The 57,671-nt window shown below is 60.8% G+C and carries 49 protein-coding genes, 2 tRNA genes and 1 other RNA gene (2 of these 52 cut by a window edge); 20 read left to right on the top strand and 32 right to left on the bottom strand.

What is annotated here, in order from left to right:
* The 7 genes from folK to GIB19_RS02470 all read left to right on the top strand — a co-directional run.
* Positions 1-127, top strand: partial view of a 2-amino-4-hydroxy-6-hydroxymethyldihydropteridine diphosphokinase gene (folK, locus tag GIB19_RS02500; protein WP_085274232.1) — the 3' end only. 353 nt of this gene lie to the left of the window's left edge; 127 of the gene's 480 nt are visible here — the last part of the coding sequence; the start codon falls outside the window, past its left edge; the stop codon is at positions 125-127.
* A 250-nt stretch (positions 128-377) separates the two neighbouring features.
* Positions 378-1,178, top strand: coding sequence for a 3-methyl-2-oxobutanoate hydroxymethyltransferase (panB, locus tag GIB19_RS02495; RefSeq protein ID WP_099455340.1), 801 nt, complete (start codon positions 378-380; stop codon positions 1,176-1,178).
* Complete coding sequence (gene panC / locus GIB19_RS02490; RefSeq protein ID WP_027595013.1) at positions 1,175-2,038, top strand: pantoate--beta-alanine ligase; 864 nt, start codon at positions 1,175-1,177, stop codon at positions 2,036-2,038. Before panB ends, panC begins: the two co-directional genes overlap by 4 nt.
* 143 nt (positions 2,039-2,181) lie before the next feature.
* Complete coding sequence (pgi, locus tag GIB19_RS02485; protein WP_027595014.1) at positions 2,182-3,846, top strand: glucose-6-phosphate isomerase; 1,665 nt, start codon at positions 2,182-2,184, stop codon at positions 3,844-3,846.
* A gap of 257 nt (positions 3,847-4,103) precedes the next feature.
* The gene (gene acs / locus GIB19_RS02480) at positions 4,104-6,038 is read left to right on the top strand and encodes an acetate--CoA ligase (RefSeq protein ID WP_099430475.1); all 1,935 of its coding nucleotides are present in this window, start codon (positions 4,104-4,106) and stop codon (positions 6,036-6,038) included.
* A 41-nt stretch (positions 6,039-6,079) separates the two neighbouring features.
* Complete coding sequence (locus GIB19_RS02475; RefSeq protein WP_099430476.1) at positions 6,080-6,949, top strand: oxygenase MpaB family protein; 870 nt, start codon at positions 6,080-6,082, stop codon at positions 6,947-6,949.
* A 78-nt stretch (positions 6,950-7,027) separates the two neighbouring features.
* Positions 7,028-9,958, top strand: coding sequence for a DUF748 domain-containing protein (locus GIB19_RS02470; protein ID WP_274883279.1), 2,931 nt, complete (start codon positions 7,028-7,030; stop codon positions 9,956-9,958).
* A gap of 210 nt (positions 9,959-10,168) precedes the next feature.
* Here the strand turns inward: GIB19_RS02470 and GIB19_RS02465 are convergent, their stop codons facing one another.
* Positions 10,169-10,582 (bottom strand): VOC family protein, encoded by a 414-nt coding sequence (locus GIB19_RS02465; protein WP_186683020.1) that lies wholly within the window; start codon positions 10,580-10,582, stop codon positions 10,169-10,171.
* A gap of 60 nt (positions 10,583-10,642) precedes the next feature.
* Here GIB19_RS02465 and GIB19_RS02460 point away from each other — a divergent pair, with 60 nt between their 5' ends.
* Positions 10,643-10,945 carry a putative quinol monooxygenase gene (locus tag GIB19_RS02460; protein WP_027595019.1) on the top strand — a complete coding sequence of 101 codons (303 nt, stop codon included), beginning with the start codon at positions 10,643-10,645 and terminating at the stop codon, positions 10,943-10,945.
* 80 nt (positions 10,946-11,025) lie between these two features.
* Here the strand turns inward: GIB19_RS02460 and GIB19_RS02455 are convergent, their stop codons facing one another.
* From GIB19_RS02455 to rlmE, 16 genes are all read right to left on the bottom strand, one after another.
* Entirely contained in the window at positions 11,026-11,376 is a 351-nt protein-coding gene (locus GIB19_RS02455; protein ID WP_012274238.1) for a BON domain-containing protein, read from the bottom strand.
* A 263-nt stretch (positions 11,377-11,639) separates the two neighbouring features.
* A complete protein-coding gene (gene pnp, locus GIB19_RS02450) occupies positions 11,640-13,745 on the bottom strand; it encodes a polyribonucleotide nucleotidyltransferase (RefSeq protein WP_264311527.1) in 2,106 nt (701 codons plus the stop codon).
* A 247-nt stretch (positions 13,746-13,992) separates the two neighbouring features.
* Positions 13,993-14,262, bottom strand: a complete 270-nt coding sequence (gene rpsO / locus GIB19_RS02445) for a 30S ribosomal protein S15 (protein ID WP_012274241.1) — start codon at positions 14,260-14,262, stop codon at positions 13,993-13,995.
* Positions 14,263-14,409: 147 nt separating this feature from the next.
* Positions 14,410-15,327 carry a tRNA pseudouridine(55) synthase TruB gene (truB, locus tag GIB19_RS02440; RefSeq protein WP_027595021.1) on the bottom strand — a complete coding sequence of 306 codons (918 nt, stop codon included), beginning with the start codon at positions 15,325-15,327 and terminating at the stop codon, positions 14,410-14,412.
* 3 nt (positions 15,328-15,330) lie between these two features.
* Positions 15,331-15,729 carry a 30S ribosome-binding factor RbfA gene (gene rbfA, locus GIB19_RS02435; RefSeq protein WP_027595022.1) on the bottom strand — a complete coding sequence of 133 codons (399 nt, stop codon included), beginning with the start codon at positions 15,727-15,729 and terminating at the stop codon, positions 15,331-15,333.
* A gap of 116 nt (positions 15,730-15,845) precedes the next feature.
* The gene (infB, locus tag GIB19_RS02430) at positions 15,846-18,374 is read right to left on the bottom strand and encodes a translation initiation factor IF-2 (RefSeq protein WP_085274238.1); all 2,529 of its coding nucleotides are present in this window, start codon (positions 18,372-18,374) and stop codon (positions 15,846-15,848) included.
* 27 nt (positions 18,375-18,401) lie between these two features.
* The gene (gene nusA / locus GIB19_RS02425) at positions 18,402-19,883 is read right to left on the bottom strand and encodes a transcription termination factor NusA (protein ID WP_027595024.1); all 1,482 of its coding nucleotides are present in this window, start codon (positions 19,881-19,883) and stop codon (positions 18,402-18,404) included.
* A gap of 59 nt (positions 19,884-19,942) precedes the next feature.
* Entirely contained in the window at positions 19,943-20,401 is a 459-nt protein-coding gene (gene rimP / locus GIB19_RS02420) for a ribosome maturation factor RimP (protein WP_033694237.1), read from the bottom strand.
* Between the two features lie 130 nt (positions 20,402-20,531).
* Positions 20,532-20,608: transfer RNA gene (locus GIB19_RS02415), tRNA-Met, on the bottom strand.
* Between the two features lie 99 nt (positions 20,609-20,707).
* Positions 20,708-20,793, bottom strand: a tRNA-Leu gene (locus tag GIB19_RS02410).
* Positions 20,794-20,813: 20 nt separating this feature from the next.
* Positions 20,814-21,209: a preprotein translocase subunit SecG gene (secG, locus tag GIB19_RS02405; protein WP_027595026.1), complete on the bottom strand. Its 396-nt coding sequence runs from the start codon at positions 21,207-21,209 to the stop codon at positions 20,814-20,816.
* Between the two features lie 4 nt (positions 21,210-21,213).
* Positions 21,214-21,969 carry a triose-phosphate isomerase gene (tpiA, locus tag GIB19_RS02400; protein WP_027595027.1) on the bottom strand — a complete coding sequence of 252 codons (756 nt, stop codon included), beginning with the start codon at positions 21,967-21,969 and terminating at the stop codon, positions 21,214-21,216.
* 65 nt (positions 21,970-22,034) lie between these two features.
* Positions 22,035-23,375, bottom strand: a complete 1,341-nt coding sequence (gene glmM / locus GIB19_RS02395) for a phosphoglucosamine mutase (RefSeq protein WP_027595028.1) — start codon at positions 23,373-23,375, stop codon at positions 22,035-22,037.
* 16 nt (positions 23,376-23,391) lie between these two features.
* Complete coding sequence (gene folP, locus GIB19_RS02390) at positions 23,392-24,243, bottom strand: dihydropteroate synthase (RefSeq protein WP_027595029.1); 852 nt, start codon at positions 24,241-24,243, stop codon at positions 23,392-23,394.
* 8 nt (positions 24,244-24,251) lie between these two features.
* On the bottom strand, positions 24,252-26,156 hold the full coding sequence (gene ftsH / locus GIB19_RS02385; protein WP_027595030.1) for an ATP-dependent zinc metalloprotease FtsH: 1,905 nt from the start codon (positions 26,154-26,156) through the stop codon (positions 24,252-24,254).
* Between the two features lie 203 nt (positions 26,157-26,359).
* On the bottom strand, positions 26,360-26,986 hold the full coding sequence (gene rlmE, locus GIB19_RS02380; protein WP_027595031.1) for a 23S rRNA (uridine(2552)-2'-O)-methyltransferase RlmE: 627 nt from the start codon (positions 26,984-26,986) through the stop codon (positions 26,360-26,362).
* 102 nt (positions 26,987-27,088) lie between these two features.
* Between rlmE and GIB19_RS02375 the strand changes: the two genes are divergently transcribed.
* Positions 27,089-27,397, top strand: a complete 309-nt coding sequence (locus GIB19_RS02375; RefSeq protein ID WP_027595032.1) for a YhbY family RNA-binding protein — start codon at positions 27,089-27,091, stop codon at positions 27,395-27,397.
* A gap of 12 nt (positions 27,398-27,409) precedes the next feature.
* On the opposite strand, the gene GIB19_RS02370 is transcribed toward GIB19_RS02375, so the two are convergent.
* The 8 genes from GIB19_RS02370 to grpE form a co-directional block, all read right to left on the bottom strand.
* On the bottom strand, positions 27,410-27,859 hold the full coding sequence (locus GIB19_RS02370; protein ID WP_081717511.1) for an MFS transporter: 450 nt from the start codon (positions 27,857-27,859) through the stop codon (positions 27,410-27,412).
* A complete protein-coding gene (greA, locus tag GIB19_RS02365) occupies positions 27,837-28,319 on the bottom strand; it encodes a transcription elongation factor GreA (protein WP_008098898.1) in 483 nt (160 codons plus the stop codon). The genes GIB19_RS02370 and greA overlap by 23 nt, the downstream gene beginning before the upstream one ends.
* Positions 28,316-31,537 (bottom strand): carbamoyl-phosphate synthase large subunit, encoded by a 3,222-nt coding sequence (gene carB, locus GIB19_RS02360; RefSeq protein WP_099430479.1) that lies wholly within the window; start codon positions 31,535-31,537, stop codon positions 28,316-28,318. Before carB ends, greA begins: the two co-directional genes overlap by 4 nt.
* Before the next feature lie 106 nt (positions 31,538-31,643).
* Positions 31,644-32,780 (bottom strand): glutamine-hydrolyzing carbamoyl-phosphate synthase small subunit, encoded by a 1,137-nt coding sequence (carA, locus tag GIB19_RS02355; RefSeq protein ID WP_027595036.1) that lies wholly within the window; start codon positions 32,778-32,780, stop codon positions 31,644-31,646.
* Between the two features lie 323 nt (positions 32,781-33,103).
* Positions 33,104-33,907 (bottom strand): 4-hydroxy-tetrahydrodipicolinate reductase, encoded by an 804-nt coding sequence (gene dapB / locus GIB19_RS02350; RefSeq protein WP_027595037.1) that lies wholly within the window; start codon positions 33,905-33,907, stop codon positions 33,104-33,106.
* Positions 33,908-33,920: 13 nt separating this feature from the next.
* Positions 33,921-35,051 carry a molecular chaperone DnaJ gene (dnaJ, locus tag GIB19_RS02345; protein WP_027595038.1) on the bottom strand — a complete coding sequence of 377 codons (1,131 nt, stop codon included), beginning with the start codon at positions 35,049-35,051 and terminating at the stop codon, positions 33,921-33,923.
* A gap of 197 nt (positions 35,052-35,248) precedes the next feature.
* Complete coding sequence (gene dnaK, locus GIB19_RS02340; protein WP_099430482.1) at positions 35,249-37,174, bottom strand: molecular chaperone DnaK; 1,926 nt, start codon at positions 37,172-37,174, stop codon at positions 35,249-35,251.
* A gap of 101 nt (positions 37,175-37,275) precedes the next feature.
* The gene (grpE, locus tag GIB19_RS02335; protein WP_274883253.1) at positions 37,276-37,830 is read right to left on the bottom strand and encodes a nucleotide exchange factor GrpE; all 555 of its coding nucleotides are present in this window, start codon (positions 37,828-37,830) and stop codon (positions 37,276-37,278) included.
* 193 nt (positions 37,831-38,023) lie between these two features.
* Between grpE and recN the strand changes: the two genes are divergently transcribed.
* Positions 38,024-39,697, top strand: a complete 1,674-nt coding sequence (gene recN / locus GIB19_RS02330) for a DNA repair protein RecN (protein ID WP_027595041.1) — start codon at positions 38,024-38,026, stop codon at positions 39,695-39,697.
* 282 nt (positions 39,698-39,979) lie between these two features.
* Here recN and fur read toward each other — a convergent pair whose 3' ends face one another.
* Entirely contained in the window at positions 39,980-40,384 is a 405-nt protein-coding gene (gene fur, locus GIB19_RS02325; RefSeq protein ID WP_027595042.1) for a ferric iron uptake transcriptional regulator, read from the bottom strand.
* 97 nt (positions 40,385-40,481) lie between these two features.
* Here fur and bamE point away from each other — a divergent pair, with 97 nt between their 5' ends.
* Positions 40,482-41,015 carry an outer membrane protein assembly factor BamE domain-containing protein gene (gene bamE / locus GIB19_RS02320; protein ID WP_027595043.1) on the top strand — a complete coding sequence of 178 codons (534 nt, stop codon included), beginning with the start codon at positions 40,482-40,484 and terminating at the stop codon, positions 41,013-41,015.
* A gap of 58 nt (positions 41,016-41,073) precedes the next feature.
* Here the strand turns inward: bamE and GIB19_RS02315 are convergent, their stop codons facing one another.
* Positions 41,074-41,508 carry a type II toxin-antitoxin system RatA family toxin gene (locus GIB19_RS02315; protein WP_027595044.1) on the bottom strand — a complete coding sequence of 145 codons (435 nt, stop codon included), beginning with the start codon at positions 41,506-41,508 and terminating at the stop codon, positions 41,074-41,076.
* A 163-nt stretch (positions 41,509-41,671) separates the two neighbouring features.
* On the opposite strand from GIB19_RS02315, the gene smpB reads away from it, so the two are divergent.
* A complete protein-coding gene (gene smpB, locus GIB19_RS02310) occupies positions 41,672-42,154 on the top strand; it encodes an SsrA-binding protein SmpB (RefSeq protein ID WP_012312633.1) in 483 nt (160 codons plus the stop codon).
* 133 nt (positions 42,155-42,287) lie between these two features.
* Here smpB and GIB19_RS02305 read toward each other — a convergent pair whose 3' ends face one another.
* Positions 42,288-43,055, bottom strand: a complete 768-nt coding sequence (locus GIB19_RS02305) for an FCD domain-containing protein (protein ID WP_027595045.1) — start codon at positions 43,053-43,055, stop codon at positions 42,288-42,290.
* Positions 43,056-43,309: 254 nt separating this feature from the next.
* Here GIB19_RS02305 and GIB19_RS02300 point away from each other — a divergent pair, with 254 nt between their 5' ends.
* From GIB19_RS02300 to GIB19_RS02290, 3 genes are all read left to right on the top strand, one after another.
* Positions 43,310-44,980, top strand: coding sequence for a lactate permease LctP family transporter (locus tag GIB19_RS02300; RefSeq protein WP_274883244.1), 1,671 nt, complete (start codon positions 43,310-43,312; stop codon positions 44,978-44,980).
* Between the two features lie 63 nt (positions 44,981-45,043).
* Positions 45,044-46,189: an FMN-dependent L-lactate dehydrogenase LldD gene (lldD, locus tag GIB19_RS02295; protein ID WP_027595047.1), complete on the top strand. Its 1,146-nt coding sequence runs from the start codon at positions 45,044-45,046 to the stop codon at positions 46,187-46,189.
* A gap of 77 nt (positions 46,190-46,266) precedes the next feature.
* Positions 46,267-49,077 (top strand): FAD-binding and (Fe-S)-binding domain-containing protein, encoded by a 2,811-nt coding sequence (locus tag GIB19_RS02290; protein WP_274883241.1) that lies wholly within the window; start codon positions 46,267-46,269, stop codon positions 49,075-49,077.
* 582 nt (positions 49,078-49,659) lie between these two features.
* On the opposite strand, the gene GIB19_RS02285 is transcribed toward GIB19_RS02290, so the two are convergent.
* Positions 49,660-49,908 carry a hypothetical protein gene (locus GIB19_RS02285; protein ID WP_099430486.1) on the bottom strand — a complete coding sequence of 83 codons (249 nt, stop codon included), beginning with the start codon at positions 49,906-49,908 and terminating at the stop codon, positions 49,660-49,662.
* Positions 49,909-50,329: 421 nt separating this feature from the next.
* Here GIB19_RS02285 and GIB19_RS02280 point away from each other — a divergent pair, with 421 nt between their 5' ends.
* The 5 genes from GIB19_RS02280 (at position 50,330) to GIB19_RS02260 (ending at position 54,750) form a co-directional block, all read left to right on the top strand.
* A complete protein-coding gene (locus GIB19_RS02280; RefSeq protein ID WP_099430487.1) occupies positions 50,330-50,614 on the top strand; it encodes a hypothetical protein in 285 nt (94 codons plus the stop codon).
* 97 nt (positions 50,615-50,711) lie between these two features.
* Positions 50,712-51,103: a transfer-messenger RNA gene (gene ssrA / locus GIB19_RS02275) on the top strand.
* Positions 51,104-51,290: 187 nt separating this feature from the next.
* Positions 51,291-52,547, top strand: coding sequence for an integrase domain-containing protein (locus tag GIB19_RS02270; protein ID WP_274883238.1), 1,257 nt, complete (start codon positions 51,291-51,293; stop codon positions 52,545-52,547).
* A gap of 944 nt (positions 52,548-53,491) precedes the next feature.
* The gene (locus tag GIB19_RS02265) at positions 53,492-54,472 is read left to right on the top strand and encodes an integrase domain-containing protein (protein ID WP_274883352.1); all 981 of its coding nucleotides are present in this window, start codon (positions 53,492-53,494) and stop codon (positions 54,470-54,472) included.
* Entirely contained in the window at positions 54,469-54,750 is a 282-nt protein-coding gene (locus GIB19_RS02260) for a hypothetical protein (RefSeq protein ID WP_274883236.1), read from the top strand. Before GIB19_RS02265 ends, GIB19_RS02260 begins: the two co-directional genes overlap by 4 nt.
* A 96-nt stretch (positions 54,751-54,846) precedes the next feature.
* Here the strand turns inward: GIB19_RS02260 and GIB19_RS02255 are convergent, their stop codons facing one another.
* The 3 genes in view from GIB19_RS02255 to GIB19_RS02245 are tightly spaced (each overlapping or abutting the next) and all read right to left on the bottom strand, a layout consistent with a single transcriptional unit that may run on beyond the window.
* A complete protein-coding gene (locus GIB19_RS02255; RefSeq protein WP_274883234.1) occupies positions 54,847-55,626 on the bottom strand; it encodes an HNH endonuclease in 780 nt (259 codons plus the stop codon).
* Positions 55,623-57,572: a chromosome partitioning protein ParA gene (locus tag GIB19_RS02250; protein WP_274883232.1), complete on the bottom strand. Its 1,950-nt coding sequence runs from the start codon at positions 57,570-57,572 to the stop codon at positions 55,623-55,625. Before GIB19_RS02250 ends, GIB19_RS02255 begins: the two co-directional genes overlap by 4 nt.
* Positions 57,573-57,671: the end of an Eco57I restriction-modification methylase domain-containing protein gene (locus GIB19_RS02245; protein WP_274883231.1), read on the bottom strand. It continues 4,410 nt past the right edge of the window; the window shows 99 of its 4,509 coding nt (coding positions 4,411-4,509); its start codon lies off the right edge, out of view; the stop codon is at positions 57,573-57,575. It abuts the gene before it with no gap.

Genomic DNA, 57,671 nt, shown 5'->3' with positions numbered 1-57,671 from the left:
GCACGCCCGCGCCTTCGTGCTCTACCCATTGGCCGAACTGGTGCCCGCAGGCTTCTGCCTGCCCGATGGCCGCGACCTCGCCCAACTCATCAGCGCCTGCCCGTTCGTCGGCCTCGAGCGCCTGTAATTCGGGCGCTGCAGACGGCGGTAACGCCAGTAACACCCTGATCGTAACAATGCGGTAACAGGGTGATTGACTTCCCCCACCTCGCTCACGACTATAGGCGTCCCGTGTGGCACCCAAGTGCCGCATACCCGTATTTAGGCCCGGACGGACCTGTGCCCGAACATCACGCGCGATGATGTGCCGCTCCGGAAGATGACTACACGCGTTGTATGCAGTCGTTTTAACAGCGCCTGAACGAGGATTTTCCTACATGCCTGAAGTAACCCTGACCACCCTGCATGGCCTGAAGGCCAAGGGTGAAAAAATCACCATGCTGACCTGTTACGACGCGACCTTCGCCAAGGTTGCCAGCCAGGCCGGTGTCGAAGTGTTGCTGGTGGGCGACTCGCTGGGGATGGTCCTGCAGGGCCATGACAGCACGCTGCCTGTCACCACCCAGGAAATGGCCTACCACACTGCCTGCGTCAAACGTGGCAACGATGGCGCGCTGATTCTGGCCGACCTGCCGTTCATGGCCCACGCCACCCCCGAACTGGCCTTTGCCAACTGCGCCACGCTGATGCAGGCCGGCGCCCACATGATCAAGCTCGAAGGCGCTGCCTGGCTGGCCGAGACCATTCGCCTGCTGGCTGAACGTGGCGTGCCGGTGTGCGCGCACATGGGCCTGACCCCACAAACCGTCAATGTGCTGGGCGGTTACAAGGTGCAGGGCCGTCAGGAAGCCCAGGCGCGGCAGATGCGTGCCGACGCCATTGCCCTGGAACAGGCCGGCGCGGCCATGCTGCTGCTGGAGTGCGTACCGAGCGAACTGGCGGCAGAGATCACCCAGGCCGTGAGCATTCCGGTCATCGGCATTGGCGCCGGTAGCGCCACCGACGGCCAGGTGCTGGTCCTGCACGACATGCTTGGCCTGTCGCTGAGCGGCCGGGTGCCGAAGTTCGTGAAAAACTTCATGGCCGGCCAGCCGGACATCGAAAGCGCCCTCGCCGCCTACGTGACGGCGGTCAAGGACGTAAGCTTCCCTGCCAGTGAACACGGGTTCAGCGCATGAACACAGTCAAGACTGTCCGTGAACTGCGCGCCGCCGTTGGCCGTGCGCGTGGCGAAGGCAAGCGCATCGCGTTCGTGCCGACCATGGGCAACCTGCACAGCGGCCATGCCGCGCTGGTGACCAAGGCCGCCCAGCGGGCCGACTTTGTCGTTGCCAGTATCTTCGTCAACCCGCTGCAGTTCGGCGCCAACGAAGACCTCGCCACCTACCCACGTACCCTTGCAGCCGACCAGGAGCGCTTGCTCCAGGCCGGCTGCAACCTGCTGTTCGCGCCAACCGTCGAAGAGATGTACCCCGACGGCATGAGCGTGCAAACCCGGGTCAGCGTCCCCCACCTTTCCGAAGGCCTGTGCGGCGCCAGCCGGCCAGGGCATTTCGAGGGTGTGGCGACAGTGGTCAGCAAGCTGTTCAACATGGTCCAGCCAGACTTGGCCGTCTTCGGCGAAAAAGACTTCCAGCAGCTGGCAGTAATCCGCGCCATGGTGCGCGACCTGAACATGCCCATCCAGATCATCGGTGAGCCGACCGTGCGCGCCGACGATGGCCTGGCGCTGTCGTCACGCAATGGTTACCTCACCCCCGAGCAGCGTGTTACCGCACCTGCGCTGTACCGCACCCTGCAGCACATCGGGGCGGCCATTGGCCGTGGCCAGCGTGATTTTGCCGCGCTGGTGGCCGACGGCCAGGCGCAACTGACCGCCGCCGGGTTCCGCCCGGACTACCTGGAAGTGCGCCATGCCGTGAGCCTGCGCCCGGCCATGATCGATGATCGCGACCTGGTGGTGATTGCCGCCGCTTACCTGGGTAACACCCGGTTGATCGACAACCTGTACCTGCACGTGGAAGACAAGACCGCGTAAACCTTCGGGGGCTGCCTCGCGGCCCCTTCATAACCCCTCACGCCCCCATTCCCCCCGCGCCGCCAATGCCTATAATGACTGCCTGCAACTGACAGCCGTGGCCAATGTCCAAGGCCTCACAACGCACCAAGGAACCCTGAGCAATGGCGTATTACCGTACTCCCCATGATGTGACGGCCCTGCCCGCCTGGCAGGCGCTTCAGCAACACCGCGACGCCATGCAAGACTTCAGCATGCGTGAAGCCTTCGCCGCCGATGCCAAGCGTTTTGATCAGTTCTCCCTGAGCAGCTGCGGCCTGTTCCTCGACTACTCGAAAAACCTGATCACCGAGCAAAGCCGTGACCTGCTGGTGAACCTGGCCAACGAAGTCGGCCTGCAGGATGCGATCAAGTCGATGTTCAGCGGCGAGATCATCAACGCCTCCGAAGGCCGCCCGGTGCTGCACACCGCCCTGCGCCGCCCAGTGGGCGACAAGCTCAGCGTCAACGGCGTCAACGTGATGCCAGAAGTGCACAAGGTGCTCAACCAGATCACCGAGCTGGTCGGGCGCATTCACGATGGCCTGTGGCGCGGTTACAGCGAAAAGCCGATCACCGACGTGGTCAACATCGGCATCGGCGGCTCGTTCCTCGGCCCGGAACTGGTCTCCGAAGCGCTGCTGCCCTACGCACAACGCGGCGTACGCTGCCATTACCTGGCGAACATCGACGGCAGTGAGTTCCACGAGCTGTCGGCCAACCTGCGCGCCGAAACCACCCTGTTCATTGTTTCGTCGAAATCGTTCAACACCCTCGAAACACTGAAGAACGCCATGGCCGCGCGCACCTGGTACCTGGCCCAGGGCGGCTCGGAAGCAGAGCTGTATCGCCACTTCATCGCCGTTTCCAGCAACAAGGCCGCCGCCGTCGCCTTCGGTATCCGTGAAGAGAACATCTTCCCTATGTGGGACTGGGTGGGTGGGCGCTATTCGCTGTGGTCGGCCATCGGCCTGCCGATCGCCTTGGCCATCGGCACCGCCAACTTCAAGGAGCTGCTGTCGGGTGCCTACACCATGGACCAGCACTTCCAGACCGCGCCGTTCGACAAGAACATGCCGGTGCTGCTGGCCCTGCTGGGCGTCTGGTATGGCAACTTCTGGGGCGCCCGCAGCCACGCGATCCTGCCGTACGACCACTACCTGCGCAACATCACCAAGCACTTGCAACAGCTGGACATGGAGTCCAACGGCAAGAGCGTGCTGCAGGACGGCACGCCGGTGCATACCGAAACCGGCCCGGTGATCTGGGGTGGCGTGGGCTGTAACGGCCAGCACGCCTACCACCAGTTGCTGCACCAGGGTACCCACCTTATTCCTGCTGACTTCATCGTGCCGGTGGTGAGCTTCAACCCGGTGGCCGACCACCATCAGTGGCTGTACGCCAACTGCCTGTCGCAGAGCCAGGCGCTGATGCTCGGCAAAACCCGCGATGAAGCCGAGACCGAGCTGCGCGCCAAAGGCCTGAACGAAGCCGATATCGAAAAGCTGGCCCCGCACAAGGTGATCCCGGGCAACCGCCCGAGCAACACCCTGGTGGTCGAACGCATCAGCCCACGCCGCTTGGGCGCACTGGTGGCGATGTATGAGCACAAGGTCTTCGTGCAGAGCGTGATCTGGGGCATCAACGCCTTTGACCAATGGGGTGTGGAGCTGGGCAAAGAGCTGGGCAAAGGTGTCTACCAGCGCCTTGTCGGCAGCCAGGAAGACAGCGCCGAAGATGGCTCTACCCAGGGCCTGATCAACTACTTCCGCGGCCGTCACCGCGGCTGACCCACCCGCCACACGGTCGCTCTTTGTAGGAGCGGCCTTGTGCCGCGATGGGCCGCAGAGCGGCCCCCAAAATGGATGCATCACCGCTGAATGATGCTTCATCGCTGAAATCCTGGGGCCGCTTTGCGGCCCATCGCGGCACAAGGCCGCTCCTACAAGGCCAGCGTCGACCTTAAGGAACACCACCTCTAGCTACACTGTCCAATCGAATAGCCGTTGCAGTCCATCGCCCCCGACAAGCGCAAGGACCACCCGCCATGTTCGATATCCGCGACTACCCCCAGGCCCTGGCCGTCAGCCAGTCCGCCGCCCTCACCGACGACGATTACCGCCGCCTCTACCGCCAATCGGTGGAAGACCCCGACACCTTCTGGGCCGAACAGGCCAAACGCCTGGACTGGATCAAACCCTGGTCGAGCGTGCAACAGTGCGACCTGAAAACCGGCCAGGCACGCTGGTTCGACGGTGGCCAGTTGAACGTGAGCTACAACTGCATCGATCGCCATCTGGCCAAGCGCGGTGAACAGACCGCCCTGCTCTGGGAGGGCGACGACCCGCAAGACGCAAAAGCCATCACCTACCGCGAACTGCACCGCCAGGTCTGCCGCTTGGCCAACGCCCTGAAGGCACGCGGCGTGAAAAAAGGCGACCGAGTGTGTATCTACATGCCGATGATTCCCGAGGCCGCCTTCGCCATGCTCGCCTGCACCCGGCTGGGCGCCGTGCACTCGGTGGTGTTCGGCGGCTTCTCGCCCGATGCCCTGCGTGACCGCATCCTCGATGCCGACTGCCGTACCGTGATCACCGCCGATGAAGGCATCCGCGGTGGCAAGCGCATTCCACTGAAGCTGAATGTCGACAAGGCCCTGGCCAGTTGCCCGAATGTCAGCAGCGTATTCGTTGTCCGGCGGACGGGGGGTGATGTGGCCTGGAGCGAGGGCCGCGACCTCTGGTATCACCAGGTGACGGAACATGCTGGCGACGACTGCCCACCTGAACCGATGGCAGCCGAAGACCCACTGTTCATCCTCTACACCTCCGGCAGCACCGGCAAACCCAAGGGCGTCCTGCACACCACTGCCGGCTACCTGCTGCAGGCCACCATGACCTTCAAGGTGGTGTTCGATTACCGCGAGGGCGAAGTGTTCTGGTGCACCGCCGATGTAGGCTGGGTCACCGGCCACAGCTACATCGTCTATGGCCCGCTGGCCAATGGCGCGATTTCGCTGATGTTCGAAGGCGTACCCAATTACCCCGACACCTCGCGCTTCTGGCAGGTGGTCGACAAGCATCAGGTCAACATCTTCTACACCGCGCCAACGGCCTTGCGCGCCCTGATGCGCGAAGGCTCCGGGCCACTCCAGAGCACCTCACGCAAAAGCCTGCGCCTGCTCGGCAGCGTCGGCGAGCCGATCAACCCGGAAGCGTGGGAATGGTACTTCGAAGAAGTCGGCCAAAAGCGCTGCCCGATCGTCGATACCTGGTGGCAGACCGAAACCGGCGGCATCATGCTCACGCCCCTGCCCAGCACGCTACGGCTCAAACCGGGCTGCGCGACCCAACCGATGTTCGGCGTACAGCCGGTGCTGCTGGATGAAAAAGGCACCCCCATTGAAGGCCCTGGCGCTGGCGTGCTGGCCATCAAGGCCAGCTGGCCGGGGCAAATTCGCAGCGTTTATGGTGACCACCAGCGCATGGTCGAAACCTATTTCAAACCCATGCCCGGCTACTACTTCACAGGCGACGGCGCACGCCGCGATGCCGACGGCGACTACTGGATCACCGGGCGCATCGACGACGTGATCAACGTCTCCGGCCACCGCATCGGCACCGCCGAAGTGGAAAGCGCCCTGGTGTTGCACGACAGCGTCGCCGAGGCCGCGGTGGTGGGCTACCCCCATGACCTCAAGGGCCAGGGTGTGTATGCCTTTGTCACCCCCATGAACGGCGTCGACCCCAGCGACGCGCTCAAGGCCGAACTGCTGGCCTTGGTCAGCAAGGAAATCGGCAGCTTCGCCAAACCGGAACTGATCCAGTGGGCACCGGCGCTGCCCAAAACCCGCTCGGGCAAGATCATGCGGCGTATACTGCGCAAAATCGCCTGCAACGAGCTGGAAAACCTGGGCGATACCTCGACCCTGGCCGACCCGAGTGTGGTTCAGGGCTTGATCGACACACGTCTCAACCACTAGCTGGCGGCCCCTTGCATGGCCGCCCTGAACGACAGGTCGCCATGGAAGCCCTTCGCCGCCGCATCGAAACCCAGGTCATGAGCCTTACCGGGCTGGCCCTCGGCCAGCTCGACCTGGAATCGCCCAAGGGCGACCCTGGGCTATTTGGCCCGCAGAGCATCAGCTGGCAAGTGCACGGCGATTTCCCAAGCATGCTGGTCGGCGGTATCAGTGCCCTCATGCTGCAACTGCTGCACCCGCTGGCGTTGGCCGGCGTGTGGGACCATTCGAACTTTCGCCAAGACCTGCTCGGCCGCTTGCGTCGCACCAGCCAGTTCATCTCCGGCACCACCTTTGGCTCGACCCGCGACGCCGAGTGGCTGATCGAAAAAGTCCGCACCATCCACCTGCAAGTCACCGGCACCGCCGCCGATGGCCGCCCCTATGCCGCCAGCGACCCGGGGTTGCTGACCTGGGTGCATGTGGCCGAAGTCAGCAGCTTCCTCGCGGCCCACCTGCGTTACCGCAACCCGCACCTGCCCCGCGCCGAGCAGGATGCCTACTACAACGAGATTGCCCTGATCGCCGAACGCCTGGGCGCGCGCGATGTGCCGCGCTCCTGCCAGCAGGTCGAGGACTACCTCAGGCACATGCGCCCGCAGCTGCAGTGCGATGCCCGTAGCCATGAGGTGATCGACATCCTGCTTGCCGCCCCGGCGCCCAGCCGCCTGGCACAACCTGTCGGCAAGCTCATGCTGAACGCCGGCATCGACCTGCTGCCCGACTGGGCCCAAGCCATGCTCGGGCTGCAGCACGGGCCATTGCAGCGGCGCCTGATCCGCCTCGGCCTGCAACGCACTGCGCCGGTTTTGCGCTGGGCCATGCGCGATGGCTCGGCGCACCGGGCGAAACGGCGCATGGGTATCGAATGAGGCGAATCGGTCGCCTCAGCGGAACTGATTTAACCTGCCATACTCCAAGCACTCCTGCTTAGACAGACGAAGCGACACATGTACAAAGGATTGATTCGCGCCCTCGGCGCCATGGTGGCTCTCGTAGCCCTCTACAGCCTGCTCGGCTTCCTCATTCTCCCCGGTGTCGCACTGCGCATTGCCAATCAGCAATTGGCGCAATATGCCACCGTGCCTGCTCACCTGCAGCGCATTGAGCTCAACCCCTTCAGCCTCGAACTGACGCTGTGGGGCCTGCAAATTGGCGAACCTGGCAAGGAACAGGTCGGCTTCGAGCGGCTCTATGCCAACCTTGCGCTCGACAGCGTGTGGAATGGCGCCTTGCACCTGACAGCGGTAGAACTCGACAAACCGCGCAGCGAAGTGCTGTTCGCCAAGGGCGGGCAGCTCAACCTGACCCAGTTGTTCAAGCTGCCGCCCAGCGAAGCCAAGCCCGAGCAGCCGCCCAGCGACCCATTCCCGCTGCGCATCGGCAGCATCAAGCTCAAGGAAGGTTACCTGCACTTCCAGGACGAGCGCCCGAGCGAGCCGATCGAGTTTCTGTACGACAACATGAACCTGGAGCTGAAAAACCTCAGCACGCTCCCGGACGACAATGCCGACATGACCCTGGTAGCGAAGGGCCCGTACGGCGGGCAGATCGACTGGAGTGGTACCCTCAGCCTGTCGCCAATTGCCTCCGAAGGCACGCTGAAGGTCACCGACGGCAAGATGAAGGCGTTCTGGCCGTATGTGCGTGACGCCGTGCCACTGGTGCTGGAAGAAGGCGTCATCAGCCTCGACACTCATTACACCTTCAACCTGTCCAAAGAGACCGAGCTGCTGCTGGACAACACCTCGGTAAAAGTGGCGCCGTTCGCCATCAAGGCTCCGGATGGCCGCCAACTGGTACGCCTGGCCAACCTGGAGGTCAGTGACACCTCTATCGACCTGGCCAAGCAAAAAGTCATCGTCGGCAAGATTCGCAGCGACAAGCTCGAAACCTGGGCCGCGTTGGAAAAAGACGGCCAGCTCGACTGGCAGAAGCTGTTCGCCAGCCAACCGGCCAAGGCCACGCCGAAAGAAAAGGCCGAGCCCGCCGCCGCCGAACCTACGCCTGCAGAAAAAGCCGCCCAAGCGCCGAGCAAGCCGTGGCAAGTGCTGCTTAAGGACGTCCAGCTGCGCAACTACAACGTGCACCTGGCAGACCGTAGCCAGAAAGAACCGGTGGCACTGGATGTCGGCCCGCTCAATGTCGACCTGCAAGGCTTCGACAGCCTCAACCAGTCGCCTTTCACGCTCAAACTCGACACCGGGGTGGGCAAACAAGGCAAATTGCAGGCTGCCGGCCAAGTGAATCTGGCGCCTGTCTGGGCCAAGCTGGATGTCAGCACACGCGACATCGACCTGCGTGTGGCCCAGGCCTACATCAGCCCGTTCATTCTGCTGGAGCTGCGCAGCGGCATGCTTGCCAGCGACCTCAAGGTCGACCTGAAAAGCACCGAGCCACTGGCCTTCAACGTCACCGGCAAGGCCCAGGTCAACCAGTTGCATACCCTCGACACGATCAAGAGCCGCGACTTCGTGAAATGGCAGCAGGTGAACGTCGATGGCCTGTCCTATGTGCACGGTGATGCCCTGTCGATCGACAAGGTGACCTTGCTGCAGCCCTATGCCCGCTTCATCATCAACGAAGACCGCACCACCAACGTCAACGACCTGCTAATCCCGCAGCCGGCCGATGCGCCGGCAGCCAAGGCTGCGAAACCGGCCAGCAGCGACAAGCCGTTGGGCATCCATATTGGCCAGATCGACATCAATGACGGCTCGGCCAACTTCGCCGACCTGTCCCTTACGCCCAACTTCGCCACCGCCGTGCAGCAGCTCAACGGCCAGATCGGCACCATCGACAACCGCAAGCCGAACCCGGCCAAGGTGGACATCAAGGGCAAGGTCGACCGCTATGCGCCGGTCACCATCAAAGGCGCGCTCAACCCATTCAACCCGCTGGCCAGCCTGGATATCGCCACCAGCTTCAAGCGGGTCGAACTGACCACGCTGACGCCCTACTCCGGCAAGTTCGCGGGCTTCCGTATTCGCAAGGGGCGGCTCAACCTCGACCTGCATTACTTGATCACCAACGGCCAGCTCAAGGCCGAGAACAAAGTGGTGGTCGAGCAACTGCAGTTGGGCGAGAAGGTCGACAGCCCAGATGCCGTGGACCTGCCGATCCGCCTGGCGGTCGCGCTGCTCAAGGACACCGAGGGCAAGATTTCCATCGAGTTGCCGGTGACCGGTGACCTCAACAACCCGCAGTTCAGCGTCATGCCGATCGTCTGGCAAACCCTGCGCAACCTGGTGCTGCGCGCGGCCCAGGCACCCTTCAAGTTTATCGGCGGGCTGATTGCTGGCGGGGGTTCCGAAGACCTTGGCACTGTCGCGTTCGCCCCGGGCTCGAGTGAGCTCACGGGCGATGCCCAGTCCTCCCTGGACAAACTGGCCTCGGCGCTCAAAGAGCGCCCGGAACTGCGTCTGGAAATCGAAGGCACCAGTGCGCAGACCAGCGACGGCCCGCTGATCGCTCAGCAGCGCCTGGACCGCGAATACCAGGCCACCTGGTACAAGATCCTGCAACGTCGTGGCGACAAGGTGCCTGCCAATGCTTCGATGCTGGTGGTCGACGACAGCGATAAGCCGGCGATGCTCGAAGGCATCTACCGCACCCGCCTGAAGCAGCAACCACCGGCCGAGTGGGAACAGCTTGGCCGCGACGAGCGCACTGCCAAGTTGCGCGAGGCGGTGATCAAGTCCTGGGCCGAAAGTGCCGCGTTGCTACGCACGCTGGGCCAGGAGCGGGCCAGCAGCATCAAGGACTACCTGGTGGACAAAGGCAAGCTGGAAGATGACCGGGTGTACTTCATCGACACGACCCTGGGCAAGGCCGAGAGTGATGGCCGGGTAATTACACCGATGCACCTGAATGCCGAATGAGCCAGTGCTCGCCCCTTCGCGGGTAAACCCGCTCCCACAGGATCTGCGCATAACCTGTGGGAGCAGCAACTGTCTTGTGATGCTTGTTCCGGCCTCATCGCTGGCAAGCCAGCTCCCACAGGATCTGCGCTAGATTTGGAGGCTACACAGTTCGGGTGGGAGCGGGTTTACCCGCGAAGAGGCCAGTACAGTCACCGCAAGGCCATGCATTCAAACCAGCCGCTGCCCCGACACTGCCGGGTGATACAGCGGTTGCACCTTGTTCCCCGCCGGGTCCAGCAAATGGAAGCTGCGCGCCCCGTCACCGTGGTTGAACGGGCGGTCCAGCAGGGTCACCCCGTGCGCCTTGAAGTACTGATACCAAGCCTCCAGCTCCTCCACGCTGTCGACGATGAAGCCGTAGTGATCGAGCGTCTGCAAGCCATTAGCGGCCCCGGCGCCGCGCCCCAATGACAGGTTGTCGTTACCGCAGGTCAGGTAGACCAGGTCTTCATTGGCGCGGTTGAGCACCTCCATGCCCAGCACGTCGACGTAAAAGCGCTCGCACTCCTCAAGGTTGGGTACCAATAAGGCAATGTGGCGCAAGCCGTTAAAGCGACCAGGGCGTTCAGGCAATTCAGACATTGGCGCGACTCCATTTTTGTATACAATTCACAGAAGAATGTAAAACAAAAGGAGTGCCATGTGTATAGCCTGTTTATCAAGACACGCGTGAAGCCCGGTTGCGCCGAGGCTTTTCTGACGGCCATCAAGGTCAATGCCGCTGCATCAGTGGCCAACGAACCAGGGTGCCTGGTGTTCGACGTCTCCCAGGACCGCCTAGACCCCGAGGTCATCTACCTCTACGAGATCTACCAGGACGACGCCGCCTATGAAGCACACACCCAGACCGCACACTTTCGCGACAGCCGCCCACTGGTTGAGCCGCTGATCGCCGAGCAGGACTGCTTCGAAAGCGATGTAATCGCCCGCAACCCGGGCTTTTAAAGCAGCCAAAGAAAAGCCCCGGCAGGTTGCCGAGGCTTTTTGTGTTGGTGGCCAAATCCTTTTGGCCGACGGGACGTCCCTTATTCGGACTTCAGGCCATCAGCCGAAACGGCCTGAACACCTTTGATCTTCTTGGCGATGGCAACTGCCATCTCTTTCTGCGCGTCAGTCACTGCCACATCAGAGGACAGCGAAACGACACCCTTGTTGGTTTCAACCTTGATGTCGCTGCCAGGTACACCTTTCTCGGTCATCAGGTCAGCCTTCACCTTGGTGGTGATCCAAGTATCGGAAGTAGCTTCCTTGGCTTTGGTCACCTCACCGGCCGCCAGCGTCATAGGGGCCTGGGTGGACTGTTGGGCAAATGCCGCATTAGCCATGGTCAGGGTCAGAGCGGTAGCAGTAGCGGCAGCAATGGCGAACTTCTTCATGTGAGTCACTCCTGTTTTTCGAAAGGTCTGCGCCGTTGTTCCTGGCTGCAGGTATGAAGGTAGTTGCATGTGCTGTGCCAGCTTTTCCGCTTCGCTTAAACGCTTATAAATCAATGACTTAGCATTTTAATCCAACTGCATGAGTCGTGCATTTTGCAACCTGCGAGGTAAACCTGCGTGCAAGATGCAACTGTACAAAAGGTTCCCGTCGGGCGAAAAAAAAGAGCCCCGAAGGGCTCTTTTTTCTATTGCGCGTCAGTCGCTTAGACGCCGGAGGCCTTGGCCGCGGCAACGTCTTTGATCGACAGCTTGATACGGCCGCGGTTGTCCACGTCCAGTACCAGCACTTCGACTTCCTGACCTTCTTTCAGAATGTCGGTGACTTTCTCGACGCGAGCATCGCTCAGCATGGAGATGTGCACCAGGCCATCTTTGCCAGGCAGGATGTTGACGAAGGCACCGAAGTCAACGATGCGCTCGACCTTACCCACATAGATCTTGCCGATTTCGGCCTCGGCAGTGATGCCCAGGATGCGCTGACGGGCTGCTTCAGCTGCTTCCTTGGTTTCGCCGAAGATCTTGATCGAGCCGTCGTCTTCGATGTCGATCGAAGCCTTGGTCTCTTCGCAGATGGCGCGAATGGTGGCGCCGCCTTTGCCGATGACGTCACGGATCTTGTCGGTGTCGATCTTCATCGCGATCATGGTCGGAGCGTTGGCCGACAGCTCGGTACGCGACTGGCCGATGATCTGGTTCATCTGACCGAGGATGTTCAGGCGCGCTTCCAGGGCTTGGCCCAGGGCGATTTCCATGATCTCTTCGGTGATGCCGTTGATCTTGATGTCCATCTGCAGTGCAGTAACGCCTTTGGCGGTACCGGCAACCTTGAAGTCCATGTCGCCCAGGTGGTCTTCGTCACCCAGGATGTCGGTCAGGACCGCGAATTTCTCGCCTTCCTTGACCAGGCCCATGGCGATACCGGCAACCGGCGCCTTCATCGGCACACCTGCGTCCATCAGTGCCAGGGAAGCACCGCAGACCGAAGCCATCGAGCTGGAACCGTTGGACTCGGTGATTTCCGAAACCACACGGATGGTGTACGGGAACACGTCAGCGGCAGGCAGCATGGCCTGGACCGAGCGACGGGCCAGACGGCCGTGGCCGATTTCGCGACGGCCAGCACCGCCCATACGACCACACTCGCCAACCGAGAACGGCGGGAAGTTGTAGTGCAGCATGAAGGGGTCTTTCTTCTCGCCTTCGAGGGTGTCCAGCAGCTGGGCGTCACGGGCAGTACCCAGGGTCGCAACGACCAGGGCCTGGGTTTCGCCACGGGTGAACAGCGCCGAACCGTGAGTCTTCGGCAGGACGCCGACTTCGATGTTCAGCGGGCGAACGGTCTTGGTGTCACGGCCATCGATACGCGGCTTGCCGTTGACGATGTTTTCGCGAACGGTGCGGTATTCGATTTCGCCGAAGATTTCTTTGACTTCGGAAGCCGATGGCTGGCCTTCTTCACCGGAGAACTTGGCGATCGCCTGATCGCGCAGCTCGCCCAGGCGCGCGTAGCGGTCGGCCTTGACGGTGATGGTGTAGCCCTGCGAAACGCCTTCGCCGAATTCGGCGCGGATGGCGTTGAACAGCTCGGTGTTGGCAACGGCAGGTTTCCAGTCCCAGGTCGGCTTGGCAGCTTCGGCGGCCAGCTCTTTGACAGCCTGGATAACAGCCTGGAATTCGTCGTGGGCGAACAGAACAGCGCCCAACATCTGGTCTTCGGTCAGCTCTTGGGCTTCCGATTCAACCATCAGAACGGCGTCGGAGGTACCGGCAACGACCATGTCCAGGCTCGAGGCAGCCAGTTGCTCGTAGGTCGGGTTCAGCAGGTAGCCGGTGCTTTCGTGGAAAGCAACGCGGGCGGCGCCGATCGGGCCTTCGAACGGAATGCCGGAGATTGCCAGGGCAGCCGAGGTACCGATCATCGCAGCGATGTCCGGATCGGTCTTCTTGCTGGTGGAAACCACGGTGCAGACGACCTGGACTTCGTTCATGAAGCCTTCAGGGAACAGCGGACGGATCGGACGGTCGATCAGGCGCGAGGTCAGGGTCTCTTTCTCGGAAGGACGGCCTTCACGCTTGAAGAAACCACCTGGGATCTTGCCGGCGGCGTAGGTCTTTTCCTGGTAGTGGACCGACAGAGGGAAGAAACCCTTGCCTGGATCGGCTTGCTTGGCACCGACCACGGTCACCAGCACGGTGACGTCGTTGTCTACAGTGACCAGCACTGCGCCGGTGGCCTGACGGGCAATACGGCCCGTTTCGAGAGTAACGGTCGATTGACCGAACTGGAATGTCTTGATTACCGGGTTCACGGTTTCCTACCTTTTCAGTGGCTCTTGGGGGAACTGGTTTCTTGCGAATTCTTGGGCAGAACGGGGAATCGGCCCCATTGACCGTCCAGATACAACACGAGGCTGGGAGCCTGGCCGAAGCGCGGAAAACCGCACAACGTAACCAAGCTGCCAGCCTCGGAGATACGCATGGCGCGCCCAAAGACAACGCTGCCAGGCAGCGTTGCCAATGCATGAGACGCCATGCACACCACTGACCAGGCCGCTATTAGCGACGCAGGCCCAGGCGACCGATCAGGGCGCTGTAACGAGTGGTGTCTTTGCCCTTCAGGTAGTCCAGCAGCTTACGACGCTGGTTAACCATACGGATCAGGCCACGACGCGAGTGGTGGTCTTTACCGTTGGCCTTGAAGTGGCCTTGCAGCTTGTTGATGTTCGCGGTCAGCAGAGCAACCTGAACTTCCGGGCTACCAGTGTCGCCAGCTGCTTGCTGGAAGTCGGTAACGATTTGAGCTTTTTCTTCAACGCTGAGGGCCATTTGGCTTCTCCTGATAACGGATCCCGCGAACGGGGTCCAATAGGCCAGGGACAAATCCCTGTATTAATAAGAAAGGTGTGACCGTGCCTACTGACAGCCACCCTTGATTCCGTAGGGTTCAGCCGAAGCCTCGCCCTGCGGTTTCGGTCATTCCGACCGAATCAACCGACGTGGCGCAATGCGCCCGTCTTCACTCACTTCACCGATACCGATGAAGCGCGCGTTGTGATCTTGTACCCGGACCATGCCAAACTGCGGCGCATCCGGCGCGCGTACTGCCTGCCCATGCAGCCAGTAGAACGCACTGTGTTCAGACAGGCTGACCATTGGCCAGTCCTGCAACCCGCTGTCGGAAGGCATCAGGAAGCGATCAAGCGCTTCGTTGCCGCCTTCGGCATGGGCCTGTTCGAGTGCTTCGAGGGTCACCGTCTGTGCCAGTGCGAAGGGCCCGGCCTGGGTCCTGCGCAACTCTGCGACATAGGCGCCACAGCCAAGGGCTTCGCCGATATCCTCCACCAGGGTGCGGATATAGGTGCCTTTGCTGCATCCTACACTGAGCCGTGCACGGGTGCCTTCGCACTCGAGCAACTCCAAGCGGTTAATAGTAACAGAACGCGCCTCGCGCTCCACTACCTCTCCAGCACGTGCCAGTTTGTACAGCGGCTGGCCATCGCGCTTGAGTGCCGAGTACATCGGCGGTATCTGGCTGATCGGGCCGCGAAAACGTGGCAGCAGGGCCTCGATGTCGGCACGACCAACGGTCACCTCACGGGTCTGCAAAACCTCGCCTTCAGCATCGGCAGTATTGGTAGTCTGCCCCATCTGCATGACGGTTTCGTAGCCCTTGTCGGAATCGAGCAAGTACTGCGAAAACTTGGTCGCTTCGCCGAAGCACAGTGGCAGCACGCCGGTGGCCAGCGGATCGAGGCTGCCGGTGTGGCCAGCCTTCTCCGCATTGAGCAACCAGCGGACCTTCTGCAGTGCCGCGTTGGAGGTAAAGCCGAGCGGCTTGTCGAGCAGGATGATGCCGCTGACGTTGCGGCGAATACGTTTGACCTGGGCCACCGCTTACTCCTTGGTGTCCAGCTCGTCGGTATCCTTGTGCAGGCGGTCTTCGGCCACTGCACGCTCGATCAGCGCCGACAGGTGTACACCGCGGCTGACGCTTTCATCGAAGTGGAAATGCAGCTGGGGCACGCTGCGCAGTTGCATCGAACGCCCCAGGTGCAGACGCAGGAAGCTGGCAGCGCTGTTCAGCGCCTTCAGCGACTGCTTCACGGCGTCTGGCGTTTCCTCGCCCATGACGGTGATGTACACCTTGGCGTGGCCCAGGTCGCGGCTGACGTCCACGGCAGTGATGGTCACCAGACCCACACGTGGGTCCTTGACTTCGCGGCGGATCAGTTCAGCCAGCTCGCGCTGCATCTGATCACCGATACGTTGGGTACGGCTATATTCTTTGGCCATTCTTGCTACCTGTAACTTAAAGCGGCAAACGCCCGGTCAGGCTGATGCCTGACCGGGCGCTACCTATAAAGGCGCCGCCAACCGCCCTGTAGCGGGGGCTTGCGGCAAGCTCGCCCTTAGAGGGTACGAGCCACCTGGACTTTCTCGAAGACTTCGATCTTGTCGCCGACCTTGACGTCGTTGTAGCTCTTGACGCCAATACCGCACTCCATGCCCGAACGTACTTCGGCAGCGTCGTCCTTGAAGCGACGCAGCGATTCCAGCTCGCCTTCGAAGATCACAACGTCTTCGCGCAGTACGCGGATCGGACGGTTGCGGTACACGGTACCTTCGATGACCATACAGCCAGCGATGGCGCCGAACTTCGGCGAACGGAACACGTCACGTACTTCGGCGACACCCAGGATGTTCTCGCGAACATCGCTGCCGAGCATGCCGGTCAGGGCTTTCTTGACGTCTTCGATGATGTCGTAGATCACGTTGTAGTAACGCATATCCAGACCTTCCTGCTCGACGATCTTGCGCGCACCGGCATCGGCACGCACGTTGAAGCCGAACAGCACCGCGTTGGACGCCAGCGCCAGGTTGGCGTCGCTCTCGGTGATACCACCTACGCCGCCACCGATCACGCGAACCTGAACTTCGTCGTTCCCCAGGCCGCCGAGCGAACCCTGCAGTGCTTCCAGGGAACCACGTACGTCGGTCTTGAGGACGATGTTGAGGGTCTTCTTCTCTTCTTGACCCATGGTCTCGAAGATGTTTTCCAGCTTGCCAGCGTGAGCACGGGCCAGCTTGACCTCGCGGTACTTGCCTTGACGGAACAGGGCAACTTCGCGGGCTTTCTTCTCGTCAGCCACCACCGACAGCTCGTCACCGGCTTCCGGGGTACCGTCCAGGCCAAGGATCTCGACCGGGATCGACGGGCCAGCTTCCTTCACAGGCTTGCCGTTCTCGTCGAGCATGGCACGTACGCGGCCATAGTTGGAGCCGCACAGGACCATGTCGCCCTGACGCAGCGTACCGTCCTGAACCAGGATGGTCGCCACTGGGCCGCGGCCCTTGTCCAGGCGCGATTCGACGACGACACCACGACCTGGAGCGGTCGGGGTAGCGGTCAGTTCGAGGATCTCGGCCTGCAGCAGAACGGCTTCGAGCAGTTCGTCAACACCGGTACCCATCTTCGCCGAAACCTTGACGAACGGCGTGTCACCACCCCAGTCCTCGGAGGTCACGCCTTCAACGGACAGCTCGTTGCGAATGCGGTCGAGGTCAGCACCTGGCTTGTCGATCTTGTTCACTGCGACAACCAGTGGGACGCCAGCAGCCTTGGCATGCTGAACGGCTTCACGGGTTTGCGGCATCACGCCGTCGTCCGCCGCCACCACCAGGATGACGATGTCGGTCGCCTTGGCACCACGAGCACGCATCTGAGTGAACGCAGCGTGGCCCGGGGTATCGAGGAAGGTGACCATGCCGCGGTCGGTTTCCACGTGGTAGGCGCCGATGTGCTGGGTGATACCGCCGGCTTCGCCAGCAGCAACCTTGGCACGACGGATGTAGTCGAGCAGCGAGGTCTTACCGTGGTCAACGTGGCCCATGACGGTAACGACCGGGGCACGCGATTCGGTTTGGCCTTCGAACTTCAGCGATTCGGCCAGGGAGTCTTCCAGGGCGGTATCGCTGACCAGGGTCACCTTGTGGCCCAGCTCTTCTGCGATCAGCTGAGCGGTTTCCTGGTCGAGCACCTGGTTGATGGTAACCGGGGTGCCCATCTTGAACATGAACTTGACCACTTCGGCGCCCTTGACGGACATCTGGTTGGCCAGTTCCGAGACCGTGATGGTCTCGCCGATGGTCACGTCACGGATGACGGGGCCGGTCGGGTTCTGGAAGCCATGAGCATTACGCTTCTTCAGCTTGCCCTTGCCACCACGACCACGACGAGCGCCATCGCTCTCTTCGTCGGTGGTACGCGGAGCAGCACGCGGAGTCGGCGCCTTTTCCTTTTCCTTGACCTTGACCTTGATCGACACACGAGGCGCTTCGCCACGACGACGGTCGTCATCGCGAGTGCGGCTTTCGTTGCGACGGGTCTCGTCTTTTTTGCGTTCGGCGGCACGTGCGGCGGCATCTTCCGATGCAGGCGCGTCAGCGACTACAGGTGCCGGGGCAGGTGCAGCAGCGCTAGCAGCGGCAGCCGGTTTGGCAGCTGGGGCCGCAGGGGCGGCATCAGCGTGACGACGGGCCTGCTCTTCGTTGCGCTGGCGAACTTCGGCGTCAACCTTGTCGCGCGCAGCATTTTCGGCCGCACGGCGCTCGTCTTGCTCGCGTTTTTGCTCAGCCTGGATTTCTTCCGGGCTGCGCTGAACGAATACTTTCTTCTTGCGTACTTCTACGCTGATGCTTTTGCTACCGGCGACACGCAGCGTGCTGGTGGTCTTGCGCTGCAAGGTAATCTTGCGCGGCTCTTCCGCCTTGCTCTTGTGGCTGCTTTTCAAATGAGTCAGCAGGGTCTGCTTCTCATTGTCGGTCACTACCTGACCGGCGTCGGTGTGCGGCAGACCTGCCTCACGCATCTGCTGCAGCAGGCGCTCTACCGGTGCCTCGACCTCTTGGGCCAGTTCTTTCACCGTGACTTGCGTCATGCACTTCTCTCCTCAGGCCGCGCCTAATTACTCGAACCAGTGGGCTCGGGCGGCCATGATCAACTTGCCGGCACGCTCTTCGTCGATGCCGTCGATGTCGAGCAGGTCGTCAATCGACTGCTCGGCCAGGTCTTCGCGGTTAACCACGCCGCGCACCGCCAGTTCCGCCGCCAGGTCCTTGTCCATGCCCTCAAGGGAGAGCAGGTCTTCGGCCGGATGGGCGTCTGCCAGTTTTTCTTCGGTAGCGATGGCCTTGGTCAACAAACGGTCCTTGGCTCGAGCGCGGAGCTCATTGACGATATCTTCGTCAAAGCCATCGATGTTGAGCATTTCTTCCAACGGTACGTAGGCAATTTCTTCGAGGCTGGTAAAGCCTTCGTCGACCAGCACTTGGGCCAGCTCCTCGTCGACTTCCAGTTCATCGATGAAATTGCGCAGGATGTCACCGGTTTCTGCTTGCTGCTTGGCCTGGATGTCCTTTTCGGTCATCACGTTCAAGGTCCAGCCGGTCAACTGACTGGCCAAACGAACGTTCTGACCGCCACGACCAATGGCCTGGGCAAGGTTGTCTTCGGCGACGGCGATGTCCATGGCATGGGCATCCTCGTCAACGATAATCGCCGCGACTTCAGCCGGCGACATAGCGTTGATGACGAACTGCGCCGGGTTATCGTCCCAGAGGACGATATCCACACGCTCACCACCCAACTCTCCGGATACGGCTTGGACGCGCGAACCGCGCATGCCGATACAGGCACCTTGCGGGTCGATACGCTTGTCCTTGGAGCGGACGGCGATCTTGGCTCGCGACCCCGGATCACGGGATGCAGCCATGACTTCAATGAGACCCTCGGCAATTTCCGGCACTTCGATGCGGAACAGCTCGATCAGCATCTGTGGCGCAGTGCGCGACAGGATCAACTGAGGGCCACGGTTTTCAGTGCGGATTTCCTTGAGCAGTGCACGCAGGCGCACACCCACACGGAAAGTCTCGCGGGGAATGATGTCTTCGCGAGCCAACAAGGCCTCGGCGTTGTTACCCAGGTCAACGATGACGTTGTCGCGGGTAACTTTTTTGACGGTACCGGAGATGATCTCACCCACGCGTTCGCGGTAGGCATCGACCACCTGGGCGCGCTCGGCCTCACGGACCTTCTGCACGATGACCTGCTTGGCGGTCTGGGCGGCGATACGACCGAACTCGATAGACTCGATCTTCTCCTCGATCACGTCACCGACCTTGGCTTCAGGGTGGGTCTCGTGGATCTTGCTCAACCAGGTCTCGATCGCCGGATCATCAAGATCGGCTTCATCGACCACGGTCCAGCGACGGAAGGTCTCGTAGCTACCGGTGTGGCGGTTGATTTCCACACGCAGGTCGACTTCGTCCTCAAAACGTTTTTTGGTTGCAGTGGCCAGGGCCACTTCCAGCGCTTCGAAAATGACGCCGGGCGGTACACCTTTTTCGTTGGATACCGATTCAACAACCAGCAGTACTTCTTTGCTCATCGTACGCCTCGCCTTGCGCAAGCCATTGGGCCCGGATAGTCCGCCGGGCCCGGCACGTCTCAGTCAAAACTGGGAATAATATTGGCCTTGTCGATCGAGTCGATCGGCAACAGGAACTCTTGATTGTCCACCTGGACCACCACATCCTGCTCCTCCACACCGCGGAGAAGGCCCTGGAAGTTACGACGACCCTCGAAGGGTGAGCGCAGCTTGATCTTCACTTGTTCGCCGGCATGCGAGGCAAACTGTTCCAGAGTGAACAGCGGGCGATCCATGCCTGGAGACGACACTTCAAGGGTATATTCACTGCTGATCGGATCTTCCACATCAAGAATGGCGCTGGCCTGACGGCTGACCGCTTCGCAGTCGTCAACCAGGATCCCGTCTTCCTTATCGATGTAGATGCGCAGTACCGAATGCTTACCCTGGGAAACGTACTCGATCCCCCAGCACTGATAGCCCAGACCCTCGACAACCGGGGCCAACAAGGCCTGCAACTGTTCTAGCTTGCTCGACACCTGAACCCCCTCGTGCATGCTGTGCAAATAAAAAATGGGCGAAGCGCCCATCCCTGAAAGCGCCGTTGGACAACGACGCCGAAAACTGTTCGGCTAGCAAAAAGCCCCTGAAAAGGGGCTCCGCTGAAGCTGGTTGCGGGGGCTGGATTTGAACCAACGACCTTCGGGTTATGAGCCCGACGAGCTACCAAGCTGCTCCACCCCGCGACAAAGCTGGGGCGAAAGTATAAGACTGAACCCAGTGCTGGGTCAATCCGACCTCCACCTACAAGAAAGCCCGCATAAAGCGGGCTCTCTTGCTTCAATTGGTACCGAGAAGGGGACTCGAACCCCTACACCCTATGGGCACAACCACCTCAAGGTTGCGTGTCTACCAATTCCACCACCTCGGCAATACTACATTTGAAACCCGTTACTTCTGCTCTTCTGCCGGAGGAGGTACATCACCCGTTGTAGGGGCAGTTTCGCTCTTCTGCTGTTGGAGCACCGGTACATCATCATTTACTGCCGGCTTCTGCTCTTTCACTTCCAATACTGCTGGATCTGGAAGGCCCGCCTGGGTCAGCTTGTGAGCTTGTTCCTTGGCGAAGTATCCTAACCCAAGTGCTGTCAAAAAGAAAGTGGCAGCGAGTATTGCAGTGAATTTACTTAGGAAGGTTGCAGAACCTTGGCTTCCGAACACAGTGTTTGAGGCCCCTGCGCCGAAAGATGCACCTGCTTCCGCACCTTTACCCTGTTGTAACAGTACCAGCACTACTAGCGACAGCGCTGCCAACAGATGAAAAACAACGATGACTGTTTCCAGCATTTGTTCAGTTTCCTGCGGCGCGACAAATTGCACCGAATTCGTCTGCGTTCAGGGACGCTCCACCAATGAGCCCCCCATCGATATCCGGCATGCCGAACAGTTCGGCCGCATTGGCCGCCTTCACGCTGCCGCCGTAGAGCAGCTGCACCTTCGCAGCCACTTCAGCATCTTCTGCCGCCAGCTGACTACGGATGGCGGCGTGCACATCCTGAGCCTGCTGTGGCGTGGCCGTTAAGCCAGTGCCGATGGCCCATACAGGCTCATAAGCAATTACTGCATTGGCAAAAGCCTTAACACCGAACGCTTCGATGATACTGCTTAGTTGACGCCCGACAACTTCGAGTGTCTTGCCAGCCTCGCGCTCTTCAAGGGTTTCCCCTATGCACAGCACCGGCTTCAAACCTTTAGCCTGTGCGGCTGCAAACTTGCGGTTAAGCACTTCGTCGGTTTCACCAATGATCTGGCGACGTTCCGAATGCCCAACCAACACCAACTTGCAGCCCACTTCGGCCAGCTGTTCCGGACAAACTTCGCCGGTCAGCGCACCCTGTTCGGGTTGTACAGCAGAATTCTGTGCGCCGACAGTTATTTCTTTACCTGCCAGGCCATCAATCACTTGATTGATGAACAAGGCCGGCGGAAACACCGCGACTTCCACTCCGCTCGGCAGGGCGAGATTGCTCAAGCCCTCGGTCAGCTCAGCGACGCTGGCGCGGGTACCGTGCATCTTCCAGTTACCAGCTACCATAGGGCGACGCATGCTTTACCTCGTCGGTCAAAGTGGGCGCAGATCTTACCCAACCAGATCTGCGCTGGCAAGCGCCTTCAGACACAAACTTCGCCGACCAGTTTCGCCAGCGCTTCGGCATGGGCGCGAACCTGACTTTCGTCATCGCCTTCGACCATGACGCGCACCAACGGCTCGGTACCGGACTTGCGCAGCAACACACGCCCGCGACCGGCCATCGCCTCGGTCACCTTGGCACTGGCTTCCTTGACTGCAGGGTGCTCCAGCGGGTCGACCTTGCTTGCCCCGTAGCGCACGTTGATCAGCACCTGTGGGCACTTGCGCAGGGCCTGACGGGCCTGGGCCAGGGTCTCGCCGCGACGCTTGAGCGCCATCAGCACCTGCAGCGCGGCAATGATCGCATCACCGGTGGTGGTGTGGTTGCAGCACACGACATGCCCGGAGTTTTCGCCACCGATCAGCCACTCGCGCTCGAGCAGTTCGGCCATGACGTAACGGTCGCCGACCTTGGCCCGCACAAACGGGATATCCAGGTCCTTGAGCGCGAGCTCAAGGCCCAGGTTGCTCATCAGCGTACCCACTACCCCGCCCTGCAGCTTGCCGCGGTCGTGCAGATCACGGGCGATGATGAACAGCAGTTCGTCACCGTCGATGATGGCACCGGTGTGGTCGACCATCAGCACCCGATCGCCGTCGCCATCAAAGGCGATGCCCAGGTCAGCATGACCGACCAGCACGGCCGCCTGCAGCGACTCGATATGGGTCGAACCGCACCCTTCGTTGATGTTCAGGCCATCTGGCTGAGCATGCAGAATGGTGACGTCAGCACCCAGCTCGCGGAACACGCTCGGCGCGACCTTGTAGGTGGCACCATGGGCACAATCGACCACCAGCTTGAGGCCTTCGAAGCTGGTGCTGGAGGGCACGCTGCTCTTGCAGAACTCGATGTAGCGGCCGGCGGCATCGTTGATGCGCGAAACCTTGCCCAGCTTGCTCGACTCGACCACCGTCATGGGCTGATCGAGCAATTCCTCGATCATCAACTCGACTTCGTCAGGCAGCTTGGTGCCTTGCCCGGAGAAGAACTTGATGCCGTTGTCGTCGTGCGGGTTGTGCGAGGCACTGATGACGATACCGGCTTCGGCGTGGAACGTACGCGTGAGGTAGGCGATGGCCGGCGTCGGCATCGGCCCGAGCAGCATCACGTCGGCACCGGCTGCAGACAGCCCCGCCTCGAGCGCGGACTCGAACATGTAACCAGAAATACGCGTGTCCTTGCCCACCAGCACACGGCAATGGCCCTGCTTGCGGAAGGCCATGCCGGCGGCCCAGCCGAGTTTCAGCATGAAGTCCGGCGTGATCGGGTATTCGCCGACGCGGCCACGAATGCCGTCGGTACCAAAGTATTTTCTGCTCATAGCGGCTCCAATGTTCTTATTCGGCGTTTTGTACCGCAGCGATCATGCGCACTACATCGACAGTTTCGGCCACATCATGGACGCGAAGGATGCTCGCGCCCTTGGTCATGGCCAACGCTGCCAGCGCCAGGCTGCCGTACAGACGCTCGCCGACCGGACGATCCAGCGTCAGGCCGATCATGCTCTTTCGTGAAACACCCACCAGCAGTGGGCGCCCAAGGCGATAGAGCGCTTCCATGTGTTTGAACAGGCTTAGGTTATGCGCCAATGTCTTGGCGAAACCGAAGCCCGGGTCAAGAATGATTTTGTCTGCAGGGATGCCCGCCGCAGCACAGGCGGCCATCCGCTGTTCAAGATATCGCGTTACGTCGGCCGTCACATCATCGTAATGCGGGTCGTCCTGCATATTGCCCGGCTCACCGCGCATATGCATCAGGCACACCGGCAGGCCGGTGTCCGCCGCCGCATCCAGGGCGCCATCGCGCTCCAGGGCACGAACGTCGTTGATCAGGCCAGCCCCCAGCCGTGCGGATTCACGAATGACCGCAGGCGTGGAGGTATCGACCGAAATGACCACGTCCAGACGACTGTTGATCGCCTCGACCATCGGTGCCACGCGTTCGATTTCTTCGATCACGGACACCGCACGCGCGCCAGGGCGCGTCGATTCGCCACCGATGTCGATCAGCGTGGCGCCCGCGGCAACCATGGCTTCGGCATGGCGCAACGCAGCGTCGCGCTGGCTGAAGCGCCCGCCATCGGAGAATGAGTCGGGGGTGATATTGAGAATACCCATGACATGGGTACGCGACAAATCAAGAACCCGGTTGCCGCAAGGCAACCGGGTTGGGTACTGCACTGAACTCATAGATGCCCTTAGTGTTGAGCCGCTGGGCCGCCGATTGGCGATTCCGGGCGGTCACCCTGAGCTGCAGGGTTGCCCGAAGCCGAGTCACCATCCCAGTCCCGCGGTTCGCGAGGGGTGCGACCCGACATGATGTCGTCGATCTGGTCGGCGTCAATGGTCTCGTACTTCATCAGCGCTTCGGCCATGGCATCGAGCTTGTCGCGGTTGTCGGTGAGCAGTTGCTTGGCCGTGGCGTAGCACTGGTCGATGATGCTGCGCACTTCCGAGTCGATCAGCTTGGCGGTTTCACCCGAGACGCTGGCGTGCTGGCTGCCGGCGCTACGGCCGAGGAACACCTCGCCCTCTTCTTCGGCATACATCAGCGGGCCGAGCTTCTCGGAAAGGCCCCACTTGGTGACCATGTTCCGGGCAATCTGGCTGGCGCGCATGATATCGTTGGAGGCACCGGTGGTGACGCCATCGAAGCCCAGGGTCATTTCTTCGGCGATACGGCCGCCGTACAGCGAGCAGATCTGGCTGATCAGCGCGCGCTTGGACAGGCTGTAACGGTCTTCCTCAGGCAGGAACATGGTGACACCCAGGGCACGACCACGGGGGATGATCGACACCTTGTAGACCGGGTCATGCTCAGGCACCAGACGACCGACGATGGCGTGACCGGCTTCGTGGTAGGCGGTGTTCTGTTTTTCTTTCTCGGACATGACCATGGTCTTGCGCTCGGCGCCCATCATGATCTTGTCTTTGGCCAGCTCGAACTCTTTCATTTCGACCAGGCGCTTGTTGGAGCGCGCGGCAAACAGCGAAGCTTCGTTGACCAGGTTGGCCAGGTCTGCACCGGAGAAGCCTGGGGTACCACGGGCAATGACCGCCGGGTTGACGTTCTCGCCAATCGGCACCTTGCGCATGTGTACTTTAAGAATTTGCTCACGGCCACGGATGTCTGGCAGGCCCACAACGACCTGACGGTCGAAGCGACCAGGACGCAGCAGCGCAGGGTCCAGCACGTCCGGACGGTTGGTGGCGGCAATGACGATGATGCCATCGTTCATTTCGAAGCCGTCCATCTCTACCAGCAACTGGTTGAGGGTTTGCTCACGCTCATCGTGACCACCGCCCATGCCGGCGCCACGGTGGCGACCAACGGCGTCGATTTCGTCGATGAAGATGATGCACGGGGCGTGCTTCTTGGCCTGCTCGAACATGTCACGCACACGGCTGGCACCGACACCGACGAACATTTCGACGAAGTCCGAACCGGAAATGGTGAAGAACGGCACTTTCGCCTCACCTGCAATGGCCTTGGCCAACAGGGTCTTACCGGTACCGGGTGGGCCAACCATCAGCACGCCGCGCGGAATACGACCGCCGAGGCGCTGGAACTTGCCTGGGTCGCGCAGGAACTCGACCAGTTCGCCGACTTCTTCCTTGGCTTCGTCGCAACCGGCGACGTCAGCCAGGGTGGTCTTGACTTGGTCTTCGGACAGCAGGCGCGCCTTGCTCTTGCCGAAACTCATCGGCCCGCCCTTGCCGCCCGCGCCACCTTGCATCTGGCGCATGAAGAACATGAACACGGCAATGATCACCAGGATCGGGAAGCTGGCGACCAGCAACTGCGTCCAGATGCTCTGCTGCTCAGGCTGCTTGCCTTCGACGACCACGTGGTTGTCGACCAGGTCGCCGATCAGGCCGTTGTCGGTAATGGCCGGGCGCACGGTCTTGAAGTTGTCGCCGTCGGCACGCTTGCCGGTAATGATGTAGCCGTCGACGGTCACGCGCTCGACTTTCCCGTCTTTAACCTGCTGGATGAAGTCGGAGTAGTTGAGGGTCTGCGGCTCGTTAGGGCTGGAGAAGTTGTTCATCACTGTCACCAGGACAGCTGCGATGATCAACCACAGGATCAGATTCTTTGCCATGTCGTTCAATTCGCTACCCTCTGAGGCCGGCGCACGACGCAGCCGTGCCTCGCATGATATTCATCGCCCTAACTTACTACATTACCTACGCATCCGCAGGCACCGTCTGTAACCCTTTGTGAAACCTAGACTACACGAAGTTCGGACGATACAGACGGGGCGGCCGATTGGAATTAACTATCGACCACCCCGTGGCACGCCTTTCACACGCCTTTGAAACCTTTACCCAGCAGGTACTGCTCACGCGAACGATCCCGCGAAGACGACGGCTTACGCATCTGTACCTTGTCGAACTTGGTGCGCACGTCCTTCAGGTACATGTCGAAGCCTTCGCCCTGGAAAATCTTGATGAGGAAGTCACCACCAGGCTTGAGCACGCGGGTTGCCAGGTCCAATGCCAATTCGCACAGGAACATGGCGCGCGGCATATCCACTTCAGGCGTACCACTCATATTGGGGGCCATGTCGGAAATCACAAGGTCTACGTGAGAATCACCGACTGCGTCGAGGATCTGCTGCAGGACTGCATCCTGGGTGAAGTCGCCTTGAATGAAGGTAACGTCAGGGATCGAGTCCATTTCCAGGATGTCGGAGGCGATCAGGCGCCCTTGGCCACCAATCAGACGACTGGTCACCTGCGACCAGCCACCCGGGGCTGCGCCGAGGTCGATCACACTCATGCCAGGACGGATCAAACGGTCCTTTTCCTGGATCTCAAGCAGTTTGTAGCTCGCACGCGAGCGGTAGCCATCCTTCTGCGCTTGCTTCACAAAAGGGTCGTTAAAATGCTCTCGCAGCCAGTTAGCGCTGCTTTTGGAACGTTGTACCACGGGGCACCTCGATGATATGCGTCGTGATTGACTGGGCGGAGCCAGGGGCCCTCGGGTAAAATGCCTGTCAATTTTACAGAATCAGACGGAAAGGGTCAGATTATGCCGCTCAATAACGAGCAGAAGAAGCAATACAAGTCCATTGGTCATGACCTGAAGCCGGTCCTGATCGTTGCTGGCAACGGTGTTAACGAAGGCGTTGCCGCCGAACTGGAACGCGCACTCGCCGATCATGAACTGATCAAAGTCGAGATTCGCTCCGAAGATCGTGAAGAACGTGCCGCCGCCATTGCCGAATTGTGCAAGGTTGGCCGCGCCGAACTGGTGCAGACCATCGGCAAGAAAGCGCTGATCTACCGGAAGAACCCACAGCCGAACAAACAGCTGTCCAACATCCACCGCTTCAAATAATAGCGGCTCCGATCAGTGGCGCGCCTGGCGCGCCCTGACCGGTACGGGTTGGGCCACCAGCACGATGCCGGAAAAGCCCAGTACCAGGAAACAAAACATCTGCCAGCGCTCGCCCACTGAAATGCCGTAGCGCAAGGTGTAATACCCCACGCAAGCACCGAAGCCGAGCAACAGCATCTGGCCACGGAACTGCCGCCACCAGGCAGACAGCCCCTCTACCCTCGCCAATACCGCCAGCTGGGTCAACAAGCCTAGCAAGGCCACGCCAATCAACCAGCGGTCGATCTGCCCAGCGACATCCTGCACCAGCAGGGGCGCCAGGCCAGTGACCTTGAGCGCGGGCACCAGCCCCACATGAAACACCCACAAGCCGCCGACCCAGAATACCTGGGCCAGCTGCCAGAGGATCCCTTCAAGGGATGGCGCCCGCAGGCGCCGATCAGATGTGTTTGACTTCGACAATCTCGTACTCGACCGTGCCACTTGGCGTCTTGACGACGACGGTATCACCTTCTTCCTTGCCGATGATGGCACGGGCAATGGGTGCGCCGCTCGAAAGCTTGCCCTGTTTCACGTCGGCTTCATCCTCGCCGACGATCTGGTAGGTCACTTCATCATCGGTTTCGGTGTTGGCCAGCACCACGGTGGTGCCGAAAATCACCTTGCCGGTGTGAGGGATCGTGGTCACGTCGATCACGACCGAGTTCTGCAGGCGGCCTTCGATGTCGCGGATACGCGCCTCGACCATGCCCTGCTCCTCACGGGCGGCATGGTATTCGGCGTTTTCCTTGAGATCGCCCAGCTCGCGCGCCTCACCAATCGCCTGGCTCAGGCGCGGGCGCTCGGTCTTGCTTAGGAACAGGTGCTCTTCTTCCAGGGCGCGAGCGCCCTGGACGGTCATCGGGTACTTGGTAATGCTCATGCTTTAAGTCCTGCATGCAGATCTTGCAAGCGACGAACGGTCTTCTCAGGACCAAACTTCAACGCTTCGCAGATGGCTTCACCGGCCGCAATGGTGGTGGTGCAGTAAATCTTGTGCTGCAGCGCATTGCGACGAATCGAGTAGGAATCAGCGATCGACTGACGGCCTTCGGTGGTGTTGATGATCAGCGACACTTCGTCGTTCTTGATCATGTCGACCACGTGCGGGCGACCTTCGGTCACTTTGTTCACACGGCGCACTTTCAGGCCAGCCGCCTCGATAACCTTGGCGGTACCGGCAGTGGCAACCACTTCGAAGCCCAGGGCGATCAGGTCGCGGGCAACGCCAGCCACTTGTGGCTTGTCGTCGTCACGCACGCTGATGAACGCAGTACCGCCGGTCGGCAGCACTTCGCTGGCACCCATCTGGGCCTTGGCGAAGGCTTCACCGAAGCTGTCACCGACGCCCATGACTTCACCGGTCGATTTCATCTCAGGGCCGAGGATCGGGTCAACCCCTGGGAACTTGGCGAACGGGAAGACGGCTTCCTTGACGCTGTAGAAGTTCGGGATGATTTCTTTGGTGAAACCGATCTCTTTCAGGGTTTTGCCAGCCATGACGCGGGCCGCGATCATCGCCAGCGAAGTGCCGATGCACTTGGAGACGAACGGTACGGTACGCGAGGCGCGCGGGTTGACTTCGATCACGTAGATCTTGTCGCCCTGCAGGGCCAGCTGCACGTTCATCAGGCCGACCACGCCCAGCTCCAGGGCCATTTTCTTGACCTGTTCGCGGACTTCGTCCTGCACGTGAGCCGGCAGCGAGTACGGTGGCAGCGAGCACGCCGAGTCACCGGAGTGAACACCCGCCTGCTCAATGTGCTGCATGATCGCGCCGATCACCACGTCGGTGCCGTCGCAGACCGCATCCACGTCCATCTCGATGGCGCAGTTGAGGAAGTGGTCGAGCAGCACCGGGCTGTCGTTGGACACTTGTACCGCTTCACGCAGGTAGCGCTTGAGTTCGTCCAGTTCGTAGACGATTTCCATGGCGCGACCACCCAGTACGTACGACGGGCGCACGACCAGTGGGTAACCGATACCGCCCGCAGCGCGGATCGCTTCTTCTTCGCTGCGCACGGTAGCGTTTGGCGGCTGCAGCAGGTTCAGGCGCTGAACCATCTGCTGGAAACGCTCACGGTCTTCGGCACGGTCGATGGCGTCCGGGCTGGTACCGATGATCGGTACGCCGGCTTCTTCCAGGGCGCGGGCCAGTTTCAGCGGGGTTTGGCCGCCGTAGTGCACGATGACGCCTTTCGGCTTCTCGACGCGGCAGACTTCCAGCACGTCTTCCAGGGTCAGCGGCTCGAAGTACAGGCGGTCAGAGGTGTCGTAGTCGGTGGAGACGGTTTCTGGGTTGCAGTTGACCATGATGGTCTCGTAACCGTCTTCACGCAGGGCCAGTGCCGCGTGTACGCAGCAGTAGTCGAACTCGATGCCTTGGCCGATACGGTTAGGGCCGCCACCCAGGATCATGATCTTGTCGCGGGTCGACGGGTTGGCCTCGCACTCTTCCTCGTAGGTCGAATACAGGTAGGCAGTGTCGGTGGCGAACTCGGCAGCGCAGGTGTCGACGCGCTTGTAGACCGGGAACACTTCCAGCTTGTGACGGTGGCGACGCAGGTTCTTGTCGGTGATACCGAGCAGTACGGCCAGGCGCTGGTCCGAGAAGCCTTTGCGCTTGAGGCGCAGCATCAGGTTCTTGTCGATGGCCGACAGGGCCAGGGTCTTGACCTTCTCTTCTTCCTTGATCAGGTCTTCCATCTGAACCAGGAACCACATGTCGATGCCGGTCAGGGCAAAGATTTCTTCGCAGGTCATGCCCGAACGCATGGCGTCAGCGACATACCAGATACGCTCGGCACCCGGCACGGTCAGTTCGCGCTTGAGGATGCTGGCAGCTTCTGGGCTGGCCAGGTCGACTTTCGGGTCCAGGCCGCAGGCACCGACTTCCAGGCCACGCAGGGCTTTCTGCAGGGATTCCTGGAAGGTACGGCCGATGGCCATGACTTCACCCACGGATTTCATCTGGGTGGTCAGGCGGGCGTCGGCTTTCGGGAATTTCTCGAAGGCGAAGCGTGGCAGCTTGGTGACGACGTAGTCGATCGACGGCTCGAACGACGCCGGGGTGCGGCCGCCGGTGATGTCGTTTTGCAGCTCGTCGAGGGTGTAGCCGACAGCCAGCTTGGCGGCGATCTTGGCGATCGGGAAGCCGGTAGCCTTGGAAGCCAGGGCCGACGAACGCGATACGCGCGGGTTCATCTCGATCACGACCATGCGGCCGGTGTCCGGACAGATACCGAACTGCACGTTGGAACCGCCGGTTTCGACACCGATTTCACGCAGCACCGCCAGCGAGGCGTTGCGCATGATCTGGTATTCCTTGTCGGTCAGGGTCTGCGCTGGGGCAACGGTGATCGAGTCACCGGTGTGCACGCCCATCGGGTCGAAGTTTTCGATCGAGCAGACGATGATGCAGTTGTCCTTCTTGTCACGGACCACCTCCATCTCGTATTCCTTCCAGCCGATCAGCGATTCGTCGATCAGCAGCTCTTTGGTCGGCGACAGGTCCAGACCACGGGCGCAGATTTCTTCGAATTCTTCACGGTTGTAGGCGATACCACCACCGGTGCCGCCCATGGTGAACGACGGGCGGATGATGCACGGGAAGCCGAGCTTCTCGAGGACCGCATTGGCCTCTTCCATGCTGTGGGCGATACCGGAGCGCGGGCACTCCAGGCCGATGTCCTTCATCGCCTTGTCAAAGCGCGAGCGGTCTTCTGCCTTGTCGATGGTGTCGGCGTTGGCACCGATCATCTCTACGCCGAACTTTTCCAGAACGCCATGGCGCTCCAGGTCCAGGGCGCAGTTCAGCGCGGTCTGGCCACCCATGGTCGGCAGCACCGCGTCTGGGCGCTCTTTTTCGATGATCTTGGCCACCGACTGCCATTTGATCGGCTCGATGTAGGTGGCGTCGGCCATGTCCGGGTCGGTCATGATGGTGGCCGGGTTGGAGTTCACCAGGATGACGCGGAAACCTTCCTCGCGCAGGGCTTTGCAAGCCTGGGCGCCGGAGTAGTCGAATTCGCAGGCCTGGCCGATCACGATCGGGCCAGCGCCGAGAATCAGGATGCTTTTGATGTCTGTACGTTTTGGCATGGTTGTCACTCAAATCCGCGGGTCAGTCGGCAAGCCGTCTTGAACAATCTGGGTCAGGCGCTTCCGGGCGCGGCGCAAGCCGGCCCGGGGCCTTGATGCAGGATGCTCAGCGGCGCTTGGCCATGGCATCGGTGAAACGATCGAACAGTGGCGCAACGTCAGTCGGGCCTGGGCTCGCTTCAGGGTGGCCCTGGAAGCTGAACGCGCTCTTGTCGGTGCGCTCGATGCCCTGCAGGGTACCGTCGAACAGCGACTTGTGGATGGCGCGGACGTTGCCCGGCAGGGTGGCTTCGTCGACGGCGAAACCGTGGTTCTGGCTGGTGATCATGACCACGCCGGTGTCCAGGTCCTGGACCGGGTGGTTGGCACCGTGGTGGCCGTGGCCCATCTTGACGGTCTTGGCGCCGGAGGCCAGGGCCAGCAGCTGGTGGCCGAGGCAGATGCCGAACACCGGGATCTCGGTTTCAAGGATTTCCTTGATTGCCTGGATCGCGTAGTCGCAAGGCTCCGGATCGCCAGGGCCGTTGGACAGGAACACGCCATCGGGGTTGAGCGCGAGCACTTCGCTGGCCGGGGTCTGGGCAGGCACCACGGTCACGCGGCAGCCACGGGCCACCAGCATGCGCAGGATGTTCAGCTTGACGCCGTAGTCGAAGGCGACCACGTGGTACGGCAGCTCGGAAGCTTCGATGGTTGGGTGGCTGTCGGTTTTCAGTTCCCACACGCTGGAGCGCCACTCGTAGCGCTCTTTGGTGGAGACGACCTTGGCCAGGTCCATGCCCTTGAGGCCTGGGAAGCCGCGGGCGGCGGCGATGGCGGCTTCTTCGCTGATGTTGTCACCGGCGAGGATGCAGCCGTTCTGAGCGCCCTTTTCACGCAGGATACGGGTCAGGCGACGGGTGTCGATGCCAGCGATGGCGACGACGTTGTTGGCCTTGAGGTAGTCCGGCAGCGACTGGGTGTTACGCCAGTTGCTGGCCAGCAGCGGCAGGTCACGGATGACCAGGCCGGCAGACCAGACACGGTTCGACTCGGCGTCTTCCGGGGTAGTACCGGTGTTGCCGATGTGCGGATAGGTCAGGGTAACGATTTGCTGGGCGTAGGAAGGGTCTGTAAGGATTTCCTGGTAGCCGGTCATAGCGGTGTTGAACACCACCTCACCAACGGTCTGACCGTCGGCACCGATGGCTTCACCGCGAAAAATACTGCCGTCGGCAAGGGCGAGTATGGCTGGCTTTGTCAAGAAGACCTCCCGTAAATCAAGCATGAAAGGGCGATCGCAGGTTGCAAAAAAGCGGAGTGACGTATGGACACGTCACCCCGCTTTCATGTGCTGAATTCAATTCGCTGCGCGCTTTTAGTGGACACACTAAAGCTGTAGCTTACAGAAAAGTGCTTTTTGGGTCTACCGTATATGTGCCTCTAAAACACATGATTGCGACAGGGGGTGCCTTGCACCCCATCGCCGGCAAGCCGGCTCCCACCCGTCAGCACCAACCCGAAGGCTTGCACTCCCCTGTGGGAGCCGGCTTGCCGGCGATTGAGCCATCAGCAACACAGTAAGGATCAGTGCAGCCCCAGAACGTCCTGCATGTCGTACAGGCCCGGCTCGCGCCCGTCCAGCCACAGCGCGGCACGTACCGCACCCTTGGCGAACGTCATGCGGCTCGACGCTTTGTGGGTGATCTCCAGGCGCTCGCCTTCAGCGGCGAACAGCACGGTGTGGTCACCCACCACATCACCGGCACGCACGGTGGCGAAGCCGATGGTCTTGCGATCACGCGCGCCGGTCTGGCCTTCACGGCCATACACTGCCACTTCCTGCAGGTTACGGCCCAACGCATTGGCAACCACTTCGCCCATGCGCAGCGCAGTACCCGACGGCGCATCGACCTTGTGACGGTGGTGCGCTTCGATGATCTCGATGTCGACATCATCACCCAGCACCCGCGCCGCCATGTCCAGCAGCTTGAGGCTGAGGTTGACGCCCACACTGAAGTTGGCGGCGAACACGATCGGGATTTCCTTGCCCGCGTCAGCCAGCAATTGCTTCTCTTCGACGCTGAAACCGGTGGTGCCGATAATCATCGCCTTGCCATGCTTGCGGCAGAAGGCCAGGTTCTTCAGGGTTACCGAAGGGTGGGTGAAGTCGATCAGCACGTCGAATTCATCGGCAACCTTGGCCAGGTCATCGGACAGCAGCACGCCGATCCGACCGAGGGCCGCCAGCTCACCTGCATCAGCCCCGACCAGCGAGCTGTCAGGGCGATCGATCGCCGCCGTCAACCCGGCTCCTGGCGTTTGCTGCACGGCCTCGATGAGGGTTTTGCCCATCCGCCCTGCTGCACCCATCACTGCAATACGTCGCATCGCTATTTCCTTGTCAGAGATCGCCGAAGAAGCGCTTTACACCGTCGAACCAGCCACTGGCCTTGGGCGAATGGGAGCTGTCGCCTTCGAGCGAATCACGCAGCTCTTCGAGCAGCTCGCGCTGACGACGGCTGAGGTTGACCGGGGTTTCCACCGCCACACGGCACAGCAGGTCACCGGCACCGCCACCGCGCACCGGCGCAACACCCTTGCCACGCAAGCGGAACTGCTTGCCGGTCTGGGTACCTTCCGGAATCTTCAGCTTCACGCGGCCATCGAGGGTTGGCACTTCCAGCTCGCCACCCAGCGCTGCATCGGTATAGCTGATCGGCACTTCGCAGTACAGGTGCTTGCCATCACGCTGGAAGATCTCGTGCTCACGCACATTGATCACCACGTACAGGTCGCCGGTCGGGCCACCGTGGGTACCGGCCTCGCCTTCGCCCGACAGGCGAATGCGGTCGCCGGTGTCGACACCTGCCGGCACCTTGACCGACAGCGTCTTGTATTCCTCGACACGGCCTTCGCCATGGCACGAATTGCAAGGGTCGGTAATGATCTTGCCCTGACCATGGCAACGCGGGCAGGTCTGCTGCACCGAGAAGAAGCCTTGCTGCATACGCACTTGGCCAATACCGCCGCACGTCGGGCAGGTCGACGGGGTCGAGCCCTTCTTCGCGCCAGAACCGTCGCAAGGCGTGCAATTGACCAGCGTCGGCACGCGGATACTGACCGTGGTGCCACGCACCGCTTCTTCCAGGTTCAGCTCCAGGGTGTAGCGCAGGTCGCTGCCACGCTGAGCACCACCACGACCACCGCCGCGGCCGCCGCCGCCACCGAAGAAGTCACTGAACACATCACCAAAGATGTCGGAGAAGTTGGCGCCGCCGAAGCCTGCACCGCCGCCGCCCATGCTTGGGTCGACGCCGGCGTGGCCGTACTGGTCGAACGCCGCGCGCTTGCTGGCGTCAGACAGCACTTCGTAGGCCTCGTTGGCCTCCTTGAACTTGTCTTCCGACTCTTTGTCGCCTGGGTTGCGGTCCGGGTGGAACTTCATCGCCAGGCGGCGATAGGCCTTTTTCAGGTCAGCTTCACTGGCGCCGCGCTCGACACCCAGGACCTCATAATAATCACGCTTGGACATAGGTCATTTGCACCTTGTTGGGCGTTCGGCATCTGCGCCGCGCCATCAGCACCTGCCCAAACACCACGAATGGCCCTGACAGATGCTGTAAAAATTCTCGAATTCCAGATACGCCAACGCGGGAGCAAGCCCCCGCGCGGCGACATCCTACCAGCTCACCGACAAACGCCGGTGAGCTGGCCGACAACATGCAACGATTACTTCTTGTCGTCGCCTTTTACTTCTTCGAACTCGGCGTCAACCACGTCATCGTGCTTGGCTTCCGGCTCGGCCTGCTGCGCGCCGCCCTGAGGCTGTTCGGCCGACTGCTCGGCGTACATCTTCTGGGCAACCGGTGCCGACACCTTGGACAGCTCTTCGACCTTGGCGTCGATCGCGGCCTTGTCGTCGCCTTTTACAGCGGCTTCCAGCGCAACGACGGCAGCTTCGATGGCAGTTTTTTCTTCAGCGGTGACCTTGTCACCTGCATCTGCAACCATCTTGCGGGTCGAGTGAACCAGCGCGTCACCCTGGTTACGGGCACCGGCCAGCTCTTCGAACTTGCGGTCTTCCTCGGCGTTGGCCTCGGCGTCACGCACCATTTTCTCGATTTCTTCGTCGGACAGGCCGGAGTTGGCCTTGATCACGATCGACTGGGTCTTGCCGGTGGCCTTGTCTTTCGCGCCGACGTGCAGGATGCCGTTGGCGTCAATGTCGAAGGTCACTTCGATCTGCGGAACACCACGCGGTGCTGGCGGGATGTCAGCCAGGTCGAACTTGCCCAGCGACTTGTTCTGCGAAGCTTGCTTACGCTCGCCCTGCAGCACGTGAATGGTCACTGCGCCCTGGTTGTCGTCGGCAGTCGAGAACACCTGCGACTTCTTGGTCGGGATGGTGGTGTTTTTCTCGATCAGCGCGGTCATCACGCCACCCATGGTTTCGATACCCAGGGTCAGCGGGCTGACGTCCAGCAGCAGAACGTCTTTGACGTCACCGGCCAGAACGGCACCCTGGATAGCAGCGCCCATGGCGACGGCTTCGTCCGGGTTGACGTCCTTGCGTGCTTCCTTGCCGAAGAAATCAGCAACGGTTTTCTGTACCAGCGGCATACGGGTCTGGCCGCCGACCAGGATCACGTCGTCGATCTTGCTGGCGTCGATGCCAGCGTCTTTCAGCGCGATGCGGCAAGGCTCGATGGTGCGCTGCACCAGCTCTTCTACCAGCGACTCCAGCTTGGCGCGGGAGATCTTCACGTTCAGGTGCTTAGGACCGGTGGCGTCTGCAGTGATGTACGGCAGGTTGACGTCGGTCGACTGAGCGGAAGACAGCTCGATCTTGGCTTTTTCCGCGGCTTCTTTCAGACGCTGCATGGCCAGAGGGTCGCCCTTCAGGTTCATGCCGGACTCTTTCTTGAACTCTTCGACCAGGTAGTCGATCAGCAGCATGTCGAAGTCTTCGCCACCCAGGAAGGTGTCACCGTTGGTCGCCAGTACTTCGAACTGGTGCTCACCGTCGACTTCGGCGATTTCGATGACCGAAACGTCGAAGGTACCGCCACCCAGGTCATAAACGATGACAGTGTGGTCGCCCTTAGCCTTGTCCATGCCGTACGCCAGTGCAGCAGCGGTCGGCTCGTTGATGATGCGCTTGACGTCCAGACCGGCGATGCGGCCGGCGTCTTTGGTAGCCTGGCGCTGGCTGTCGTTGAAGTAGGCCGGAACGGTGATGACCGCTTCGGTGACAGGCTCGCCGAGGTAGTCTTCGGCGGTCTTCTTCATTTTCTTCAGCACTTCGGCGCTGATTTGCGGCGGTGCCATTTTCTGGCCGTTGACTTCAACCCAGGCGTCACCGTTGTCGGCCTTGGCAATCTTGTACGGAACCAGCTGAATGTCTTTTTGCACGACTTGCTCTTCGAAGCGGCGGCCAATCAGGCGCTTCACTGCGAACAGGGTGTTGTGCGGGTTGGTGACAGCCTGGCGCTTGGCCGACTGACCCACCAGGATTTCGCCATCGTTGGCGTATGCCACGATCGAAGGGGTAGTACGCGCACCCTCGGCGTTTTCGATGACTTTGACGTTACCGTTTTCCAGGATGGAGACGCACGAGTTGGTGGTCCCCAGGTCGATACCGATGATTTTACCCATGTTAACTCTCCCGAAACTTGAATTTGGTAGCAGCGACTACTTTGGCCAACTGCGGTAATACTTGAAGGCTTGACACCTAGATGGGGTTGCCCCGGCGGATTTCAAGCCTTTTCGTTGATCGAAGGCTGAGCTGCACTCGGCGCCTTGCTGACCACCACCATGGCGGGGCGCAGCAGGCGGCCGTTGAGCAGGTAGCCTTTCTGGAACACGTTCAACACGCTGTTCGGCTCTACTTCGCCGTTTTCCTGCATGGCCATGGCCTGATGGTGTTCAGGGTTGAACGGCTGGCCGTGCGGGTCGACAGCTTCGAGGTTGTAGCGCTTGAGGGTGTCCTGGAACATCTTCAAGGTCAGCTCGACGCCTTCGCGGATCTGCTTGACGTGTTCGTCGTCGGCGCTGGAGTGGGCCAGGGCCAGTTCCAGGCTGTCGATCACTGGCAGCAGGTCGCTGGAGAACTTCTCCAGGGCGAACTTGTGGGCCTTCTCGACATCCTGCTCGGCGCGGCGGCGCACGTTCTGCAAATCGGCAACAGCGCGCAGCGACTGATCCTTGGCGGCGGCCAGCTGTTCCTCGAGCTCCAGAACACGGGCGCCGACAGTATCTGCACCGGTTTCTTCGACGTTAAGGTCTTTCTCATTCAGCTGTTCGTCAGCCATTGGGTCTCTCCTGCGCAAATTTCTGGATTACGAGCCAGGCTCGCCTTTGTTGTCGGCTATATGGGGCCGGAAAAACCAGCTTCAAGGGGCAGCGTGGTTTTCCGGGCCACATGAGAATCTGTGAGCGGGCATTGTCAGGGTGGAAAAAAGTACTGTATAAATAACCAGACCTGAACCTTCGGGAGCCGCCCCCATGCTGGTGCACCTGTCCATTCACAACTACGCCATCGTCGAACACCTCGACCTCGAACTTGCCCGCGGCATGTCCGTCATCACCGGCGAGACCGGCGCAGGCAAATCGATCATGCTCGACGCCCTCGGCCTGGCCCTCGGCGACCGCGCAGACAGCGGCGTGGTGCGCCCCGGTGCAGACAAGGCGGACATCCTCGCCACCTTCGACCTGGCAGACATCCCCGAAGCCAGCACCTGGCTGGCCGAGCGTGACCTGGACAACGACGGCCCGTGCATCCTGCGCCGGGTGATCACCGCCGAAGGCCGCAGCCGTGGCTACATCAATGGCACGCCCTGCCCGCTCAGCGACCTCAAATCGCTTGGCGAACTGCTGATCGACATCCACAGCCAGCACGAGCACCAGTCGCTGCTCAAAACCGACACCCATCGGCGCCTGCTGGACGAATACGCCGGCGCCATCGACCTGGCCCGCCAGGTGCAATTGGCCGCCAAACGCTGGAACCAGACCCGCCTGGAGCTGGAGCGCCTGTCCAATTCCGGTGACGAGCAACGCGCCCGCCACCAACTGCTGAGCTATCAGCTCGAGGAGCTGGACAACCTCGGCCTGGGCGAAAACGAGCTGGTGCAGCTGGAGCAGGAACACAAAAACCTGACCAACGCCGAAGCCCTGTTCGGCATCTGTCGCCAGGTCATCGACCAGTGCAGCGAGAGCGACTCGGGCAATGTGCTCAGCGCCCTCACCTCCAGCCTCAATCGGCTGGGCGCCGCCACCAACTCACCCAAGGCACTGGGCGAAGCCGCCAACCTGATTGCCAGCGCGCAGATTCAGGTCGAAGAAGCCGTGGGCGAGCTCAACCGCTTCCTCGATCACTTCGACGCCGACCCCATGCGCCTGCAGGCCCTGGAAGAGCGCCTCGACACTATCTACACCCTGGCCCGCAAACACCGCGTGCACCCCACCGAACTGCCGCATCTGCAGCAGCGTTTGATGGAAGAGCTGGAAGGCTTGAACGCCAGCGACGAATCGATCGAGCGCCTGGGCGAAGAGCTGGCCGCCTATGCCCAGCACTATAAAGAGCGGGCTCGCGAGCTGAGCGCCTTGCGCCAGCAGGCCGCGCAACAGTTGGCGGTCGCCGTCGAGCAAGAAGTCCAACGCCTGGGTATGCCGGGTGGTCGCTTCTGCATCGAGCTTACCCCCAACGAAGGCAACGACCTGTCGCCCCACGGCCTCGAGCAAATCGAACTGTTGGTGAGTGCCAACCCCGGCCAGCCACTCAAAGGCCTGGCCAAGGTCGCGTCGGGTGGCGAGCTGTCACGCATCAGCCTGGCGATCCAGGTGATCACTGCACAGACCTCGCGTATCCCCACCCTGGTGTTTGACGAAGTCGACGTCGGCATCGGCGGCCCCACTGCGGAGATCGTCGGCCAACTGCTGCGGCGGCTGGGTGACCGCGGCCAGGTACTGACCGTAACCCACCTGCCGCAGGTCGCGGCACAAGGGCATCACCACCTGTTCGTGCACAAGGTGCGCCACAGCGACACCACCCACACGGCGGTGGCCAGCCTGGGTAAACGCGAACGGGTCGAAGAAGTGGCGCGCATGCTGGGCGGCATCGACCTGACCAAGGAATCCCTGGCACATGCACGCAAGATGGTAGTCAGCGGCAAGGCTTAGTGACTGGACTATGCATTAACTGCTTAATGGACTGGCCTACGCCTCACCTGCTTAATGACTGCCCTACGCATTACCTGCTTAATGACTGCCCTACGCATTACCTGCTTAATGACCGGCCTACGCATTACCTGTAGGAGCAGCCTTGTGCTGCGAAGAGGCCGGTGGCAGCGGCACAGTCCTACTTTGTTTTCACCGGCCTCTTCGCAGCACAAGGCTGCTCCTACACAAAAAGCACAAAGGCGACCCGAAGGTCGCCTTTGCTATTTATAACGATCGAAATCGTTACTTTTTCTTACGCACATAGAGGACCAGGTTGTGGTCCACCAGCTCGTAGCCATGCTCGGCCACGATCTCGCGCTGACGCCGCTCGATTTCAGCATCCATGAACTCGATGACTTCACCGTTCTCCACGTTGACCATGTGGTCGTGGTGACCGCCATCCGCCAGTTCGAAGACCGCATGACCGCCGTCGAAGTTGTGGCGAACCACCAGACCCGCCGCTTCGAACTGGGTCAGCACGCGGTAGACGGTGGCCAGGCCGACGTCCTCACCAGCTTCCATCAAGGCCTTGTAGACATCCTCGGCACTCATGTGACGCTGCTCGGTAGAATCGAGCATCTGAAGGATCTTTACTCGAGGCAGGGTAACCTTGAGACCGGCTTTGCGTAATTCGCTATTTTCAACCATGGTCAGCTTTCTCGCCGATGCTGCTTCGCAGCTTCTCTTAATACGGGTATGATCGGGGTTTACGTTGTCCAGCCAAGATAGTGGAAGTCGCCCACCGATGCAAAACACCAAGCTCTTGCTAACCAGCCTCACCCTAGTGGGACTGCTCGCACTCGCCGGTTGCTCGTTTCCCGGGGTTTACAAAATCGACATCCAGCAGGGCAATGTCGTCACGCAGGACATGATAGACCAATTACGCCCGGGAATGACCCGACGGCAAGTAAGGTTTATAATGGGCAACCCCCTGATTCAGGACACGTTCAACACCAACCGTTGGGACTACCTGTACAGCCTGCAGCCTGGTGGCGGAAAACGCCAGCAAGAGCGCATGAGCATTTTCTTCAACGAAAGCGACCAGTTGGTCAGCCTGTCTGGCGACTTCATGCCAGGCGTGAGCCGCGACCAGGAAATCCTCGGTGGCAGCAGCGACACCACGGTCAGCCCGGCGACCCAGCCAGAGCAGGCCACGCCACAGCCTGAAGAGAAGCCGGCCAAACCCGGTTCGGTGGAAGAATCCATCCAGCGCGAGATCGACACCATCGAGACCACTCCGGTCCCGACGCCGGCACCGCTGGAAACCTCCCCCCAGTAAGCGCGGCGGTCATAAAAAAAGCCCGGGCCTTGGCCCGGGCTTTTTTGTGCGCCACTACTCAGCTATTGAGCTGCTTGGCGCGCTGGCAGAAGGCATCTACCAAGGTGTTGGCGGCCTGGTTGAACAGCGGCCCCAACGTCGCCCGCACCAACGGCCCGGCATAATCGAAGGACAAGTCCAGGCTGATCTTGCAGGCCTTCTCGCCCAGCGGCTTGAACACCCACACACCGTGCAGCTGGGAGAACGGCCCCTCTTCCAGGTTCATTTCGATGGACTGCCCAGGCACCAGCACATTGCGCGTGACGAAATGCTGGCTCATGCCACCTTTGGCAACCTCCAGCTTGGCGCGCATGTGCGTGTCACTGGCTTCGATGACCGTCGATGCCGAGCACCACGGCAGAAATTGCGGGTAGCTGGCCACGTCATTGACCAGATCGTAAAGCGCCTGGGCGGGATACGGCAGCAGGGCGGAGCGTTGAATATGGGTAGTCATCCAGGCGTCACTTCCAAGGCTGGGTGGCGGCGCTTCGCAGCGTGCCAAAAGCAGGTTCTGTACCTACGACAGGGCCTGTATTGTCCGGTATTCATTGCGGTGGCTCAAGCACACCGAAATCCCATAGCCGACCACGCATCGAGTTGCCTATAATGCCGCCCCTATGGCTAAACAAAAGAAACATCCGACCGGGACCATCGCGCAAAACAAGAAAGCGCGACACGATTACTTCATCGAACACAAGTTCGAGGCCGGGCTGGTCCTGTCCGGTTGGGAAGTAAAGAGCCTGCGGGCCGGCAAGGCGCACCTGACCGACAGCTACGTGCTGCTCAAGGATGGCGAAGCCTGGCTGTTCGGCAGCCACATCACCCCGCTGACCACGGCCAGCACCCACGTCATCGCCGACCCTATCCGCTCACGCAAGCTGCTGCTGAACAAGCGCGAGCTCGAGCGGGTGGAAGCGGCCGTGGCGCAGAAAGGCTACACCTGTGTGGCCTTGGCGCTGTACTGGAGCAAGCACCTGATCAAGTGCGAGATCGCGCTTGGCAAGGGCAAGAAGGAATTCGACAAGCGCGACACCGTGCGCGAACGCGATTCCAACCGCGAGCTGCAGCGTGCCGTGCGTAACAAGGGCAAGGAAGACTAGATCTTCTTTAGCCTGGAGGGCCTCTTCGCGGGGCAAGCCCGCTCCCACAGTTAACCCACTGCCTTCAAATTCGGTGGGTTGCCTGTGGGAGCGGGCTTGCCCCGCGAAGAGGCCCGTGCTGCAAACGCAAACCTCAGCGCCCGCTGCGCCGCTCCGCCCGCGCCACGCGCTGGGCCTCTTCGTGCGCCTCCTCCAGCACCTCCTGCACATACAAAATGTGCCGGCTGGAAACCTCCCGCGCCTCCTCCGCCCTGCCCTCGACAATCGCCAGGTACAGCTCCCGGTGCTGACTGATCAGCATGTCCCGCGTTTCAGTCCGCTGCTGGTACATGCCACCGATATTGGTCACCACGTTCCGCTTTAGCAGGTCGAACAAACCGCGGATGGTATGCAGCAAGACCGCGTTATGGCTGGCCTCAGCTATCGCCAGGTGGAAACGCGCGTCAGCGGCGCCCTCCTCTGCCCGGGTCACTTCGTCAACGCGGGTGTAGCAGTCCTGCAGCGTGTCAAAAGCCTCTTTCAGCCGTGCACGGTCAGGCTCGGTGGCGCGCTGGGCCGCGTAATACGCGCAGGACGCCTCGAGGGTATGGCGAAATTCGAGCAGGTCGCGCTGCGCTTCAGGACTGTGCTCAAGCAGCTGCAACAACGGGTCGCTGAACGTCGACCCCAGCGATTCAGCGACAAAGTTGCCACCGCCCTGGCGGCTGATCAGCAGCCCCTTGGCCACCAGCTTCTGAATCGCCTCACGCAGTGACGGGCGCGACACACCGAACTGTTCGGCCAGAACGCGCTCAGCCGGCAAGCGCTGGCCCGAGGTCAGCGTGCCTTCGAGAATCATCCCTTCCAACCGATCGACGATGTCGTCGGACAGGCGCCGTTGGCGGACCTGATCAAAAACCATCACATGCTCTCCACAAACCCCCGGCAAATTTCAGGGGGCCCTATTCTCGCCGATCCGCGCCGCGCACACACCCATCACCCTGGGTTTTTCCAAGGCCATCAGACGCCCACTCATCGGCACGCGACCAAAGTTTTGTGTCGGACAAATTGACACACCCACGACAGCGCTTTTAACCTAGCGCCCAGACATTGTAAATTGGTCTTACCAATTATCCAATGCCAGTGCTGACCAACAACAATTAGGGGCCACCCCATATGCAAACCTGGCAACAACTCTATAGCCCGCTTGGTAGTCTTGGCCTGTCCGCACTGGCGGCGGTCATCCCTATCGTGTTCTTCTTCCTCGCCCTCGCCGTGTTCCGCCTCAAAGGCCACGTCGCCGGCAGCATCACCCTCGCGCTGTCGATCCTGGTGGCGATCTTCGCCTTCCAGATGCCTGTCGACATGGCCTTCGCCGCCGCGGGTTACGGCTTCCTCTACGGCCTCTGGCCGATTGCCTGGATCATCGTTGCCGCGGTGTTCCTGTACAAACTCACGGTCAAGAGCGGCCAGTTCGAAGTGATCCGCAGCTCGGTGCTGTCGATCACCGACGACCAGCGCCTGCAAGTGCTGCTGATCGGCTTCTGCTTCGGTGCCTTCCTCGAAGGCGCGGCCGGCTTCGGCGCCCCGGTGGCCATCACTGCCGCACTGCTGGTGGGCCTGGGCTTCAACCCGCTGTACGCCGCCGGCCTGTGCCTGATCGCCAACACCGCGCCGGTCGCCTTCGGCGCGCTGGGCATCCCGATCATCGTGGCCGGCCAGGTCACCGGCATCGACGCCTTCCACATTGGCGCCATGACCGGCCGCCAACTGCCGCTGCTGTCGCTGTTCGTGCCGTTCTGGCTGGTGTTCATGATGGACGGCCTGCGCGGCGTGAAAGAAACCTGGCCCGCCGCCCTGGTCGCCGGCCTGAGCTTCGCCGTTACCCAGTACTTCACCTCGAACTTCATCGGCCCAGAGCTGCCGGACATCACCTCGGCCCTGGCCAGCCTGATCTGCCTGACCCTGTTCCTCAAAGTCTGGCAGCCCAAGCCTTCGTTCGCACAAGCCAAAGGCAGCGTCGGCGCCGCCGTCGTGCAGTCCGGCGGCAGCCAGCCAAGCCCTTACAGCTTCGGCGAGATCTTCAAAGCCTGGTCGCCGTTCCTGATCCTCACCGTGCTAGTAACCATCTGGACCTTGAAGCCATTCAAGGCCGCATTCGCGCCAGGCGGTGCGATGTACAACTTCGTGTTCAACTTCGCCATCCCGCACCTTGACCAACTGGTGATCAAGACCGCGCCGATCGTTGCCGCGCCGACCGCCATGCCAGCGGTGTTCAAGCTCGACCCGATCTCCGCCACCGGCACTGCGATCTTCCTCTCGGCGCTGATCTCCATGGCAGTGCTCAAGATCAACTTCAAAACTGGTCTGACCACTTTCAAAGAGACGTTCTGGGAACTGCGCTGGCCCATCCTGTCGATCGGCATGGTGCTGGCCTTCGCCTTCGTCACCAACTACTCGGGCATGTCCTCGACCATGGCCCTGGTCCTGGCCGGCACCGGCGCCGCGTTCCCGTTCTTCTCGCCGTTCCTCGGCTGGCTGGGCGTGTTCCTGACAGGCTCGGACACCTCGTCCAACGCCCTGTTCAGCTCGCTGCAAGCCACCACCGCACACCAGATCGGGGTCAACGACACCCTGCTGGTGGCCGCCAACACCAGCGGCGGCGTGACCGGCAAGATGATCTCGCCACAATCCATTGCCGTGGCCTGCGCCGCCACCGGCCTGGTGGGCAAGGAATCCGACCTGTTCCGCTTCACCGTCAAGCACAGCCTGTTCTTCGCCACCATCGTGGGCCTGATCACCCTGATCCAGGCTTACTGGCTGACCGGCATGCTGGTTCATCACTAAAGTGAAAGGGGCCGGGCGCCACGCTGCGCCCGGCATTCCCCTCAAGCAACGCTGCGAGAATCCATGATCATTTCCGCCTCTACCGACTATCGCGCCGCGGCCCAACGCAAGCTGCCCCCCTTCCTCTTCCACTACGCCGACGGCGGCGCCTACGCCGAGCACACGTTGCGCCATAACGTCTCGGACCTGGCCAGCATCGCCCTGCGCCAGCGCGTGTTGAAGAACATGTCCGAGCTCAGCCTGGAAACCCAGCTGTTCGACGAAACCCTGAGCATGCCCGTGGCCCTGGCCCCGGTCGGCCTGACCGGCATGTACGCCCGCCGTGGCGAAGTCCAGGCCGCGCGCGCCGCCGCAGCCCATGGCATCCCGTTCACCATGTCGACGGTATCGGTGTGCCCGATCGAGGAAGTCGCACCGGCCATCAACCGGCCGATGTGGTTCCAGCTGTACGTGCTCAAGGACCGCGGCTTCATGCGCAATGCGCTGGAGCGGGCCAAGGCGGCCGGGGTCAAGACCCTGGTGTTCACCGTCGACATGCCCGTACCCGGCGCCCGCTACCGCGACGCCCACTCCGGCATGAGCGGCAAAAACGGGCCGATGCGCCGCGTGCTACAAGCCATGACCCACCCTGAATGGGCGTGGGACGTCGGCGTGATGGGCCGCCCGCACGACCTCGGCAACATCTCCAAATACCGTGGCAACCCCACGGGCCTTGCCGACTACATCGGCTGGCTGGGCAACAACTTCGACCCGTCGATCTCCTGGAAAGACCTGGAGTGGATCCGCGACTTCTGGGAAGGCCCGATGATCATCAAGGGCATCCTGGATGCCGACGATGCCCGCGACGCGGTCAAGTTCGGTGCCGACGGCATCGTCGTGTCCAACCACGGCGGCCGCCAGCTCGACGGCGTGTTGTCCAGCGCCCGTGCCCTGCCGGCGATTGCCGACGCGGTGAAAGGCGACCTGAAGATCCTCGCCGACTCCGGCATCCGCAGCGGCCTCGACGTGGTGCGCATGATCGCCATGGGCGCCGACACCGTACTGATCGGCCGCGCCTTCCTCTGGGCCCTCGCCGTGCATGGCGAAGCCGGGGTGAAGAACCTGCTCGAACTGTTCGAGAAGGAAATGCGCGTGGCCATGGTGCTGACCGGCGCCAAGTCGATCAGCGAGATCACCCGCGACTCGCTGGTCCGCGAACTGGGCGCCTGAACGCGCCCCCACGAAACACCGCCTGATTGACCGGGGCATGCGGCGCACCAGACGCCGTGGCCCCGCGAGGAGATTGCATGAGCCTGCCCGCTGCGTTCCTGCGTGATGTCGAGCGCCTGATACCTGCCGAACGCCGTTTCGATGACCCAACCTCCACCCTGGCCTTTGGCACCGATGCCAGCTTCTATCGGCTGATCCCCAAGCTGGTGGTGCGCGTCGAGTCTGAAGACGAAGTGGTCGGCCTGCTGCAGTTGGCCCAGCGCGAGCGCGTGCCGGTGACCTTCCGCGCCGCCGGCACCAGCCTGTCTGGGCAGGCCATCAGCGACTCGGTACTGATTGTGCTCGGCGACAACTGGAACGGCCGCGAGATCCGCGGCCAGGGTGAGCAGATCCGCCTGCAGCCCGGCGTCATCGGCGCCCAGGCCAACGCCTGGCTGGCCCCCTACGGCCGCAAGATCGGCCCAGACCCCGCCTCGATCAACGCCTGCAAAATCGGCGGCATCGTCGCCAACAACGCCAGCGGCATGTGCTGCGGCACTGCGCAAAATACCTATCACACCCTCGCAGGCCTGCGCTTGGTACTGGCCGACGGCACCCGCCTGGACAGCGAAGACCCGGCCAGCGTCGCGGCTTTCGAGCACAGCCATGCCGACCTGCTGGAAGCCCTGGCCCGCCTGGGCCGCGAAACCCGCGCCAACACCGAACTGGCAGACCGCATCCGCCACAAGTACCGGCTGAAGAACACCACCGGCCTGTCGCTCAATGCGCTGGTGGACTACGACCAGCCACTCGATATCCTGCAGCACTTGCTGGTCGGGTCTGAAGGCACGCTGGGCTTCATCAGCGCCGTCACCTACGACACCGTGCCCGACCACCCGCACAAGGCCAGCGCACTGCTGGTATTCCCCAGCGTCGAGAGCTGCTGCCGCGCGGTAACCGTGCTCAAGCGCCAGCCCGTTTCTGCCGTCGAACTGCTCGACCGCCGCAGCCTGCGCTCGGTGCAAAACATGCCCGGCATGCCCCTGTGGGTAAAAGGCCTGTCAGACAATGCCTGCGCGCTGCTGATCGAGTCCCGCGCCGCCAGCCAGACGCTGCTGCACGAACAACTGCACCACGTGATGGCATCAATTGCCGACTACCCCCTGGAGCAAAAGGTCGAGTTCAGCGAAGACCCAGCGGTGTACAACCAGCTGTGGAAAATCCGCAAAGACACCTTCCCCGCCGTCGGCGCCGTGCGCCAGACCGGCACCACAGTGATCATCGAAGACGTCACCTTCCCCGTCGAGCAACTGGCCGAGGGCGTCAACCGCCTGATCCAGCTGTTCGACAAACACCACTACGACGAGGCGATCATTTTCGGCCATGCCCTGGAGGGCAACCTGCACTTCGTCTTCACCCAGGGCTTCAACAGCGCCGAAGAAGTCGCGCGTTACCAAGCCTTCATGGACGACGTGGCCCAACTGGTGGCCGTGGAGTTCGGTGGCTCGCTGAAGGCCGAGCACGGCACCGGCCGCAACATGGCGCCGTTCGTGGAACTGGAGTGGGGCCATGACGCCTACCAGTTGATGTGGGCACTCAAACGCCTGCTCGACCCCAACGGCATCCTCAACCCCGACGTAGTGTTGAGCACCGATCCGGACATCCACCTGAAAAACCTCAAGCCCCTGCCGGCTGCCGACGAAATCGTCGACAAGTGCATCGAGTGCGGCTTCTGCGAACCCGTGTGCCCGTCCAAAGGCCTGACCCTCAGCCCACGCCAGCGCATCGTCATGTGGCGTGATATCCAGGCCAAGAAACGCGCCGGCCTCGACACCCGTGCACTGCTCAAGACTTACCAATACCAAGGCCTCGAGACCTGCGCCGCCACCGGCTTGTGCGCCCAGCGCTGCCCGGTCGGCATCAACACCGGCGAGCTGGTGAAGAAGCTGCGCAGCCAGGCCGCCGAGCACGAAAAAACCGCCGACTGGCTGGCCGACCATTTCCACACGGCCTTGAGTGGCGCCCGCCTCACCCTCACCGCCGCCAACACCGCCCGCAAACTGCTCGGCGCCCCACGCCTAAGCCGCCTGACCGCATCGCTGAGCAACGCCAGCAACGGCCGACTGCCCCAATGGACGCCCGCCATGCCCCAGCCGCTGCGCGCCATCGACTTCGGCCCAGCGAGCAACGACGCCCGCCCCCGCGTCGTGTACTTGGCCGCCTGCGTCTCGCGCGTGATGGGCCCCGCCTATGCCGACCGCGAACAAAGCTCGCTGCTGGACAAAACCCGCGCCCTGCTGGAAAAAGCCGGTTACCAAGTCGTGTTCCCCGACAACGCCGACAGCCTCTGCTGCGGCCAGCCGTTCGCCTCCAAAGGTTACCCAGAGCAGGCCGAGCACAAGCGCCAGGAACTGATTAACGCCCTGCTGCACGCCAGCCGCGGCGGCCTCGACCCGATCTACTGCGACACCAGCCCGTGCACCCTGCGCCTGGTGCAAGACCTGGGCGACACCCGCCTGGACCTGTACGACCCCGTGCGCTTCATCCGCACCCACCTGCTGGACAAACTGGAGTTCACCCCCCAGGACGAGCCGGTGGCCGTGCACGTGACCTGCAGCACCCAGCACCTGGGCGAAAGCCAAGCGCTGATCGACCTGGCGCGGCGTTGCAGCAACCAGGTGGTGATCCCGGAAGGTATTCACTGCTGCGGGTTTGCCGGTGATAAAGGCTTTACCACGCCGGAGCTCAATGCCCACGCGCTGCGCAGCCTGAAGGATGCGGTGCAGTATTGCAGCGAAGGCATTTCCACCAGCCGCACCTGCGAAATCGGGTTGTCGAGCCACAGCGGCATCGACTATCACGGCCTGGTGTACCTGGTAGACCGCGTCACCCGCCCGCGTGTTATCTGATGCCTAGCATCGGCTAGGGGTGGTGTGTGGTGTGTTCGCCAAGGCGTTTTCAGCGCCTATGAGATCGAGCGCCGCCCGCGCGGCGCATCGCGAGCAACGCTCGCTCCTACGTTTGTTTCGGGCCAATTATTCCTGGGGCATATGCGCGCGACCGCCTTTGGTGCATGGCGCGATATCGCGTCGAACAAACAAGGCGGTCGCGCGGGCAGGCACAGGCGTGACTGGCCCGAAACAGACGTAGGAGCGAGCGTTGCTCGCGATGCGCCGCGCGGGCGGCGCTCGATCGCACAGGCGCCAAAAATGCCCTGCTCATCTACTCCTACCTCAGGACTAACACTGCCCTCGAAAGCTGCACGCCCCCCTGTAGGAGCTGGCTTGCCTGCGATGGGTCGCACAGCGACCCCACTGGCCCCAACTGACTAACATCATGGCTCGCGCCCCAACACCAGCTCAGCCAACGCCCTGCTCAACTACTTCTACCTCAGGACTAACACTCGCCTTGAAAGCTGCACAGCCCCCTGTAGGAGCTGGCTTGCCTGCGATGGGTCGCACAGCGACCCCACTGGCCTCAACTGACTAACATCACGGCTCGCGCGCCAACACCAGCTCAGCCAACGCCCTACTCATCTGCACGTTATGCACCGAATTCACCAGCATGCCGATACCCGGCTCACCGGCATTGCCGCAAATGTATTCGTCCAACGTGTCTTCAATCCCGCGCATCAGCTGAATGGCGTACAGCAACGCCTCCGGTGAAGGGACCTTGTTGTCGATGGTATAGAACGGACGTGGCGGCGTTTGGCTGGGTGGATCTGGAACAATCTTCTTCATATTTCTCTCTCGTTTGATTGCATGAGGCCCCACCCATTCCCTCTCACAGGAATAGGTGGCAGCTGTACGCGGGGTGAGAGACCGGCCAAACAAGGAGGAAAACCGGCCAGGCACAAGGCCTGCCCGCGCACAGCTACCATGACGGTAAATCTCTTGAATGGAACGGGCTCTCACACCCGGTCGCCAAACCTCAGCGACCCAGGGAAACTAGCCCCAACGCCCATCATCGACAACAGAGAAACCGCTGCAGCGCCAGTAGGATAATTCCCAAACCCATCCACCACGAAGCATTTAGTTTCAAGTTCAGAATCCCCCTACAGCCGCATCATATCGCCCTGCCAGCATCCCGATTGAACCCACGCCAAATCTGCGCAGTCCACTTAACAGGCCCACCTTCCAGAGGCCTTAGAAGGAGACACCCATGAAAGGTACCGCGCTATCGGCCCTGTTCGCGGCCGCCACCTTGTTGGCATCGCCGGTGTTTGCCGCCGACGACCTCTGCACCACCAACCTGCAAAAGATCGATGACAGCATGGTCACCGCCGGCGCCACCTCCGAAGGCCTGGACAAAGCCCTGACCGAGCACGTCGACAAAGCCAAGGCCGCGCAGGCCTCGGGCGACACCAAAGAATGCATCGCCATCACCAGCAAAGTGCTGGAGCGCCTGGAAAAAACCGAAAAAGGCAGCGGCGGCAGCGGTTCGTGACCCCTGGTGCGGGCGACCGGACCAGTTGTCGACGTCGCCCGCGCAATGGCGTATACTCGCCTCACGTGCCGTAAGGTGCGTTAGCTAGAGCTAGTGTGGGGCCGATTAGGATTCGACGCCGGTAGCGAAACTCTAGGTGCATGCCGAGTTGGTAACAGAACTCGTAAATCCACTGTTGCAACTTTCTATAGTTGCCAATGACGAAAACTACGAGGGTTACGCTCTCGCTGCGTAAGCAGCTGAGCCCGCTCTCCTGGTAGCTTCGGCTCCAGCAATCATCAGGGGATGCCTGTAAACCCGAAATGATTGTCATACAGAACAGGATCGTCGTGTAGCACGTTGGGGGCAAAGCGACTAAAACTTACCCAACTCATCCAAAGCACCCTGCCCGTCGGGCGGCTGCGGATTAAATCAGTAGACACGGCTAAGCATGTAGTACCGACAGCGGAGTACTGGCGGACGGGGGTTCAAATCCCCCCGGCTCCACCAAATAATCAATCAAAGACGTCCACGGACGTCTTTTTTTGTGCCTGAAAGCCAGTAAATACGCGGCTTCCAGCGCTTTTGCGGTCTTTCAAGAGTTTTTGAGTTCCAGCCATTCGGGTATTCCAGGCGGTATTCCAGCTCACCCGGTGCTAATCTTTGGAATACCGAATCAGTGCTTGAGGACGATCTCATGCCTGCTCAAAACCTCCGCCTCTCCGATCGACAACTCAAGGGAGTCAAACCCGCGTCCAAGGATTACGTCCTCACGGATGGTGATGGTTTGCAGCTCCGCGTACGCAGCAACGGCTCGTTGCTGTGGAATTTCAATTACCGCGAACCAGTGACCAAGAAGCGCATCAACATCGGCTTCGGGACCTACCCCGAACTGTCACTGGCGAACGCACGAAAGAAGGCAGTCGAAGCCCGCGAGCTGCTCGCTCAAGGCATCGATCCGAAGGTGCAGCGCAATACGTTGAATGAAGCCAAACGCGCGGAAACCGAACACACCTTCGAGAACGTGGTCACCGCCTGGTTTGAACTCAAGAAAGACTCGGTGACCCCTGCCTACGCCGAGGACATCTGGCGGTCGCTCACGCTGCACGTGTTCCCCGATTTGAAGACGACACCACTCACCAAAATCACCGCGCCGATGGTGATCGGACTGCTTCGCCCAATCGAAGCGAAAGGCAGCCTGGAGACGGTCAAGCGACTTAGCCAGCGGCTAAACGAGATCATGACCTACGGCGTAAACTCCGGCCTGATCTTCGCCAACCCGCTCACCGGCATCAGGGCAGTATTCAAGAAGCCCAAGAAAGAAAACATGGCTGCCCTTCCGCCCGAAGAGCTCCCGGAGCTCATGCTGGAGATCGCGAACGCCAGCATCAAACGCACCACCCGCTGCCTGATTGAATGGCAGTTGCACACGATGACTCGCCCCGCCGAGGCGGCGACTACTCGCTGGGCAGACTTCGACTTTGAAAGGCGCGTTTGGACTATCCCTGCGGAGCGGATGAAGAAGCGCCGCCCACACAGCATTCCTTTGAGTGATCACGCTGTCGCGTTGTTGGAGTCACTGAAGACTCATAGCGGCCATCGCGAGTACGTCTTCCCGGCTGACAGAAACCCGCGTACTCATGCCAATAGCCAAACGGCCAACATGGCATTGAAACGCATGGGGTTCCAGGATCGGTTGGTTAGTCACGGCATGCGCTCGATGGCCAGCACCATCTTGAATGAACATGGGTGGGACCCGGAGCTCATCGAGGTCGCACTGGCACATGTCGACAAGGATGAGGTGCGCAGCGCCTACAACCGAGCAGACTACATCGAACGCAGGCGACCGATGATGGCCTGGTGGAGTGAGTACATCCAGAAGGCCGCCACCGGCAGCCTGCTCGCCTCAGCGTACGGCCAAGTCAGAGACAAGAACGTGGTGCCGATACGCTAGCGCTCTGCAGGCGCATCAACGGCAGCAACAACAATTGAGCGCTCAGGATTCAGGGAAAGCAGCCTCGTTTATCCGCTTGTCAGCGCGGGTCCATCCAAACAGGGCTGCAAAGCCGCCCTGTTTGGATGGACCTCACTTTGAAGAGCTAAAAGCCACGACGTTGCCCAGGATTTACCACGGAGTTCCACCGGTGGATAACCGCTTTTCACGCCCCCAAGAGCCCTGAATTTCGGCCCTTGACCGGGTTTATCCACAGGCGTAGAACTGACCGTGCAAATGCTGTCGATGACAGCACCCCAGGTGACCCGAACCTTAAAGGTCACGCCGCTCCCGCGGTGGTTCTCCCCAAGGGCGATTCGCATCCGGCAGCTCGCCCGGTCACCTTCCCGGTGATGGATGCTCTTACACCTATGGCCCTCGTGCGCCAGATACACCGTACCTCGCTGCCCTGCAGCAACCTATCCGCTTGGCCAACTACTGCGCCAACCTGTGCCCGTCTCTTTCTGTGGAAAGAGACGGGCACTTCTAATACTGCTGCAGCCCTGATCGCACAAGGCTTTGCGGCATTCCTCCTCGTGACAATCGGCGTGACAAACGCCGATGTCAGCAGCAACAGCGCTGTAGATGATGGTGCCGCAGACCAGGGAATGGACTGCACCTGACTGACTGTCAGGCATGCCCCGGTCATCGCATTGCTGCTTGCACCTGGCTCAGGATCTCGCGGCACTGGTCTCGTCAGCCAATGCAGCCTCTACCCGCCCACCGGTAACGGTGCTCAGGAGGCCAGATCATGAGATGCCCTTGCTCCCGGACGTAAGGAGCCGCCAGTCCCGCGTTAGAGGACACCCCCCAGGTCGCAGGGGCCTTGATCCCTGCTAACACTCAGCATTCTTGGCGGGATGACGTGGGGCTAGGACTGGAGAGCAGAAGATGAGGTGAGCGATATGGCATTGGTGGGTAGACGCGATGGTCGGAATTTCGGTTACGGCAGGCAATTGAGCTACGCAGGGCCGCAGGCGCTGAAAGATATGTTCGGCGGTGGCCATTACGGCACGGTCAAAGCGCACAGTGATCGGTGGCAGGCATTCGTGAAATGGTGCCGCTCCGAGCAGGGGCCCGGCATTAATGATGCGCGGCAGATTGATCGGAAGGTGTTGGCCGACTATGCGGCGTATCTGCGCGACGTGGTTGGGCGCGGTGACCTCGCCGTCAGCACCGCACAAAATCGGCTATCCAGCGTTAACAGGGCCATGGCGGCGCTTCGCGGTGATCCGTACGTGAAGTTGACAAGTCCGAGCAAGGCGTTGGGTATGCAGCGCACCGGGGTTCGACAGTCAGTGCCGCAAGGCCAGGATCGCGAGCAGGTGAAGCAGATCGTCGAGGCGCTTTGCAGCCAACATCAGCAACGCGCCGCCGCGCTTGTTCTGTTGGCGCGAGCCACCGGCATGCGCTTGCGTGAGGCCATCTTGGCTGACCTACCACGGCTATGCCGTGAGGCTAACGAGCTAGGCAGGATTAACATTCAGGATGGTACCAAAGGCGGCCGCGCCGGCGCCTCGGCGCCACGTTGGATAGCAGTGGACGACCATATTCGTGGCGCACTTCGATTCGCATGGCAGGCGTCACCTGCAGGTAGCCGCAACCTGATTGCGCCAGACGAAAGCTACGTCAATCTCCTACAGCAAATCATCCGCCCTGCGCGGGACATCCTGCATACACACTACCTCAAAGGCTTCCATGAGCTACGAGCGGCGTATGCATGTGAGCGTTATGAGCGAATCACCCAACACCGTGCGCCTATCAACGGCGGCCAATGTTGCCAGACCGATAGGCATCTTGATCGTGAGGCCCGGAAACAAATCAGCTATGAGCTGGGGCACGGCCGGATCGATGTGGTTGCTGCCTACGTAGGGGGAAGGCCATGAGTAAACCATTCGATATGGAACTGTTCTTGGCCGGCGTGTTGACCGGTTCCCACGCAACCCGACAACGCCATGTACGCCAGGCGAAAATCATCCAAGCTAAAATTTCAGAGCGCTGGCAGCGAGAAACACCTCGACGTTGGCAGAGGAAGCATTTGGTTTGGTATCTAGAAAATTGCATAAGCCAGCGAAGTAACGCGACGCGGTATTACTATTTGCTAACTGTGCGCTTACTCGTTCGTCGATTAGGCAAATCATGGGTACTCCACAGCAAGCGCTAGACACTACCCAGACGACGGCTTTCGGTAAGCTGACTTGCGGGTGAATCTGTACCGGGGGTTTGACTCAAGAATTCAAGGCATTGATCTATTTCGAGATCAGGCACCGAGCAGGAAACGTTCGCGATGCCACCGTAAATATGCCCGATGCTCGTTGGCCAGCCAGCGCAATGTCATGCCTGAGTGGATACCAAGGCGGTGGAGATCATTTTTGGATATGCGACCAGCGATTAGCAGATTTCCGTCATCATCAAAGCTGATCATAAAACGATCAAAAAGTGCATCAAGGTGAGCCACGAGCAGGAAGCCGTTGAAGGAATCTAGCCGTTCGACATCGTCGGCGCATTGCGCCCAAGGCTTGGCGTGACTGGCCCGAAGTATTTCAGTAACGGTGACGCCGGTCACCGCACAGGCACCGCCCCAGTAGATCAATAGAGCATCTCGAAAACGATCTTGCCCTACGCGCTGGCGCACCAAGCGTTCGACTTCTGTACCACCGCTTTCGCTCGGTAAGTCTGCTAATGCCTGCGCAACTGCCGTGTGGTAATCGCGTACAGCCTGATTCGGTAACGTCTGTGACAGGCTGGCCGCACGGCGGAGCAATGTCGACAGATCGGCTAGGGTTGGCACGCAGAATGCTTCATCTACCCCCGCCCACAGCTTAAAGCTGCGCAATAACTCCGGTATCAGCGCCGGTGAAGCGGGCTGCAAACGCACCTCAAAGCCGCCGGCTATCGGCACCATTGCCGCACTGCTTCGGTGACGCGCCGAAGCCAGTATCACGGTATTATCAAGGGCGGGCAGTACATACTCGAAGCCGTTGTCATGGCCTGCTTTCTCGATCAAGGCACGCTGTAAAGGATTCACTGCGATACTCATGTCAACGGCTCAGGATCCGCACCCAGGCGTCTACGAAGAAGAAGGCCATTCTCGTTATCGGATGAAAGTCTGAGACGCTCAAAAGACTTGAAAGCCTCAGTGGGTTCAGTTGAAGTGGTGACAATGTACTGGAACGAATCACTTCCACTCGATGCTATGTGACTAAGCAAAGACCATAGTATGGCCTCGCTCATTTCCGCCTCGCGAGGTGAGTCATGCAGAAGGAAGCCAGGGTGAAAGCTTTCCTCTTTCGTGCTATCTAGCAAGCAGGCCACATCTCCAGCCAGGATTTCTAGAACCTTGAATGTCGTTGAATGCATTGGCCCCATTTGAAAGGGGTGATTGCGGTGCTTCTCGTCATCGTTGAAAATGCCCCACCGGAAAGAGGGTAGAGATTTGGCAACAGCCTGCATGCCGTCACTGATGACACGGCGACGCCCCTTCACCGCCTCGCGTTCTCTCTCAAGTTGTATTTGAAGCTGCTCATGGCGACGCTGGGTCGATTCTAGTTTGCGCTCTATTGCTTCGGTGTTGGCCGACTGTGATCTGCCTGATGCGATGCTTTCGTAATATTCGTAGTCTTCGATGGCCTCGTCGAGAAGCTGATGTGCAGAGAGGGATTGTGCGTATTTTGCATCCAGTTCAGTATGCTGCTGCTCTATTGCTGCCAGTTGTGCACCGATAGGCGCTGTCTCGTCCTTCAATTCATTTAGCCGGTCGCGCAGGGGCGGGAGCTCTCTTTCAAGAGAATCCTTAGATCGTTGATACCCCGCGATACGCTGCTTTCGATCGATTTGCGTCTGGTCGATACGCTCGATCACATAACTGCAATCCTTGAGCAAGCGATTTCCTGCATCGCAGCGTGTTGGCAGCCGTTGTTGCAATGACGAAGCCTCATTTTGCAACTCTTCTACTCGCTGGATATCGCCAGCAATCAATGCCTCCACTTGCTGAATCTCGTTGGCGAGAAGATCCGTGAGGCTTTTTAGTGGCGCTCGCCTTTCCACCCATTCTTGGTGATCAGTTGCAAGAATTTGTCGTTCAGTCTCGATTGACCGCAATTCCTGCTGATAGGCCTCATACCTTTGCTTGGCGAAGCCAATCAGGTTTGGATGCTCAAGGAGACCATCCTGCCGGAACGGAGTAGCTGCGGGGGCACTGAGGCGTCGAGTTAATTGGCGGCGCACATGTTTCAGCAAGCGCGCGGGCTCCTCGCGCAATGCTTGCAGCTGTGATTTTTGCTGCTCTATCTCTTTGGCTGCGCTATCCAAATCGCGCAGTGTTGTAGCGTTGTGCAGCAGACCCAGCACGATTTGCATAAGTGCCGCAGGGGACTTCGCTGGCAGGCTGAATCCAACCCCATCCGCGCGCCATTGGTAATAGTTGTTATAGCGAGCATTCTGATCGCGGGAACACCAAGCCAGAATCTGATGCCACTCGATTTTTTGTTTCGACATTGGCAGTTCTTTAACGGGCAGGATTTCTACCAGATGTTGGCGTAGAGCAGCTTGGTAGGCGTTGAATTCGTTCTCGGCTTCACCTGTGGCCAACTGCCGCCAATCGGCGGTGCGTGATGCTCGGTAATGCTTCTGATACAGCCATGGTTTCAGAACATTCCAGACTTCACCGCCTATATGAACGCGGGCGGCTACTGCGCCTTCCTTCAATTCGCGACTGCTCAACAACTCATCGCGTAAGGTCGAACCATTCGACCAGAGCGGATCATCCAGTACAAAACGCACAAATTGGCAGAATGCTGTTTTACCTACACCGTGCCCTGAACTGCCTGACCCTGGTGGCGATACGATCAGGTTCAGCCCGCGCTGCAATGAAACTTCGCGCAACGGCTGTAGGGCTGTCAGGGAGTCCAGAAACCACAGCCTTTCCACCCATAGACGCGGTTTGGCAGGGTTTGTAGGAAAAGTTGCAGCATCGACCATATGCATTTATCCCCGTTTGAGTACATTGTCCGTGTGTGCAGTAGATGTCGAGCCTGCCAGCGCTTCCGTCAAAGCAACTTCTTTCTGGCGGCGCGCTTCGATCAA

It is taken from the genome of Pseudomonas sp. ITEM 17296 (genome assembly GCF_028895205.1).
GTDB lineage: Bacteria > Pseudomonadota > Gammaproteobacteria > Pseudomonadales > Pseudomonadaceae > Aquipseudomonas > Aquipseudomonas kermanshahensis.
This window is presented reverse-complemented; position numbering and strand designations above follow the sequence as displayed.

Excerpts from the sequence above, each read along its gene's own strand:
- panC (WP_027595013.1), top strand. The coding sequence starts at position 1,175 with ATGAACACAGTCAAGACTGTCCGTGAACTGCGCGCCGCCGTTGGCCGT.
- GIB19_RS02475 (WP_099430476.1), top strand. The coding sequence starts at position 6,080 with ATGGAAGCCCTTCGCCGCCGCATCGAAACCCAGGTCATGAGCCTTACC.
- folP (WP_027595029.1), bottom strand. The coding sequence starts at position 24,243 with ATGAGTTCAGTGCAGTACCCAACCCGGTTGCCTTGCGGCAACCGGGTT.
- GIB19_RS02265 (WP_274883352.1), top strand. The coding sequence starts at position 53,492 with ATGGCATTGGTGGGTAGACGCGATGGTCGGAATTTCGGTTACGGCAGG.
- glmM (WP_027595028.1), bottom strand. The coding sequence starts at position 23,375 with ATGAGCAGAAAATACTTTGGTACCGACGGCATTCGTGGCCGCGTCGGC.
- smpB (WP_012312633.1), top strand. The coding sequence starts at position 41,672 with ATGGCTAAACAAAAGAAACATCCGACCGGGACCATCGCGCAAAACAAG.
- nusA (WP_027595024.1), bottom strand. The coding sequence starts at position 19,883 with ATGAGCAAAGAAGTACTGCTGGTTGTTGAATCGGTATCCAACGAAAAA.
- GIB19_RS02250 (WP_274883232.1), bottom strand. The coding sequence starts at position 57,572 with ATGCATATGGTCGATGCTGCAACTTTTCCTACAAACCCTGCCAAACCG.
- tpiA (WP_027595027.1), bottom strand. The coding sequence starts at position 21,969 with ATGCGTCGCCCTATGGTAGCTGGTAACTGGAAGATGCACGGTACCCGC.
- GIB19_RS02300 (WP_274883244.1), top strand. The coding sequence starts at position 43,310 with ATGCAAACCTGGCAACAACTCTATAGCCCGCTTGGTAGTCTTGGCCTG.
- GIB19_RS02260 (WP_274883236.1), top strand. The coding sequence starts at position 54,469 with ATGAGTAAACCATTCGATATGGAACTGTTCTTGGCCGGCGTGTTGACC.
- dapB (WP_027595037.1), bottom strand. The coding sequence starts at position 33,907 with ATGCGACGTATTGCAGTGATGGGTGCAGCAGGGCGGATGGGCAAAACC.
- rpsO (WP_012274241.1), bottom strand. The coding sequence starts at position 14,262 with ATGGCCCTCAGCGTTGAAGAAAAAGCTCAAATCGTTACCGACTTCCAG.
- GIB19_RS02375 (WP_027595032.1), top strand. The coding sequence starts at position 27,089 with ATGCCGCTCAATAACGAGCAGAAGAAGCAATACAAGTCCATTGGTCAT.
- GIB19_RS02280 (WP_099430487.1), top strand. The coding sequence starts at position 50,330 with ATGAAAGGTACCGCGCTATCGGCCCTGTTCGCGGCCGCCACCTTGTTG.
- GIB19_RS02455 (WP_012274238.1), bottom strand. The coding sequence starts at position 11,376 with ATGAAGAAGTTCGCCATTGCTGCCGCTACTGCTACCGCTCTGACCCTG.
- pgi (WP_027595014.1), top strand. The coding sequence starts at position 2,182 with ATGGCGTATTACCGTACTCCCCATGATGTGACGGCCCTGCCCGCCTGG.
- GIB19_RS02470 (WP_274883279.1), top strand. The coding sequence starts at position 7,028 with ATGTACAAAGGATTGATTCGCGCCCTCGGCGCCATGGTGGCTCTCGTA.
- GIB19_RS02255 (WP_274883234.1), bottom strand. The coding sequence starts at position 55,626 with ATGAGTATCGCAGTGAATCCTTTACAGCGTGCCTTGATCGAGAAAGCA.
- carB (WP_099430479.1), bottom strand. The coding sequence starts at position 31,537 with ATGCCAAAACGTACAGACATCAAAAGCATCCTGATTCTCGGCGCTGGC.
- ftsH (WP_027595030.1), bottom strand. The coding sequence starts at position 26,156 with ATGGCAAAGAATCTGATCCTGTGGTTGATCATCGCAGCTGTCCTGGTG.
- GIB19_RS02305 (WP_027595045.1), bottom strand. The coding sequence starts at position 43,055 with ATGGTTTTTGATCAGGTCCGCCAACGGCGCCTGTCCGACGACATCGTC.
- GIB19_RS02315 (WP_027595044.1), bottom strand. The coding sequence starts at position 41,508 with ATGACTACCCATATTCAACGCTCCGCCCTGCTGCCGTATCCCGCCCAG.
- GIB19_RS02270 (WP_274883238.1), top strand. The coding sequence starts at position 51,291 with ATGCCTGCTCAAAACCTCCGCCTCTCCGATCGACAACTCAAGGGAGTC.
- lldD (WP_027595047.1), top strand. The coding sequence starts at position 45,044 with ATGATCATTTCCGCCTCTACCGACTATCGCGCCGCGGCCCAACGCAAG.
- fur (WP_027595042.1), bottom strand. The coding sequence starts at position 40,384 with ATGGTTGAAAATAGCGAATTACGCAAAGCCGGTCTCAAGGTTACCCTG.
- greA (WP_008098898.1), bottom strand. The coding sequence starts at position 28,319 with ATGAGCATTACCAAGTACCCGATGACCGTCCAGGGCGCTCGCGCCCTG.
- recN (WP_027595041.1), top strand. The coding sequence starts at position 38,024 with ATGCTGGTGCACCTGTCCATTCACAACTACGCCATCGTCGAACACCTC.
- GIB19_RS02465 (WP_186683020.1), bottom strand. The coding sequence starts at position 10,582 with ATGTCTGAATTGCCTGAACGCCCTGGTCGCTTTAACGGCTTGCGCCAC.
- dnaK (WP_099430482.1), bottom strand. The coding sequence starts at position 37,174 with ATGGGTAAAATCATCGGTATCGACCTGGGGACCACCAACTCGTGCGTC.
- rbfA (WP_027595022.1), bottom strand. The coding sequence starts at position 15,729 with ATGGCCAAAGAATATAGCCGTACCCAACGTATCGGTGATCAGATGCAG.
- infB (WP_085274238.1), bottom strand. The coding sequence starts at position 18,374 with ATGACGCAAGTCACGGTGAAAGAACTGGCCCAAGAGGTCGAGGCACCG.
- acs (WP_099430475.1), top strand. The coding sequence starts at position 4,104 with ATGTTCGATATCCGCGACTACCCCCAGGCCCTGGCCGTCAGCCAGTCC.
- panB (WP_099455340.1), top strand. The coding sequence starts at position 378 with ATGCCTGAAGTAACCCTGACCACCCTGCATGGCCTGAAGGCCAAGGGT.
- bamE (WP_027595043.1), top strand. The coding sequence starts at position 40,482 with ATGCAAAACACCAAGCTCTTGCTAACCAGCCTCACCCTAGTGGGACTG.
- GIB19_RS02290 (WP_274883241.1), top strand. The coding sequence starts at position 46,267 with ATGAGCCTGCCCGCTGCGTTCCTGCGTGATGTCGAGCGCCTGATACCT.
- grpE (WP_274883253.1), bottom strand. The coding sequence starts at position 37,830 with ATGGCTGACGAACAGCTGAATGAGAAAGACCTTAACGTCGAAGAAACC.
- secG (WP_027595026.1), bottom strand. The coding sequence starts at position 21,209 with ATGCTGGAAACAGTCATCGTTGTTTTTCATCTGTTGGCAGCGCTGTCG.
- dnaJ (WP_027595038.1), bottom strand. The coding sequence starts at position 35,051 with ATGTCCAAGCGTGATTATTATGAGGTCCTGGGTGTCGAGCGCGGCGCC.
- GIB19_RS02285 (WP_099430486.1), bottom strand. The coding sequence starts at position 49,908 with ATGAAGAAGATTGTTCCAGATCCACCCAGCCAAACGCCGCCACGTCCG.